At 59.6% G+C, this 57,671-nt stretch carries 48 protein-coding genes (2 of these 48 running past the window's edge); 20 read left to right on the top strand and 28 right to left on the bottom strand.

What is annotated here, in order from left to right:
• On the top strand, positions 1-547 hold the 3' portion of the coding sequence (locus M1D32_RS20770; RefSeq protein WP_458782334.1) for a hypothetical protein. The gene continues 14 nt to the left of window position 1, outside the view; the window shows 547 of its 561 coding nt (coding positions 15-561); its start codon lies beyond the left edge, outside the window; it ends in the stop codon at positions 545-547.
• Positions 548-631: 84 nt separating this feature from the next.
• On the opposite strand, the gene M1D32_RS20765 is transcribed toward M1D32_RS20770, so the two are convergent.
• On the bottom strand, positions 632-1,123 hold the full coding sequence (locus tag M1D32_RS20765; protein ID WP_458782333.1) for an Hpt domain-containing protein: 492 nt from the start codon (positions 1,121-1,123) through the stop codon (positions 632-634).
• Between the two features lie 169 nt (positions 1,124-1,292).
• Between M1D32_RS20765 and M1D32_RS20760 the strand changes: the two genes are divergently transcribed.
• Positions 1,293-2,525: a glycosyl hydrolase gene (locus M1D32_RS20760; RefSeq protein ID WP_458782332.1), complete on the top strand. Its 1,233-nt coding sequence runs from the start codon at positions 1,293-1,295 to the stop codon at positions 2,523-2,525.
• A gap of 65 nt (positions 2,526-2,590) precedes the next feature.
• On the opposite strand, the gene M1D32_RS20755 is transcribed toward M1D32_RS20760, so the two are convergent.
• Both M1D32_RS20755 and M1D32_RS20750 read right to left on the bottom strand, forming a co-directional pair.
• On the bottom strand, positions 2,591-2,740 hold the full coding sequence (locus M1D32_RS20755) for an LPXTG cell wall anchor domain-containing protein (protein WP_458782331.1): 150 nt from the start codon (positions 2,738-2,740) through the stop codon (positions 2,591-2,593).
• A gap of 13 nt (positions 2,741-2,753) precedes the next feature.
• The gene (locus tag M1D32_RS20750; protein WP_458782330.1) at positions 2,754-3,956 is read right to left on the bottom strand and encodes a glycosyltransferase family 2 protein; all 1,203 of its coding nucleotides are present in this window, start codon (positions 3,954-3,956) and stop codon (positions 2,754-2,756) included.
• 378 nt (positions 3,957-4,334) lie between these two features.
• Between M1D32_RS20750 and M1D32_RS20745 the strand changes: the two genes are divergently transcribed.
• Entirely contained in the window at positions 4,335-4,517 is a 183-nt protein-coding gene (locus tag M1D32_RS20745) for a hypothetical protein (RefSeq protein WP_458782329.1), read from the top strand.
• Positions 4,518-4,677: 160 nt separating this feature from the next.
• On the opposite strand, the gene M1D32_RS20740 is transcribed toward M1D32_RS20745, so the two are convergent.
• The 8 genes from M1D32_RS20740 to M1D32_RS20705 form a co-directional block, all read right to left on the bottom strand.
• Complete coding sequence (locus tag M1D32_RS20740) at positions 4,678-5,883, bottom strand: GGDEF domain-containing protein (protein ID WP_458782328.1); 1,206 nt, start codon at positions 5,881-5,883, stop codon at positions 4,678-4,680.
• A gap of 281 nt (positions 5,884-6,164) precedes the next feature.
• Positions 6,165-7,427 (bottom strand): PP2C family protein-serine/threonine phosphatase, encoded by a 1,263-nt coding sequence (locus tag M1D32_RS20735; RefSeq protein ID WP_458782327.1) that lies wholly within the window; start codon positions 7,425-7,427, stop codon positions 6,165-6,167.
• 194 nt (positions 7,428-7,621) lie between these two features.
• The gene (locus tag M1D32_RS20730) at positions 7,622-8,071 is read right to left on the bottom strand and encodes an ATP-binding protein (protein WP_458782326.1); all 450 of its coding nucleotides are present in this window, start codon (positions 8,069-8,071) and stop codon (positions 7,622-7,624) included.
• The gene (locus tag M1D32_RS20725) at positions 8,064-8,396 is read right to left on the bottom strand and encodes an STAS domain-containing protein (RefSeq protein ID WP_458782325.1); all 333 of its coding nucleotides are present in this window, start codon (positions 8,394-8,396) and stop codon (positions 8,064-8,066) included. Before M1D32_RS20725 ends, M1D32_RS20730 begins: the two co-directional genes overlap by 8 nt.
• A gap of 192 nt (positions 8,397-8,588) precedes the next feature.
• Positions 8,589-8,810, bottom strand: coding sequence for a hypothetical protein (locus M1D32_RS20720; protein ID WP_458782324.1), 222 nt, complete (start codon positions 8,808-8,810; stop codon positions 8,589-8,591).
• 95 nt (positions 8,811-8,905) lie between these two features.
• Positions 8,906-10,102, bottom strand: a complete 1,197-nt coding sequence (locus tag M1D32_RS20715; protein WP_458782323.1) for a PP2C family protein-serine/threonine phosphatase — start codon at positions 10,100-10,102, stop codon at positions 8,906-8,908.
• A 98-nt stretch (positions 10,103-10,200) separates the two neighbouring features.
• Positions 10,201-12,393 carry a putative bifunctional diguanylate cyclase/phosphodiesterase gene (locus M1D32_RS20710; RefSeq protein ID WP_458782322.1) on the bottom strand — a complete coding sequence of 731 codons (2,193 nt, stop codon included), beginning with the start codon at positions 12,391-12,393 and terminating at the stop codon, positions 10,201-10,203.
• 654 nt (positions 12,394-13,047) lie between these two features.
• Positions 13,048-13,647 carry a recombinase family protein gene (locus M1D32_RS20705; protein WP_458782321.1) on the bottom strand — a complete coding sequence of 200 codons (600 nt, stop codon included), beginning with the start codon at positions 13,645-13,647 and terminating at the stop codon, positions 13,048-13,050.
• A gap of 275 nt (positions 13,648-13,922) precedes the next feature.
• On the opposite strand from M1D32_RS20705, the gene M1D32_RS20700 reads away from it, so the two are divergent.
• Positions 13,923-14,699 carry a DUF1883 domain-containing protein gene (locus M1D32_RS20700; RefSeq protein WP_458782320.1) on the top strand — a complete coding sequence of 259 codons (777 nt, stop codon included), beginning with the start codon at positions 13,923-13,925 and terminating at the stop codon, positions 14,697-14,699.
• Positions 14,700-14,798: 99 nt separating this feature from the next.
• On the opposite strand, the gene M1D32_RS20695 is transcribed toward M1D32_RS20700, so the two are convergent.
• Positions 14,799-15,419 carry a hypothetical protein gene (locus tag M1D32_RS20695; RefSeq protein ID WP_458782319.1) on the bottom strand — a complete coding sequence of 207 codons (621 nt, stop codon included), beginning with the start codon at positions 15,417-15,419 and terminating at the stop codon, positions 14,799-14,801.
• 691 nt (positions 15,420-16,110) lie between these two features.
• On the opposite strand from M1D32_RS20695, the gene M1D32_RS20690 reads away from it, so the two are divergent.
• Entirely contained in the window at positions 16,111-19,467 is a 3,357-nt protein-coding gene (locus M1D32_RS20690) for a type ISP restriction/modification enzyme (RefSeq protein WP_458782318.1), read from the top strand.
• 87 nt (positions 19,468-19,554) lie between these two features.
• On the opposite strand, the gene M1D32_RS20685 is transcribed toward M1D32_RS20690, so the two are convergent.
• The 5 genes from M1D32_RS20685 to M1D32_RS20665 all read right to left on the bottom strand — a co-directional run bounded on the left by M1D32_RS20685 (position 19,555) and on the right by M1D32_RS20665 (position 25,335).
• Positions 19,555-20,766 (bottom strand): hypothetical protein, encoded by a 1,212-nt coding sequence (locus M1D32_RS20685; protein WP_458782317.1) that lies wholly within the window; start codon positions 20,764-20,766, stop codon positions 19,555-19,557.
• A 44-nt stretch (positions 20,767-20,810) separates the two neighbouring features.
• Positions 20,811-23,399, bottom strand: a complete 2,589-nt coding sequence (locus M1D32_RS20680; protein ID WP_458782316.1) for an AAA family ATPase — start codon at positions 23,397-23,399, stop codon at positions 20,811-20,813.
• 213 nt (positions 23,400-23,612) lie between these two features.
• On the bottom strand, positions 23,613-23,888 hold the full coding sequence (locus M1D32_RS20675; protein WP_458782430.1) for a hypothetical protein: 276 nt from the start codon (positions 23,886-23,888) through the stop codon (positions 23,613-23,615).
• A 19-nt stretch (positions 23,889-23,907) separates the two neighbouring features.
• Entirely contained in the window at positions 23,908-24,240 is a 333-nt protein-coding gene (locus M1D32_RS20670; RefSeq protein WP_363957791.1) for a hypothetical protein, read from the bottom strand.
• Between the two features lie 861 nt (positions 24,241-25,101).
• The gene (locus M1D32_RS20665) at positions 25,102-25,335 is read right to left on the bottom strand and encodes a hypothetical protein (RefSeq protein WP_458782315.1); all 234 of its coding nucleotides are present in this window, start codon (positions 25,333-25,335) and stop codon (positions 25,102-25,104) included.
• 768 nt (positions 25,336-26,103) lie between these two features.
• On the opposite strand from M1D32_RS20665, the gene M1D32_RS20660 reads away from it, so the two are divergent.
• The 4 genes from M1D32_RS20660 (at position 26,104) to M1D32_RS20645 (ending at position 28,865) form a co-directional block, all read left to right on the top strand.
• Entirely contained in the window at positions 26,104-26,532 is a 429-nt protein-coding gene (locus tag M1D32_RS20660) for a hypothetical protein (protein WP_458782314.1), read from the top strand.
• 73 nt (positions 26,533-26,605) lie between these two features.
• Complete coding sequence (locus tag M1D32_RS20655) at positions 26,606-26,881, top strand: hypothetical protein (RefSeq protein ID WP_458782313.1); 276 nt, start codon at positions 26,606-26,608, stop codon at positions 26,879-26,881.
• A gap of 657 nt (positions 26,882-27,538) precedes the next feature.
• Positions 27,539-28,522 carry a DUF4192 family protein gene (locus M1D32_RS20650; protein ID WP_458782312.1) on the top strand — a complete coding sequence of 328 codons (984 nt, stop codon included), beginning with the start codon at positions 27,539-27,541 and terminating at the stop codon, positions 28,520-28,522.
• Between the two features lie 193 nt (positions 28,523-28,715).
• Positions 28,716-28,865: a hypothetical protein gene (locus tag M1D32_RS20645; protein ID WP_458782311.1), complete on the top strand. Its 150-nt coding sequence runs from the start codon at positions 28,716-28,718 to the stop codon at positions 28,863-28,865.
• Positions 28,866-28,949: 84 nt separating this feature from the next.
• Here the strand turns inward: M1D32_RS20645 and M1D32_RS20640 are convergent, their stop codons facing one another.
• On the bottom strand, positions 28,950-29,162 hold the full coding sequence (locus M1D32_RS20640; protein ID WP_363957775.1) for a hypothetical protein: 213 nt from the start codon (positions 29,160-29,162) through the stop codon (positions 28,950-28,952).
• A 510-nt stretch (positions 29,163-29,672) separates the two neighbouring features.
• On the opposite strand from M1D32_RS20640, the gene M1D32_RS20635 reads away from it, so the two are divergent.
• Positions 29,673-30,596, top strand: coding sequence for a DNA-processing protein DprA (locus M1D32_RS20635; RefSeq protein ID WP_458782310.1), 924 nt, complete (start codon positions 29,673-29,675; stop codon positions 30,594-30,596).
• 578 nt (positions 30,597-31,174) lie between these two features.
• Positions 31,175-32,524: a ParB/RepB/Spo0J family partition protein gene (locus tag M1D32_RS20630; protein WP_458782309.1), complete on the top strand. Its 1,350-nt coding sequence runs from the start codon at positions 31,175-31,177 to the stop codon at positions 32,522-32,524.
• Between the two features lie 704 nt (positions 32,525-33,228).
• Here the strand turns inward: M1D32_RS20630 and M1D32_RS20625 are convergent.
• Positions 33,229-33,537 carry a hypothetical protein gene (locus M1D32_RS20625; protein ID WP_458782308.1) on the bottom strand — a complete coding sequence of 103 codons (309 nt, stop codon included), beginning with the start codon at positions 33,535-33,537 and terminating at the stop codon, positions 33,229-33,231.
• Positions 33,538-33,784: 247 nt separating this feature from the next.
• On the opposite strand from M1D32_RS20625, the gene mobC reads away from it, so the two are divergent.
• From mobC to M1D32_RS20610, 3 genes are read left to right on the top strand one after another with little or no spacing between them, the layout of a single operon-like run.
• A complete protein-coding gene (mobC, locus tag M1D32_RS20620) occupies positions 33,785-34,180 on the top strand; it encodes a plasmid mobilization relaxosome protein MobC (RefSeq protein WP_458782307.1) in 396 nt (131 codons plus the stop codon).
• A gap of 7 nt (positions 34,181-34,187) precedes the next feature.
• Positions 34,188-35,792: a relaxase/mobilization nuclease domain-containing protein gene (locus M1D32_RS20615; RefSeq protein ID WP_458782306.1), complete on the top strand. Its 1,605-nt coding sequence runs from the start codon at positions 34,188-34,190 to the stop codon at positions 35,790-35,792.
• 9 nt (positions 35,793-35,801) lie between these two features.
• On the top strand, positions 35,802-36,560 hold the full coding sequence (locus tag M1D32_RS20610) for a hypothetical protein (protein ID WP_458782305.1): 759 nt from the start codon (positions 35,802-35,804) through the stop codon (positions 36,558-36,560).
• A 577-nt stretch (positions 36,561-37,137) separates the two neighbouring features.
• On the opposite strand, the gene M1D32_RS20605 is transcribed toward M1D32_RS20610, so the two are convergent.
• Positions 37,138-38,967: an esterase/lipase family protein gene (locus M1D32_RS20605; RefSeq protein ID WP_458782304.1), complete on the bottom strand. Its 1,830-nt coding sequence runs from the start codon at positions 38,965-38,967 to the stop codon at positions 37,138-37,140.
• Positions 38,968-40,064: 1,097 nt separating this feature from the next.
• Here M1D32_RS20605 and M1D32_RS20600 point away from each other — a divergent pair.
• From M1D32_RS20600 to M1D32_RS20590, 3 genes are all read left to right on the top strand, one after another.
• Positions 40,065-40,709 carry a hypothetical protein gene (locus M1D32_RS20600; RefSeq protein ID WP_458782303.1) on the top strand — a complete coding sequence of 215 codons (645 nt, stop codon included), beginning with the start codon at positions 40,065-40,067 and terminating at the stop codon, positions 40,707-40,709.
• Positions 40,710-41,133: 424 nt separating this feature from the next.
• Positions 41,134-41,838, top strand: coding sequence for a hypothetical protein (locus tag M1D32_RS20595; protein ID WP_458782302.1), 705 nt, complete (start codon positions 41,134-41,136; stop codon positions 41,836-41,838).
• A gap of 591 nt (positions 41,839-42,429) precedes the next feature.
• The gene (locus tag M1D32_RS20590; protein ID WP_458782301.1) at positions 42,430-43,023 is read left to right on the top strand and encodes a hypothetical protein; all 594 of its coding nucleotides are present in this window, start codon (positions 42,430-42,432) and stop codon (positions 43,021-43,023) included.
• Between the two features lie 817 nt (positions 43,024-43,840).
• Here M1D32_RS20590 and M1D32_RS20585 read toward each other — a convergent pair.
• The 5 genes from M1D32_RS20585 to M1D32_RS20565 form a co-directional block, all read right to left on the bottom strand.
• Entirely contained in the window at positions 43,841-44,170 is a 330-nt protein-coding gene (locus M1D32_RS20585; RefSeq protein ID WP_458782300.1) for a hypothetical protein, read from the bottom strand.
• 1,813 nt (positions 44,171-45,983) lie between these two features.
• Positions 45,984-46,277 (bottom strand): hypothetical protein, encoded by a 294-nt coding sequence (locus M1D32_RS20580; RefSeq protein ID WP_458782299.1) that lies wholly within the window; start codon positions 46,275-46,277, stop codon positions 45,984-45,986.
• Positions 46,278-46,585: 308 nt separating this feature from the next.
• Positions 46,586-48,241: a hypothetical protein gene (locus M1D32_RS20575; protein WP_458782298.1), complete on the bottom strand. Its 1,656-nt coding sequence runs from the start codon at positions 48,239-48,241 to the stop codon at positions 46,586-46,588.
• A 222-nt stretch (positions 48,242-48,463) separates the two neighbouring features.
• Complete coding sequence (locus M1D32_RS20570) at positions 48,464-48,931, bottom strand: DUF4870 domain-containing protein (protein ID WP_458782297.1); 468 nt, start codon at positions 48,929-48,931, stop codon at positions 48,464-48,466.
• Between the two features lie 368 nt (positions 48,932-49,299).
• Entirely contained in the window at positions 49,300-49,815 is a 516-nt protein-coding gene (locus M1D32_RS20565) for a DUF805 domain-containing protein (RefSeq protein WP_458782296.1), read from the bottom strand.
• A 329-nt stretch (positions 49,816-50,144) separates the two neighbouring features.
• Between M1D32_RS20565 and M1D32_RS20560 the strand changes: the two genes are divergently transcribed.
• From M1D32_RS20560 to M1D32_RS20550, 3 genes are all read left to right on the top strand, one after another.
• Positions 50,145-51,269, top strand: coding sequence for a hypothetical protein (locus tag M1D32_RS20560; protein ID WP_458782295.1), 1,125 nt, complete (start codon positions 50,145-50,147; stop codon positions 51,267-51,269).
• Between the two features lie 197 nt (positions 51,270-51,466).
• Positions 51,467-53,356 (top strand): hypothetical protein, encoded by a 1,890-nt coding sequence (locus M1D32_RS20555; protein WP_458782294.1) that lies wholly within the window; start codon positions 51,467-51,469, stop codon positions 53,354-53,356.
• A 256-nt stretch (positions 53,357-53,612) separates the two neighbouring features.
• Complete coding sequence (locus M1D32_RS20550) at positions 53,613-54,290, top strand: hypothetical protein (RefSeq protein ID WP_458782293.1); 678 nt, start codon at positions 53,613-53,615, stop codon at positions 54,288-54,290.
• A gap of 421 nt (positions 54,291-54,711) precedes the next feature.
• Here the strand turns inward: M1D32_RS20550 and M1D32_RS20545 are convergent, their stop codons facing one another.
• The 3 genes from M1D32_RS20545 to M1D32_RS20535 form a co-directional block, all read right to left on the bottom strand.
• Positions 54,712-55,215 carry a hypothetical protein gene (locus tag M1D32_RS20545; RefSeq protein WP_458782292.1) on the bottom strand — a complete coding sequence of 168 codons (504 nt, stop codon included), beginning with the start codon at positions 55,213-55,215 and terminating at the stop codon, positions 54,712-54,714.
• A gap of 797 nt (positions 55,216-56,012) precedes the next feature.
• Positions 56,013-57,311 carry a hypothetical protein gene (locus M1D32_RS20540; protein ID WP_458782291.1) on the bottom strand — a complete coding sequence of 433 codons (1,299 nt, stop codon included), beginning with the start codon at positions 57,309-57,311 and terminating at the stop codon, positions 56,013-56,015.
• Between the two features lie 216 nt (positions 57,312-57,527).
• On the bottom strand, positions 57,528-57,671 hold the 3' end of the coding sequence (locus tag M1D32_RS20535) for a helix-turn-helix domain-containing protein (protein ID WP_458782290.1). Its footprint extends 201 nt past the window's final position; 144 of the gene's 345 nt are visible here — the last part of the coding sequence; its start codon lies off the right edge, out of view — the gene reads right to left on this strand; its stop codon occupies positions 57,528-57,530.

Genomic DNA, 57,671 nt, shown 5'->3' with positions numbered 1-57,671 from the left:
TTGGCAGTTGATGACGACCGGTGTCTTCGTCGGTGGAGGCAGGTTGGCGGTTCCTCCGGCAGAGATTTGGCGTACGGATCCCGTGACGCTTCAGGATGTGGTCGTGGACCGGCGGGCGATGAGCGCCAGGCTGGGGGAGTATCCGAGCCTGGAGCGGGTCTGGGCGTTGTCCCTGCTGGGCCGTGACGAACAGGCGGTTGCCGAAGGCCGCGTGCTGCTGGCTGGTTCGGCGGACCGGTTCCGGCCCTTGCTGGTCCTGGCTCATGCCTGCCGGCGTTCGCACCGGTGGCATGAGGCGGCGTTGCTGCAGGAAAAGGCCCTGCGCCTTGCTTCGTCACCGGCACGGGAGGCTTTGGTCCGTTACGAGATCGGTGTGCGTTTCTTTGATGAAGCCCTCTACCGGGACGCGGCAGCTGAATTGGAATGGGCTTATGACCTGTACCGGGCAGCGGGCCGAGAACGCTTGGCCAGGCTTTGCCTGCCGGCGCTTGAACGTGCACAGGAGGTCCTGTCCCTGTCCCCGGTCCCTGGCCACCCACCCATCTGAGACGGTAGGGGCTCCCGCCGCCCGTAATGTTCCCCGCCCCGGAGGAATGGAAGTTCCACGGCCAGGGCACACGGCCCGATTTCGTCACGATACGCCAGGTGCCTCATAACTAGCGGTGTGCATTCTTGTCCCGAGGGCATGGGCTGTTTGTTCCGCGCATGCGGCCAGGTCGTCGAGGAGTTTGGTTAGTTGCGGTGATACAGCCGTCACGTCGTCTCTCTTGCCGGAGACGATGACAGTGTGCTGCAGGCGGAGGGCCATTTCGGCGAGGCGTTCGGCGCCGACCATCTGGCACGATATTTTGAGGCTGAGCACGGCGTCCATTGCAAGGTCGTAGTCCGCATTCATCAGCCCGTTGTGGAGCTTTCCCATTCTGCGGGGCAGGTGGGCAAGAAAGGCGCTGACAAACACGAGCCAGCCGGCATCGTCGTCGAGCTCTGAGCGCAGCTTCTCCAGAGCGGCCGGGTTCAGGAGGCAAGGGCCCTCCTTGCCCGATCTGTCAATTTGCTGTGTTCCATTCACCGCCCTGCCTTCTTCGTCCGTGGTTGTTGTACCTGGGATGGGTCTCTGGATCATAAGTCCTCTTTCAAAAAGCTTCTGTGTCCTGCCCCCGGCATAGTTTTTCCGCAGGAATCGATCAAGGAGCGATCAATTTCAGCGCATGGCCTTTACGATCAGGCGTGTGCCGCCCGGCACGTATGAACGGCAGCGGACCGTGCTGCCTCGACGATTCTGGGGATCGATTGTGTTTCATGCATTCAAGACTTACCTGGCGGCCGTAGCCGCAGGTCTCGGTTTGGCGCTTGCCCTGACGGTCGTCCAGCCCTCGGCTGCGCAAGCAGCAGCAGGCCAAATTTCCCTGAGCCCGGCCAGCGGTCCAGCCGGGTCCTCCATCACAGTCACAGGCAGCGGCTTCAAAGCCTCCACCACTGGAAGCGTGATCGTCGGATCCACTACCTTCCCTTTGAAGACAACGGCGACCGGTACATTCAGTGCCCCGGCAACCATCCCGCCAACTGCCACTGGCAAAGTCACTGTGACGGCTAAAACGTCCTCTGTGCAAGCATCGGCCGTATTCGCCGTGACCGTGCCCGCCCCGGCTGTGCCCCCGGTAAGTACGGCAGCGCTCCGTTTCGGTGCCGGGACCGCTGGAGGGCCGCTGGCAAGCGCCGAACTCGACGAAGTGGCTGTTCTCGCCGGTGAGGCGCCCTCGAGCGTGCTGTTCTACAAGGACTTTGTCCAGCCAGCACCGATCACGGAGATGAACGCGCTCCGTGCCCGGGGCGCAGTTCCGCTGGTCACCTGGGAGCCCTGGGCGTGGGGCGGGGGAATGAACCAGCCCGCCTACAGTCTGGACAGAATCGCCGCCGGCGATTTTGACGCCCATATTGCCCAGTGGGGCCAAGCTTTGGCGTCCTGGGGTTACCCGGTCCAGTTGCGCTTTGCCCACGAGATGAACGGCGACTGGTACCCGTGGGCTGAAAGCGTCAACGGCAACCAGCCCGGAGATTACGTCCAGGCCTGGCGGCACGTCCACGACGTGATCGAGGCGCAGGGAGCGTCCAACGTGTCCTGGGTGTGGAGCCCGAATGTTCCCTACTACGGGTCCACTGACCTTGCCGGCCTGTACCCGGGAGCCGGGTACGTGGACATCGTAGCCCTGGATGGGTACAACTGGGGCACCTCGGCGTCCTGGAGCGGCTGGATATCGCCGCAGGACCTGTTCGCTCCGGGGATAGCCCAGTTGCGGGCCTTGGCACCAGGCATTCCCATCCTCATTGCCGAAACGGCCTCGACCGAAGCCGGTGGCGACAAAGCGGCCTGGAACACGCAACTGGTCTCGTATCTTGCCGCGCAGCCGGATGTGATGGGCTTTGTGTGGTTCCATATCCAGAAAGAAGCGGACTGGAGGATCAACAGCAGCGCCACCTCGGCAGCAGCGTTCAAGAATGCGCTGCAGGCCCGGCGGACCTCCTGAGGCGTCCGCTAGAATGAGCCGCCAACGGCCCGGCCGGTGGTGCAGGCCGGGCGTGGACGCAGGCATCAGGGCCTGACTTTGCTGTTCTTGCGCAGCAGTGCCAGCAAGGCCACGCCGATGAGCATGATGCCCAGGGCGGTGAGTAGGGATGAGCCTACATTCAGGCCTGTGTAGGCCAGGGCTGCTGCTCCAGTGGCGGGAACGGTGGTTGTCATTCCGTACATGTTTTCAGATGTCCTCTGCTGTGTATTGGGCTTCCCAACGGTCGATGCGCCGCCGGGTGATCTTTGTTTTCAGGACCGCGCACCAGGAGGCAAGGAACCAGCCCGAGCGCAGCCACATGAACAGTTCCTGGGGGAAGAACGCCGCGGCGAGCAGGATGTCCTTCCAGTCCCGGTGGGGGATCCGCAGCGCGCGTTTGATGTCGAGTGCGACGAAGAGCACGGGCACCAGCCACCAGAACAGGACGAATTTGAAGACTCCCAAGGCGAGGGACAGTGCCATGACGGCGATCCACAGAACCTTCAGGAACACCCCCAACAAGCCCATTGCCTGTTGGCCCCAGTCCCGCACTGTCAACCGATTGATGCCGAGGTCAAGGAGGTCCTCAACTGTGCCGACCTGCCATTTCATCCGCTGTCCCCACAACGCCTTGATGGTTTTCATGGAGTCGGTGTAAGCCCTGACGTCAGGGGAGACCTGGCACGTATAGCCCAGTTCCCGAATGCGGTAGGTCAACTCAAAATCCTCGACCTGTGAGGTGTAAACCCAGGGACCTTCCCGGTCATCGCGGGCTGCTATCTCGCGCAGGACCGCGTTATTGATGGCGCATCCGGTTCCGGCCAGGACGCTGGTTTGCCGCCGGCGGAGCGCTGTGTCGGTCCAGGTCGCGAATTCGGCTTTTTGCAACCTGCTGAGAAACCCCGGATCCTGCATCGTGAACTTCGAAGACGAACCGCCCAGCCGCGCTGCCCGCCGCCCCGTAAATTCCCGCTCCCACGCTTCGAGCGCGTTGGGGGGAAGGACCGTGTCAGCGTCAAGGCAGACAATCACGTCAGCGTCATAGCCGTACCTAGCCCATGCCCGGTTAAGAGCTTCGGACTTACGATGTTCCAGCCGCGGGAGCTCCATGACGGTAACCGGGTACTGCCGGGCCTCCAGCGCGGTTGTGTCCGTGCACCCATTGGGCACAACTACGATCAGGTCAGCCTGACGGGACTGAAGCATCAGCCCATCCAAAGTAGCCCCGATTGAGCTGGCTTCGTTATAGGCCGGTACCAGCACCACCACGCGCAGAGCGGATACGGGCTCTTGTCCTGGGACAAAGAAGGACTCGTCCCTTGCGGCAACAACCGGTCCAGAACCTGTGTCAGATTCACGTGTACTGGTCACTGCCATGAATGGGGCAGGGTTGGGCAGGGTTGCCTGCATGGAGGGCTCCTAAAGTAAGTGGCAGGCCCCCCATTGGGCCGCACCCTCATTCTTGGCCCGGCTTCTCAAATTTCAGATATGCAAAGCATCAAGCTTCCATCAACTTCTGGCGCGGCTCCTTGAGCGAGAAGTGCGTTTAACCTGCGGAAACATCATTTGGCCCCAACGCCTGAAACTCACGAACGGCAAGTTTGAAGGGGTCGTGCATGAAGGTCGCTTGCCGACGCTGTAACGCGTTGTTGACCTGCTAGTCGTGAGAGTCGTCAGGTAGATGGCTGCCAATGGCAGAAAGCTGCCCGGTGAAACCAGCCGTTACCTGCGCGTACACCGATTGCGCGGTAGCGTTTCTGCTCAATGCGTCTTGGAAGGGCGGAACGCTTGCAGTTGAACGTTTACATCTCCAGTGCCGACGACGGACTTTTCACGATCAAGGCCGTGCAGATTCCGGAACTAACCGCCCATGCGCAGACCATAGAAGGCATCCCTCACGCTGTACGTTGCGCCGCCGGTGCCATGACCGGCAAACAGCCCGAAGATTTCGACGTCATCATCGATTTCTAAAAGGTTCCGTCCGGTATCGGAACAAATGCTTATCTCTCTTCTGCCCATTTGGGCATTCGAGTGATAGATGATGCGCGGTCAGATGGACAGGATGTCGTCGACAGCCGCAGGACCGGTCACGGCCAGCATGACCAGCAGCCTGCCTTCAGCATGGCCGGGTTCATGATGCCCGTGCTGGTTCATTGCTGCCCGAAGTGATGTTTCGGGGCAGGGGGTCCCGGCGTTCCAAGCGGTCGCTGGTCTCGGAGCGGTTTCTGCCCTGGGCTTTGGCCCGGTAGAGCGCCTCATCAGCTGCGCGGATGAGATCGTCGAGGGTGACTGTTTGCTCACCGTAGGTCGAAATGCCGTAGCTGGAGGTTGGCACAGGCAGGGCCTTCATCGCTGCAGCAAGTCGCCGGCTGATCTCCTCTGTGACGGCTTGTGCTGCCTGGCCATGGGCACCTGGGAGCAGGAGGACGAACTCTTCTCCTCCGTAGCGGCCCACGAGGTCGGTTGAACGAACGGTTGCGGTACAGGCATCAGCAAAAGCACGCAGCACCTCATCACCGGCGGCGTGTCCGAACGTGTCGTTGATGGCCTTAAAGTGGTCCAGATCGGCCAGGATCAGAGCCCCTGAAGTGCGAGCTTCGGCTTGAGCGTTCAGTTGTCTATCGGCGAGGTCAAGGAAAGCTTTTCGGTTGAGGAGCCCGGTGAGGCCATCCCGGGTCGCGGCTATGCGCAGTGCACGGGTCTGTTGCTCAGTGCTGAGGGCGGCCATGCTGTAGGAGACCACCACAAGCAAAACCATCGTGACCATGGTGGTGGCCGCCGGCCCAAAAACTGTAACGAAGACAGGGCCGGCCTGGCCCTCCAACAGGAAGAAGAACAGGCGGAAGGCGTAAAACACCGCAAGACCCGCGGAAGAAACAGCCATTGGAATCCGCAAGCCTGAGTAATCCCGGTCCAGGCGCCACAACTCATGTGCGGTCAGGCCGAACGCAAGGCTCATGAAGGCCAGGAAAAACGGCCCGCCTGACCACGTGTTCACCGCTGAATTATCCAACGCGGAGACGACCAGTGTGAGCAGAGGTATCCCGACAAAGACCGACTTTGCCGGACGCGCCAGGCGCAGGGAACGGGCGCCTGCCCACACTGCCAGGGCACCGGTGACAAGCAGGGTATTCCCTAAAGGGTTGGCCCAAATCTGATGGTCAGTCCTGTTCATCAGGAAGCACAAAGACCCGGTCAAAAAGAACAGCAGAGCCACACACCACCAACCACTGTACGGTGAGCGCGCGGGACGGTACGTGCAGAAGTAAAAGAGGAACACCAAGGCCAAGGCCATCACACCGAACGCGATCCGCAGCGTGGCGGTGTCCAAAACCATATTCATGTCCTAAGGCCGAAGCTGCTAACGCATCAGTATTGCATTCCCACCCGCCCGATAGAGCAGGCGGGTCAGGCTCTGATGACCAACGCAGTGTCTTTACAGACAGGGATAAGGCGGGTCAGGCTCTGATGACCAACGCAGTGTCTTTACAGACAGGGATAAGGCGGCGGGAGGGCGGGTGATTCCGTCTAAGACAGCCCAGAATGGAGATCCAGCAGCTTGCCCAAGATGCAAAATACAGCCGATGGCACTGTCCGTTTTTCGGTGGATCCGTGGTCCTATGCGGGTAGCGGTTCTCTGCGGATGGCGAGGATTGTTACGTCGTCGGGGTTGCTATTCTCCGCGGCTTTGGCGCTTACGGTGTCCACGAGGTCTTGTGCGGAGTCCGCGCAGAGGGCTAATTGCGCTACGTTACTCATCGCTTCGAGGGTGCCGTCGTAGAGGTCGAGGATTCCATCGCTGAAGCTGATAATCATGTCGCCCGGGTTGAGGAAGATTTCGTGTGTATCCCATTGGGTGTCGGGCATCAGGCCTACTGGTAGGTCTCGGGAAGACAGTCGTTCCCATGTCTTGTTTGCACGGACCAACAGGGTCAGTCCATGGCCGCCGTCGGCGAAGAGCACCCGGCCGTCTTCGGCCCGAAGTCTGGCGTGGAACAGTGTCGCGAAGGACGAGGCCTGATCCAGATCGGTGGCGAAGCAGTCCGCGGTGAGGTGGAGCGCAGTTACAGGATCGTGGCTGTTTTTTGCGCTGCGGATCACGGCCCTGGTGGTGGCCGCGATCATGCCGGCTCCTGCTCCTTTACCCATAACGTCTCCCAGGGTGAAGGCCAGTCCTCCATCAATGAGGTACCAGTCAAAGAAGTCACCTCCGACGGCTTTGGAGGGCAGGCAGGCTCCTGCTGTTTCGTACCCGGGCAGGGGTGCAGCGCCGCGTGGCAGGAGGAAGCGTTGGATTTGTGCGGCACGGCTCAGCTCTTCTGTCGCGGTGGCTGCCTGCGCCCGGGCGATCGTCAGTTTTAGGCGGGCCTTGCGGGCGAGTTCATTGACGACTGCGGCGGCCAAGGCGAAGATCACTGTGCTGTACAGGCCCCTCAGCAGTTCGTTGGGGTTATTGCCGATGGTTGATCCCAAGGCGAATGGAACGAGGATAGCGATGACTGTTCCTGCTACCGCGTACCCCACGTAGCGGCGCCCATCCATGGAAGCGAACCAGAGCACGGGCAGGAGCACCAGCGATGCGTAGATGGATTGGCTCTCCCCGGTTCCGTGGCGCAGCGCGCCGGCAGCCAGAAAGTCCAGCACCGGTACGATCAGGGCTAAGCGGGACAGCTGCCTGCGCGTTAGTAGCGCTGCCAGGACAGTGGCTATCGTGACGAGGATTGCCCCTGCCGTGAGTGCTGGCCAGCTGCTTACAGTTAGCGTGTTGATCGAAGCGCTCATGACACCGGCCAGCACAAACAAGACGAAGATCGGAACCTGCTTGAGAACTGGCGACAGCTCATCCAGCCCTGCCAATTTATCCACGGGACTGGGCCTCATCGCTGTGTAACTCTCCTTAACTGCGTCCGCAGTACGTTTGCGTTCTTTTGCGATCCTACTCACGCCCGAAGAGTATCCGCTGGTCACGGGCATGATCGGCGCTTACGACACAGGGACCTGTGTGTACTGCCGCCCCTGCTGACAGGTGTTGTCAGGGGGAAGGCCGGGTTTTGTGCCGGTGCGGCTGGTTCGACCTAACTGGTGGTCTGCCCGGTTCCGGGGTCTAGGGAGGAAACCCGCGTCAGGATCCAGGCGTTTGTGGAGTCTTGCTGTTTGAAGGTGACGGTGGTGACCAGCGCCTGGATCAGCGCCAGACCCCGTCCGGATTCGGCGTCCTGATCCGGCGATAGGGGTTGCATCGGTCCTGCTGGTGGTTTGGCGTTATAGGCGCTGACGCGGGCTTGGAGCGCGGTGGGTCGGATGTCGATGTCAACGCCCAGCTCGACCGGCCCCTGCCCCAGAGGTTCGGTGTGCTGGATGACGTTTGACGCGGACTCGATGACCGCGGTCGTGAAGGTCATCTGGTCCAGATCCTGCACGAAGGGGGCATCGGACCACAGGCTGTCCAAGTCGTTGTGGATGGATTCGATAGCGGATTCGGTTGCCGGTCCCCGGAAGCGGCGGGACGCCAGCGGCTCAGTCATTGCTGAACGCTTCCTCGGTTGTGGCGTAGGAAGTGAGGACCTTGTCCATGCTGGTTAGTTGCAGGACCATCTTCACCTGAGGCTGGGCGGCTGCGATCCGGAGGTCTCCGCCGGCTTGCCGTGCATCCTTGAGGCAGCCGATGAGCGCACCCAGACCCGAGGAATCCATGAACAGGGTGTCCTCCAAATTGATGACGACACGGTTGGATTCGGTGGCAATCACGCCGGTGACAAACTCTCGCAATTTCGGCGCTGCGACCATGTTCAGCCGCCCTGCGGCTTTGACCTCCGCGTATGAATCGCGGTTCTCTGAGCTGAACTGCATTGGGTTCCTTTCTGTAACTGCCGGTGTGGATCGGCCTGTAAATGTTTCGTGAGCATTGCATTCACCGAAGTTGTCATCGAATTGGGGGGGGGGGGGGGTAAAACGGCCGGGGCATTGGTTACGCGGGCGGTGAAGATGCACAGTGCATCGGAGTGCTGCTGCCGCCCGTTCCAAACCTGATCGCGGCTTTGTTTAGGAGCTGACGTCTTGTTCCCGGGTGAGGCCGAACGGGACCTCATCGCTGAGTTCGACGGTGAAATTTTGGGGTGTGTGGCGTCTGACCAGGATTCCCCGGTATCCGTCAAGGATGGCTTGTTTTTCCATTGCCGCTACGGCGGCGTCCAGTTCGAGGTTTCTGCTGTCCGGGTCTGTGGCAGTGACGGTCAGAACTTCTGTGGCGGCGGTTGTTTTCATTGATTCTTCTTAAGGTTGTCGAGGAAGTGGGTAGGGGGGCGTAGAGCCCTGGAGGTAGGGGTTGCGGGAGTATGACGTGTTAGTGCGGGGGTTGTTCAGTTTCTTCTGAGGATCAGGACGGTTACGTCATCGGTAGGACCGGAGGAGGTACGGCGTGAGAGCTGGTTCAGGTGGGAGTGGACGTCGGTGCTGAAGGCTAGTTTTTCCAGCTCTGTTGCGAGGTCTTCGAGGTTCTCGTTGAGGAGTTCGAGGACGCCGTCGCTGGGGATGATGAGGGCTTCGCCGGGTGCGAGGGTGAGGCTGTGGGTGTGCCATTGCATGCCGGGCATGATTCCCAGGGGCGCGCTTGTGGTGGGGAGCCTTGTGCTGGTCCCGTGGGCCGGCACGTGGTGTGCGAGGCCGTGGCCGGCGTCGGCGTAACGGACTGTTCCTGTTACTGGGTCCAGTTCGGCGTGGAAGGCGGTAACAAAAGACTCAGTGCGCGCCAGCTCGGTGAGCAGTTCCTCTGATACTGCTGCCAGCGCCCCGGAAGGGTCCTGGTTTGCAGCTGCGCGCAGGCCTGCCCGGACGGTGGCGGTGAGTATCGCCGGTCCTGTTCCTTTGCCCATGACATCGGCCAGGGTGAACCGGAGCTTTGCATGGTGGATGGTCCAGTCATAAAAATCTCCGGAAAGGTCACCGGCTGGACGGGACACTGCGGTGATGGTGTATCCGGGGATGGAGGGGGTCCGCTCGGGCAGGTGTGCCTGCTGGATTTTGGTTGCGTTCCTAAGGTCGGTGCCGACGTTGATTTCGCGTTGGGCGATCGCGGCGAGGTCCTGGAGTATTTGTTGTTGTTCGGCGCTGAACGTTCTGGGTTTCTGGTCGATGATGCACAGTGTGCCGATGTTGTGCCCGCCCGGGCCCTGGAGGGGTTGGCCGGCGTAGAAGCGGAGGTTGGGTTTGCCCAGGACCAGCGGGTTGTTGCTGAACCTGTCGTCCTCGGTGGTGTCCTCCACTATGAGGGTCTCCGGGGTGAGGATGGTGTGGGTACAGAAAGACTCGGCCCTGGGAGCATTCACGTCAAGGTCTCCGACGAATGATTTGAGGAACTGTCTGTCCTCTGCGATCAGGGATACAGCGGCGGCGCTGACGCCGAACAGCTGCTGGGCAAGCCGGGTGATCCGGTCGAATCCTTCCTCGGCCGGTGTGTCCAGCAGTTTGGTATCGGCGAGGGATTTGAGCCTTTCGGACTCATTTGGTGGGAGATCGTAGTGCCGGTGTTGGGGGAGTTCGAGCACTGGATCGTTCACGGGTGTACCTGTTCTCTGTCGTTGCTGGTTTTGGTGGTGCCGGAAAGTGCAGGGCTGGCGTGTAAGTGATGTTGCGGGAGTTATCGAGGCCGGGGTGCTCATAACCCTTGACCGGAAAACTTGCGTGTTAGGGATTCTCCCTGGGCAGACAGATGCGTTTCCATGAGGGCTGGTTGCCTGAAGGGCGTAACAGGCGCGTCTTCGTGGTTGACGGTGACGTGGTCGACGAACCATGCCAGGAGTTCATTACAAGCCTCTGTATTGTGACCGGAACCGGCGTGCAGTTTCCGGTGTAGGTCCACTGCCGTTTCTGATCCGGGTTGGCCGGTGAGGAACGCGGTGAGAGGGCACGCCTGCAGGGCCCCTGTATGCGGGGTTTTGAGCCGGTTGAATTGCCAGTGATAGGCCAGGGCACCTGCGTAGGTGGTGACGAGGAGGTCCTGTCCGGTTGGAGTCCTGGCTGCCGTTATCCAGGCAGGGATGTGTTCTGAAGGCATAGGGCGGGCGAGATGGAAGCCCTGGCCGTAAGGGACTCCCAGGACCCGCATCACTTCAGTGAGGGTGGCGTCTTCGAGGCCTTCAGCTACTGTGGCCCATCCCATGTCCTGTCCCATGTGGATCATGGTGGTCAGGAACGTCATGGTTTTGATTGGTGCGGTGGTGAACTGGCGCAGGAGCTGCCGGTCGATTTTGACGGTGTTGAAGGGCAGCACGGTAAGCCGCAGCAGAGTGCTGTGGCCCGAGCCTAGGTCATCGAGCGCCAGACCCACCCCAAGATCGAGAAGCTCTTGAATGGTTTGCTGCTGGGCCGTTTCGTCGGCAGTGTGGGTTTCGAGCAGCTCGAGGGTGAGCCGTTCGGGACTGATGCTGTGGCGGTTCAGGGCAGTGGCGACCCAACGGGCGCAATCAGGGTTGGAAAGGGAGAACGGAGAAAGGTTGACGCTGACGCTCAACCGGTGCCCCAGCCTGTCCCAGGCCGTGAGCTGGCTAAGAGCCTCATCCAGTCCGGCACGAAGAAGCGCATTGATTTCCTCAGGGCTTAGCAGCGGCAGGAACTTGCCGGCGGGGACAACACTGCCGTCTTCCAGGACGAGCCGCGTCAGTGCTTCCACGCAATAAATTCCATTGGTGCGCAGATCCACTATCGGCTGGAAATGCATCCGCAGGCCACCGTCGAACAGCCTGTTCCTGTATTTGCCAGCCAGCTCGGCGGAGACTCCATTGGCCTTTTGGTCCGGGACCGGTGCAACCGGTTTCAGGGTGTGTTCGTCCCCGGTGGCGGGAGGGAGGAAATCATCCAAATGCCACCACCTGTCCCGGCCGTTTTTCAGTGCCTTTTGCCGGTAGAGGACGGTATCAGCGCGTCGAAGGGCTGCACTGCCCCCGTACGCGCCGGGCGGACAGAGCGCCAGTCCCATGCTCATTCTGACCCTGGCCCGCACACCCGGGCCGATGGTGAAGTTGGTATCCACTGCATCGTGAAGAGCTTCCAGAATGTGGCGGAGCTCTTCCTCGGCACTTTCAGGGGTCAAGCTGTTGATAACGACCACGAATTCGTCCCCACCAAGACGTGCCAGGAAGTCCTGGTCCCGTGTTCGTCTTTGGAGCCTGTGGGCGAAATCGGCCAGAAGGGCGTCCCCGGCCTCATGACCGTAGGCGTCATTAACGTCCTTGAAATCGTCAAGATCAATAATGCCAACCGCAGTGACCTGAGTGTTGGGGCAGCGCTCCTTTGACAGGTACTGATCCAGCGCCGTGCGGTTGGGCAACCCGGTAACCGGATCATGCAGGGCCAGGAACCGGAGCTGTTCCTGAAGACTCCGTTGGGACGTTACATCACGTTGAACACTGACGAAGTGCGTAATCAGATTATGGGTGTCCCGCAGAGCGGAGATCGTCAATCCGTTCCAGAAAGGAGTCCCGTTCTTGCGGTAGTTCAAAATTTCGCAGCGGAATGTCTCGCCGCGGGCCAGCACGGCCCGCATCATGGCAATCGTTTCGGGGTCAGAGCCTGGCCCCTGCAGCACGCGGCAGTTGAGCCCAAGCATCTCTTCGGGACTGTATCCGGTGACGGCTTCGAACGCTTTATTGGCGTAGACAATGTTTTGGTTGGCGTCGGTGATAAGGGAACCTTCAGAGACAGTGTCCAGCGCCCGGCCCAGCAAAACGGCGGAAACCGGTTCAGCCGAAGCTACAGGCTCGGGGGACAGGAGGTCCGCTGAGGGCAAGTTCCCGGAGGGTAGGGTGTCAGGGCGCCATCCTTCCTGGACAGCATCCCTCAAATACTGCATGTGCAAGCTGCCTTCGCCCCCCTTCAATTTGGTCACACCATAACCCAGAACGATCCGGCGCCGACGCACGCCATCAGCGCACGCGGCAATATTTCCGCAGGCCAGAGCCATGAGAACGGCTCTCCGTGCCAGCAGTTTGCTTCTTGTTGTCTCCGTATCCTCCTTCAGGAGAACATCATCAACGCCCACTATCCCAGCTGGCGTGCGCCGAGACGCGAACCGAACGTGAGGTTTGCTCCCTGCCCTATGCCCTCTCACGGACCCGCCGCCTTGCTGCGGCGCCGGGGTGTCGTTCATCGGCTTCTGTTAGGCGTTACGGCGCCCTTTTGTTGCCCTTGAGTAGCACTGTCGCGGCGATCAACACCAACAGTGCCAGTGCCGGCCCCAGCGGCCAAAATCCACGGGTTGCTTTCATCGTAGGCAGGAGTGAGGGTATCGCCGGGGCCAGCAAAGCGCCACACTCGCGCGGCCTTTTATCAGGGCCGATCATTTCTGTTAAATGATCGAACGATTGCATGAACAGGGTAGGCAGCCAGCCGGGCGATACCGGCAAAGATCAGAAGGATACTCACAGCGATCAGCTGCGCTGTAAAGATCAGCAGGGCAACGATCAGCGTCCCGCCGTAGGTCAAGGTGAAACTTAGCGTGTCCGTATCAGGGAGCATCGGTATTTGCCGAGTCCGTGGCGGGGGCGCGGGGTGGAAGATGACGGTAAAGGGTTGTGCGCGCCAACCCCGTCTTGGAGGTGATTTCCTTCATGGAGAAGCCTTTTTCCCGGAGCAGGGCAGCGTGTTGCAGCTTGTTGGCGTCAACAACGGAAGGACGTCCCGTACGCCGCCCGTTGGCAGTAGCCACCGCCCGGGCATGAGCGGCTCGTTCGGCCGCGTAAGTCCGTTCCATTTCCGCGAAGAGTGCAAGCATGACGACCGCCAGCTGCGCCATGGGGCTATCTGGGCGGGAGGTATCGATAGGCAGGGGATCCGCCAGCGTTCGTACACCGACGTCACGTTCTTTCAGCTCATGCACCATGTTCAGAGTGTCCCGCACGGTCCGGCCAAGCCGATCCAGTGTGTGGACCACAAGCACGTCGCCGGATCTGGCGTGACGCAACGCATCTTGAAGCCCGGCACGATCGGTAGTGGCCCCGGACTTCTTGTCCGAGAAGACGGTCTCGATACCGGCGGCCGCTAAGGCATCCAACTGCCTGGCGAGATCCTGTTTGACCGTTGACACACGCGCATAACCAATTTCCATGCCTAAACCGTACCGAAAGTTGTCCCTGTGACGGACTATTGTGGCGGAGGTTTTGGAACAACAAACGGGACAGTGGGTTTGCGCGGAATTTAGAGGAAGCTAGGCCGCGGGGGAACGTCCCATCAGGAGTGTTCCAGTTCTAAGGAACTGGGACGTTTCTCATGACAGCCATACAGCACAAGGGTGAGTGCCTGGCCGAGAATTGTCAGAGGTGTGTGGTTTGCTCATCAGAGGGGCTTGCCAGCTGGGGTACGCCCTGGATTCTAGGAGTTGATATGGCCGGCCTACCTTTCACCAAGTACCATTTTGCGCGGCTGGACAAGGGGGCAACTGTCGTTGTCACCCTAAGCAGGGGAGCGAACGTCCGGTTGATGGATAGCTCGAATTTCAACGCCTACAAGTCGGGGCGGAGCCATCGGTACGTTGGCGGACTCGTAAAAACATCGCCGTTTCGGATCGCAGTTCCCCGATCAGGGAATTGGTATCTCACTGTGGACCAGATGGGCTTGAAGGGTGGGACTTTGCGTTCATCGGTCACCGTGGAGCCTCCAGCGCTGCCGGCGGCCAAATCCTCTGCGCCACAGTCATTGTCCAACATCCGTCACGAGCGTCCACCTGTGGTACCCGACGATGCAGGAGAAACCTGGGATGTCTTTATTTCCCATGCCTCTGAAGATAAAGAGGCCGTGGCGGAACCTCTTGCGAATGCACTACGTGAGCATGGGCTTCGGGTTTGGCTGGACAAGACAGAACTCCGGATAGGGGACAGCCTTCGTCGAAAAATCGACTACGGCTTGGCTCACAGTGCCTTTGGTGTGGTGGTTCTTTCCAAGTCGTTCTTTGCTAAAGGATGGCCGCAGTACGAACTGGACGGGATCATTGGCATGAGTGTCAACGGTTCTCAGCGCATGCTTCCGATTTGGCACGAAATTTCCCGGGACGACATTGCAAAGGTCTCACCGTCACTGGTGGACAAGATAGCTAGGAACACCGCGATCAATACGATCGCTGAAATTTCGGGTGAGATAGCCGAGGTTGTAAACGAAGGATAATCTCCCTCGCTACCGAACCGCCTCTGTCAAGGGTTCAGGCCCCCTTTTAGTCTGCCTGACCTTTGAGGAATCGGGACACCTTACGGTTGCAGGGACGGCTCACCTGCTGCTGCGTCCGCTTCTCCGGCCAATCATGAAGACCGCGACGAGGCTTACCAACAGCAGACGCATCGACGAACTGTAACGGCCCCCGCTTGTAGGTTCAGCAACTGTAGGAGGCTCGTCCGATAGCTCCCGTCCGGCTCGTGGTTCTGAGGCAGCTTCAACCGTGGCCAGCGCCTCCCGGTATTCTTTGTAGGCGGGACCAGCTGTGAGAAGAACAGAACCTATTCCAGCGAACGCTCCGAGGGCAGACTCCCATAGGGGGACAAATGATTGCCCTCCGATGCCGATGAGGGGTGCAACTGCAGATATGGATCCGAACACTGCCCAAAACCACAGCATCGTGCGTGACGCTGTCGTTCCTTTGATGTAGTCAACAACTGAGACCGAAGCGCGCTGAAGGCTGAAGGCCCAGTAGAAGCAGATAACCATCGAAGTCAGCGCAAGCGCCAGAACGGTGAGAACTTGAACCTTCGTGTCGCTGGCCGGGTCATCACCCAAATTCACGAGAGCTACGGCAACCAGCCCAACAATCAGCAGATATGCCCAATATGACTTCCGGTCATCGGGCAAACCGAAGCTGATCCATCCACTCTTCTTGGAACGCCCGTCTGTCACAAGATGACCCTAAACCGCTTCGTACACAGCCAACGACATCGCCGACTCGCCCGCCGTCGTTGCGGTGGTGTCCCGAATCTAAGGAAGATAGCAGCGTTAGTGGAAGAAAGCCCGCCAGTGGGGGACCGGCGGGCTTTCCAACATCGACACTATGGGGATCGGTTTTGAACATCGAGTGGAGCATCGATTAGTAGCTTGGTCTCCAAGTTTTTGTGAAGCCGCGAGACATTGCTGGCCTGTGACTGCGGATTGCGGGCATGTCAGGCCAGGGGCTGTGGTGGTTGCAGCGTTGACGGGAGTTGGCGCCTGCCGGGAGGATTTGCGTTGTCGGGTGTTCGGAAACTCTGTGTTTGGGGGAACATCCGTCCGGGAGTTGGCTTCGGTTGCAACACCGCGCGGGGGGGAGCCAGCTCCCGCCCTGATCGTCGCGTCCTTGGTGCCCCTGGTCGAGGGCGGGCAGGGACGGGGAAGCGAGCTGTCCCAGGTCCAAGGAAGTGGGACACGCAACTCTGCCGGCAAAGGTATGAAGTAGGGGACCGTTGCGGGAGGCCACAAGCGCAGGCTGCTGCCATTCATCTGGTGGAGACCGTACCCTCGTTCACATCAGTCCAAATGGGTGAATGAGGAAGAAACGGTTTGAGGGCCGCAGTTCCCTTCCGGCTCGGGTCAACATCGTGGATAAGCTGATTCTTTGTACATCCTCCTCTCCGAACAAAGGGTTTCCATGACGCCTGTTGCAAGGGATTTAGCCGCAGCAGTGGCGGAATTCGGTGCTGCTTCAAAAGAGAAGCTGGCTGGACCCGGAGACCGAGAGGCAGCCATCCGAGGTCCTTTGGAGAACCTACTTCGGGCAGTGGGCAACGTATTCGGCACGGAAGCCGTATTTCACGATGAGGTCAGGGATACTACTCGACGGGTGCGGCCGGACTACGGCGTCTCGGTAGATCGGGCAATGATCGGGTATGTCGAGGTAAAAGCACCTGGCCGGTCGATTGATCCTTTAGGATTCACAGGCCACGATTTGGAGCAGTGGAACAGGCAAAAGGATCTTCCAAACCTCATCTACACAAATGGAACGCAATGGAGGTTGTACCGCGACGGCGAACCGTTTGTGCCACCTGTTGACTTTGAAGGTGGCTCATTGACTGACGCGGGTTCTGGGCTGGCCGCCCCTCCAGCCTTTGAGACGCTAATTCGGCACTTCCTTTCTTGGAAGCCTGAGGACATCAACAGTGTGGGTGTCCTGGTTCGGGCTATCGCCCCTCTTACTCGGCTGCTTCGAGGCGAAGTCTTGGATCAGTTGGCGGAGGAACAGCGTGCGATATCGGAAGGCGCACCGGCATGGAATCAGCCGTTCACTGGACTCGCTGCTGACTGGAGAAACCTCCTTTTCCCCCAAGCCGATGACCACACATTTGCTGATGGCTATGCACAAACGGTGACCTTTGCACTTCTTCTTGCCAAGACCGAGAACATGACTTTGGAGGGGCGCAGCCTCCACCAAGTGGGCGGTGAACTGGATGCCGAGCACTCACTCATGGGCCGCGCTCTCCAACTTCTAACGGACAACGTTCAGGAGGGTTTCGCCGTAACCCTGAGTCTCCTTGTCCGAGTTATTGATTCGGTGAACTGGCGACGCGTTCGCTCGGGACGACGTGACATGTACCTACACCTCTACGAGAACTTCCTTGATGAGTACGATCCCGAGCTGCGAAAGCGATCAGGGTCTTACTACACGCCGCGAGAAGTCGTTGACGAGATGGTCCGTCTCACCGAAGAAATTCTTGTCACCAGGCTCGACCGGCCAGCAGGATTCCTGGACGACGGCGTCATTACCATCGATCCAGCAATGGGCACTGGAACGTTTCTTCATACCATTATTGAGCGCTCTCTGGACCGAGTCGAACAGCGTGAAGGCGCCGGTGCAGTGCCCGGGGCAGCAACCTCTCTTGCCAAATCCCTGATCGGATTTGAGCTTCAGATGGGTCCGTTCGCTGTCGCGGAACTTCGTGCGGCCGATCTCTTTCGGGAGAAACGAGCCCGGCTGCCGGAGGGTGGATTAAAGTTCTATGTGACTGACACCTTGGACAATCCGCGAGCTGAACAGACAAGGCTGGGTTCGGGGTTAGAAAGAATTGCTGCTTCCCGGCGCGCGGCAAATGTGGTCAAAAGTACGACTCCGGTGACCGTCGTTATAGGAAACCCGCCGTACGGTGAACGAGCCGAAGGCTTAGGCGGATGGGTAGAAAAGGACGACCCGGGTCTCGCTATTCGTGCCCCCCTGAATGATTTCAGGAACCCGGAGATGGCACGGCATGCCCACAACCTAAAGAATCTCTACGTCTACTTTTGGCGGTGGGCCACCTGGAAGGTCTTCGAATCCACGCCCGATGCACTCGAAGGCGACGCCGGTATTGTTTGTTTCATCACCACAAGTGGGTATGTGGGAGGGCCGGGGTTCACGGCCATGCGCGAGTATCTTCGGCGGCGCAGCTCAGAAGGATGGATCATCGACCTAACGCCGGAGGGCCAGCGTTCCGACGTTCGAAATCGTATCTTCCCTGGAGTGCAGCAACCACTCGCTATTGGAATTTTCGTTCGGCGATCCGGTACGTCAACTGACGAACCGGCTGAAATTCACTATCGAACGGTTGACGGTACCCGTGCGGAAAAATTCAGTAAGTTATCCGAGCTCACCGTGGACGGCGATGGCTGGAAGAAAGCCCGAACAGCTTGGATGTCCTCATTCTTTCCCGCTCCTGAGTCGTTGTGGGACACTTTTCCAGCTCTCAATGACGTCTTTCCGTGGTCCTCACCCGGAGTAACCGGCAACCGAACATGGCCATTCAGCCCGGCACGGGAAGTCCTAACGGCAAGGTGGACGAGACTCATAGGAGAGTCGGACGCAGACACTAAATCAGCGATGTTGAAGACGACCAGGGATCGGAATCTGGATAAGGTCGTCAAACCTCTAACCGGCGCCGACACTGCACAGGAAGACTCAGCACTGCGGGCCGCCACCCTCGGCGGCACCAAGTCCGTCAGAGTGGGTTACAGATCCTTCGACCGGCAATGGGTATTGGCCGATAACAGGGTGCTCGACATGGCCCGCCCCCCACTTTGGGACGCCCGGATTCGAGGCCAAGTTTTCGTCATCGAACAGCATTCCAAACCCGTTACGTCCGGCCCTGGGATCGTCTTCACGTCGCTCCTTCCCGAACTCAACTACTTCCGCGGCAGCGAGGGAGGAAGGGCTCTGCCTTTCCTCCACCCGAACGGTCGACCTAACTTGGCCAATGGCATTCTTGCCACACTTGGCACTGCAATTGGTAAGGATGACCTCCAGGCCGAGGACATCCTGGCTTACGTTGCTGGCGTGGTCTCCCACTCTGGATTCACGAGCACATTCTCCAAGGAGCTGACAACACCCGGCATTCGAGTACCCATGACCGCCGACAAGGAGCTTTTCGATCGGGCCATTGCTCTCGGTCGTGAACTCGTTTGGTTGCACTCCTATGGAGAAGCCATGGTTGACGCAAATGCCGGACGGCCGGCGAAGGACGTCCGTTTTCCAGCTGGCCACATTCGTCAGCCTCTGTCCAAAACCCCAGTCACGGACCTTCCTGAAGACATGCGATTTGTACTCGACGAGTCCCTTCCGGACGGGACTACGGGAACCGTCTGGCTGGGAGAAGGCTCTTGGGGGCCAGTCGCAAAAGATGTTTATGACTACTCAGTCGGCGGTAAAAATATCCTCAAATCGTGGTTCAACTACCGGAAGAGAAACCCGGGAGGAAAGAAGACCAGTCCTCTCGACGATATTACGGTCCAGACTTGGCCCTCCGAGTGGACAACAGAGTTCACAGACCTGCTGACAGTCCTCACCCGAGTCGTCGATCTGCAAGAGGACCAAGAAAAGCTTCTGAACGAAATTCTCGCGGGACCTCTCGTCAGCCGTGATGATCTCTCGTCAGGGACTACCTGGCCGTCCACGGCCGCCGCCAGAAAGCCCGATTACAGCAGGCTTGGCGATCCGGGTCTGTTTTAGTCGGATAAGGAAGTTACGGCGGATCGACCACAGCCCAGCCGAAGCAGAGTGAGTAGGACCCGGGTCGGGAACTCTAAGGGCGCCACGTCAGGCAGTGCTATTTTCTGCGCCGGGGGCGTCGTCGTAGGGGGATTGAATGTGGACAGTAATCAGGGACAGGTGAATGTACCGTTCGGCGTCGTGTTCTGAGTGGATGATGAACTCCTGCTCAGCGCGCCCGGTGCTTATGAAGTTGGGATGGCTCCTGATGCACTCCGCAGCAGACTCGATAGCAGCTGTGACATCGCGTTTGTTCTTTACGAACAGAATTAGTCCAGCTCTGGTGTCCCGCCAGACGGTGTATCCCAGCAGTTGATTGATACCGCGAGTAAAAGCTTTGGGGCCATTCCACATTTTGCATTCGCCGATGAACGCATCGGCGTTTTCCCAGCGGAAGCAAAGGTCTGTTTTTCCCCGGCCCACAAAGGTCTCCCCGGTGACCGCGCCCTTCCACTGGGAGTTCAGGATGAAGAGAAGTATGTCGCGAAGCGCTTCTTCATCTTTGGTCGCCAATGCCCCCGCGAGAACGGGTTGCCGCTCCAGGGCTAACGCAAAGGACCTTATCGTGTTGACAAGTTCATCCGCGCTTTCGGCGGCCAACATGGCCACTTGGGCGCCTGCAGCTTGACGCCTCTGCAAGGTGGCCATGTTCAACGCTTTAGGTTCAATCGGAATGATGATTGGATCTGGAGCCGGCGTCAGATGTATGTTCGCAGCCAGGGCAGCTTTGTTGATGCTTTCTAGTTTCATCGCCCGATCGGTGATGATCTGAGTGACCATAGTGCGGAGGCGGTCTCTGTGCTCACTGATTTTCATGTTGCACTCAGCGGCGTCCGCGCGGATATCACTCTCAAACTCTGCTTTATAGCTAGCAACCAGGACCAGGTCATCCGCATCGGAAGGGGCGCTGTAAATCCTGCTGATTACCCACGTTGACGACGTGCGGCTCGAGGTTCCCTGCACGAATGTCTTCGTTAAATCTCCGATGTACTTGCTGGACTCATTGCATTTTGCATAAAGTGTTATCTCGGCATAAGAGGACGTTTCAGTGATGTATGACGGTGACACTTCAGAGTTATGCCAGATGTAGTCAAGCTTGACTTCCACCAAGCCCAAAGCACACTCCGTGAATACGCTGTCAATCAGAGACTCTGTGCTGTAGGTTGCCAAGTCCTTCTTGCTGATGCGAAAAGCGGCGACTCTCGCTGTGGCTTCGGCGTCTGAGAACGCGGCCTGGAGACGTTCTTCTTTGTTAAACAAGTTTTCCCTCAGTAGTGCCTTGAGCAGCTCCTCGTAGGTGCTTGCTAGCTGGCTATGTAGGCCGCCCGGGCGGCCTTAGCGGCTTCCCAGTCTTCCTGCAGGTCGGTAATTGTGGGCTTCGTGCTCATGTACTCAGCTGCGTGTGAGTGCCCGGTCATTCGGTCACAAGCTCGCCCAAACAAAGGAGCGATTACTTCGACCGCTGCATCGAATCGGGTGGTGTCGATCTTTGCTAGACGAGTCATCATGATATTTGCGCGATAGCGTTGCGTGACGTTTTGAAGGAGCTCTTGCTCAACGAAGGCCTCGCACCATGCTCGAATCAAATCGTAGGTTTCTTTGATTAGGGCGTCCTGTAAAACAGGTTCCGCCCGAGGAATGGTCTGAAGTTTTGTGTTGACTCTTTTGGCAAGGTCCGCAGGCGTGTCGAACCGCGGCTCGACATCGGGAGCGAGAATGCCCTTGGCAGCTCCGCCATCCCTGACCTCGTAAACCTTGACCCGAAGCTTCTTGTTTTGCCGCTCCGAAATCAGGGCCGAGGCAAACATGATGTTGTGAGTTAGCACTATTACCTGGTGGCGTTCCGAAAGCTGCTGTATCCGGGCTGCAACTTCATCAAGACGGCGGTAGTCGAGACTGGTCACGGGATCATCGAACACAAGGGGCGCCTTCGTACCCCTCATACGGCTTTCAGCAAGAAAGTCAGCGATAGCTAGGACCTTCTGTTCGCCTTCGGAAAGTATGGAAGACGGCCGGTAGTTAGCGACGGCCTTCTTTCGCTCGGCTCTACCGCTTCTACCTTGAAAACTTAGGGCAACTTTCGGTGCCCTTAAACGCCTGCATTCATCAATGAACAGTGCCTCAAAATTTTTATTTACCAGGTCCTCGCTGGCTAGCTTCGACTGTACCGTCAATTGCTTTGATGCACCGCTGGATATCGAACGAGATAGCTTCTCCAGCTGCTGTGCCCTCTTTGCACGCTGAACGTAGGCTCGAGCGGCGTCGAGACTATTCTGGAGTTCCATACGAGCCTCGAGTTCGACGAGCTCTCTCTGTTTCCTCACCAAGAGAGTCTCCGCGTTGGCTCTGTCGTCAGCTAACTTCGTGTGGGTATCGGTTGCGACCGATAGAAGTGAGGCGACGTCACGGGCCAAGCTCCCCGCTTTTTCGGGCATCGTCGGGTTGCTAATGGGTCGTTCCTTGGCCGTCTCCTCGATAGTTGTTCGGGCATTGGTCAGAAGAGTTACTGCTTCGGTGGCCCATTTGGATGTCTGCTCAACTTCGCCCTGAGCTGTCGAATATTGCAGCGCCTGCGTTAGCTCGGTTGCGTCAATGGTGAGCCTCGCAGCCTGCAGAGCCTTCCGAGTTTGTACTACCTGCTGGAGGACAGTCTCATCGAGAAAAGTGCGGTAGCGGTTCAATAGACTAAGAGCGGCGGGGCTGAGTTCTTGCATGCAGTACAGGCATGGATCACCATCCTCGGGATATTGGACTTTCTCCAAGTGGCGGCGGTAGGCGTCGCCGGCAACAACGAACTTTTGCCATTCTTCGTCCGGATCGCCTAGAAGCTCGGTTGGAGAAAACAGCTGCTCCCGTGCCTCACGTCGCCGTTGCTCTGCCGCCGCTAGTTCTGCCAGCGCACTTTCATATCTAGCTGCATCAAAGCTTTGAATCGCAACAACTACGCGGTGTAGCCGAGCAAGATCACCCTGAGATTGCTGCGCATTGGCCACCAGTGCATCGAGGGTGTTTGCGCGGAGGGCGCTCAATTCGCTTTGAAGGTCTTCGCGCAGGGTCTCGGCATCCTCAGGGACGGTCGCCAGCATCGACAGCTCTGTTAGATCGGTCGTTGCCCCCAAAGTCTCAATGACCGGGTACACCGTGGTTTCTCGGGCGAATCGTGCCAGTAGCGAGTTTGTTCCGGGCTTCAACGCCGCAACTTCAGCGGCAATCCGTTGTTGAACGCCTTGGAGCCCCTTTGCGACGTAAGAAAACAATGCCAGCTCAGCGGGTGTGAAGACATAGCCCAGCTCACTGTCGATATGTAGGGAGACTGCTTCTGCATCGAACACACTAATGCGTGTAAAAGGAGTAAGGCCCGGTTCGTTCTTCCATATCGCCGTTTTCTCTTCGCCCGACTGACGGTACTCGATACATGCCGAAGGAGGAGGGGGTGTAGCGCCATCCGACGCGTGGGCATTGGGAAGTATGTCTTCAGGTGTTCGGACTGCGGAAATGCGCTTCAAGATGCGCGAATATCCTGTTTTGCCAGAACCATTTTGTCCGAACAGGATCGTCAGGTCGGAGTCAAACGCCAAAACCTGGTCCGCGGCAAGCGCGTTCACGCCCTTGACTTCGCGGATTTCTGCTAGCTCTAAGCTGTCTTCGTCAGTTGCTTCTACGATTTCGAGCTCAAGTTTAGAAACTTCCGGCATCGGTAGATCCGAGAGGCCCTTCTCGGCAAGAAAGACTGAGTAGATTTTGGACAGCGCATCGTCACTCAGTTCTTTGCGAGAAAGGATCGTCTCAGCAGTGAGTACCCGTACCCAGGCATCTTGCCCATTAGCCCAATTCACCAGCAGCCGTCTTGGAGTTGCCTCTCCAAGGTTTACGGAGATTTCTTCCGTCACCATCTGCGTCCCCCCAATTTGGCGCTGTTCCCGCACTGCGGACTGCCTAGTTATCGAATCTTTCAATCACTCCAAGGATGCCGGACCCCGTAGCCAACTCGAGAATCGACACGTGTACGCTGCCAGCCGCTGCTTGGATAGGTCGGGTGCACGCACCGCCAAGAAGCCAAGGGAGAAAGTCCTTCGAATAGTCGGCGCGTGTGCGAAGCCTCGGCGCTAGTTATCGGTAATAGACTCAAGCAGCCACTGCTCCGACAGCGGATCCCGGCGCAGCTCGAAGGTCCGCAGCGCGGACGTCGAGGATCCGAGGCGGACCTGGAGCCGCCAGTGCTCGATATCAACGACGTTCCCCGCGCCGACGGGAACTGTCCGCTGTGTTTCCCACCAGGAGTCCCTGGTGAACCAGTGCAGCGGCTCTGCCGCTACTGCCCAGACGCGTCCGTCGTAGCGGACGGCCAGGGGAGTGCCGGCCGCGGTGAAGCGGACGTCCATGGGGGCGTTGAGGGTTGTTTCACTTACTGTTGCTGTCACGGCTGGTCCGCTCTCCCAAATTCCTGTTCATCATTTCTTCCCGGCGGGTGACCGCCGAACTCCACACCCAGGTCCGGTACGTGACCGGCCCGTCCTTCCACGTCACTTCGGCCGCCTTCGCCGTCCAGGCAAACACTTCACCGTCTACGAGTTCCGCGCAGTTCGGGAACCGGATCCACGCCTTCACCGGAATGCCGGGGTACCCGTTCTTGGCCGGGAAGTGCTCGAAATCGAGCTCTTCCACGGTCAGCCCGATCGGGCCGGCACGGCGCGCGTACTGCGCCTGCAGCGCGGCAGCTTGCTCCGGTCCCATAACACAACCTTAGAACATATATTCGAATAGACACGCCAACAAAAGCGGCCGTCTAAGCCGCAGGTTTCATTGTGGGGGAGGGGTACGACAAAGAACGGGTTGCACGGCCAATGGGGACAGCCTGAGCTGTGCGGAGGGCTCCACCTGCCCGCCAGTGGGCATAACCCGTTCCCTCAAGCCCCTGGGCTCCGCTGCGCTCCACTCAGGTACCGGTCCTGCGCTGCGCTCCGGCCTGTAAAAACTTGTTTTGCCTTACATGTGGCTGGGTTGTTCTCCGTACAAGGCCACTGATCGTAGCCGTCCGGGGGCCCGACCCGTCAAACCACGCTCCCGTCCAGGTCCACGCGGTCGCTGCGCTCCCTTACTTCGCGGACCTGCCCGTACGCTCTTCGGGGTTGACGGCCCACCCTCGACCGGCTGCGGCAGTGGGGGCCTCGCACGGCGGGGGAGGAAGGAGGTGGCTACTTGAGCATCGACGAAAGGGTCAGGCTCGCGGCTTCGGTCGTGAGCCTGGCGACAGCGGTCATCGCTCTGCTTTCCACGCGGAACGCGCTCTTAAAGAGCAAACGCTCCCGAGCTGGCACTCGGAAGCGTAAGCGTAAAGCAAGGAAGGTGTAGCTGCTACTCAAAGTCCGGTGGTCGTGACCGTGAATGGCTGCGGCCACCGGGCTCCTTCTTAGCCTAGGTTCAACTCAACGATAAGGAAACCGTCATGGAACCACTGACGATCGTGAATTTCGTGCTCTCGCTGGCAGCGCTGGGCGCATCCATCACCGCCTACCGCGCCATCACCAAGGTCCGGAAGGACCAGGAAACCTAAACCGGCGCAGGCCGGGCCACGCGACCAGAGCCGGCCCGGCCCTACCCGGTCGGTTCGGTGCCGGGCGTTGTGTCCTCATCCCGTACGCGCCGCAGCAAGGCCGCCATACTGCGCACGGCCGCGGGGTCTTCCTGCCAGGGCTTGCCGTTACGGGTACAGGCGTGGACGCTTTTCGCCCCGGAATCTTTAGCCGCTTCGGCGAGTTCTGCCCATGCCTCCTGCAGCTCTGACAGCTCCTCAGGGGTTAGCGGCTCTTCCGTCGCCGGCTCGCTCACCGCAATCGGGGCAGCAATCGTTCTGGCCGTTGCTTTCTGACGTCTGCCGAACAAGCTCCTCAGACCCACGGCTAACCCCCTTCTGAAATGAATGAATGTCCCGCCCGGGGGGTCGCATTGGGGGGACGGCCTGCCCTGGCGGGACCCTTCCACCGTATCAACGCCAGTGAGTTCTTTTGACCAAGACAGAGGGCCAGCATTCCAAGGAATGCCGGCCCTCTGCTGTGTAAACATCCTGCTGCTTACATCTTCGAGCATGCCACATCGACCAGATTACGTGGGAGTTTCAGGCCCTGCCGTCACCGGCCAACTGGGGGGAACAGCCGGTGACGGAGGACACTCTCACTTTACGCCCGCAAAGCCTGGTTTGCGCTGCGCTTCAACCAGTTGTTGGGCGTCCGCTGGCGCGGCCGGCTGTTGGGTCCAGGGTGCGCCGTCGCAGAGCTCCGGACACCCTGGCCCTGTTGTTTACAAGCGTTTTCTGGTTGCTGTCCTGCGGATTTTAGGCGTCCGCTCCAGCCTGTCTAGCCCCGGTTCCGCAGGCTCCACCGGGGCCTGCGTGCCGAAAATTCTTTAGCCAGGGATCCTCGCACGCTCGGATCCCGCAAGATTTTTCTGCCCTTGCCCTCACGGGTAGACAGGCCTCCGTCGGCCGCCGAGCAAGCAAGCTTGCCAGCAACCAAAAAACAACGGGGGGAGCAGGGGAGCTGGCCGGTCACCATTGCCGCCCCACCCACCCCACTTCTCGGACAAGAAGGAACACCACCAATGAACGCAATCACCACCCAGACCGTGACCACAGCCGACACCGGCGAGACCATCGACGGCGTCACCGTCCTCGGGGATTACCACATGAACGGCGGCTACGACTGGATGGAACTCATCGGCGAACACGGCTGGGCCGTGATCCCCAGCTGGGGGCACGACGGCTGGGACCTGGGCCAATGGCCCTACGTCATGATCGCCGGAATCCGCACCGCCGATGCCATCGGCAACCTGTTCGGCATGGCCACGTACTGCGAGGGCGACGTGACCTGCACGTACTACCGGACCAAAGCCAGGTTCTGGGACGCGATCAGCGAACAAGCGTTCTTCCACTGGAAGAACGGACAGGCCCACGGCCCGGAAGACCTGCCCGAAGCCGCCGCCGAACTGCCCAGCCGGTACCGCATGCCCTACGCCGTCCCCGCCGCCTAACCACCGGAACCCCTTGCCGGGCGGAAACCCCGCCCGGCAAGGCCCCGGCCATCTTCACCAAAGGACAAGCACCATGACCGAAACCAGCCGCATCACCGAAAACACCGCGCAGACCGTGGTGTTCCTCGAAACCCTCGCCAAGCTCGTTGAAAAATCTCCAGTCACCTACAGCGCGGCCGCCGCGAAAGACCTCGCCGCGCAGGTACGCGGCATGGCTGAAGCAGTGGCCAACGACGCCCGCGTCGATCCTGGGTTGCTGGACGTGACCCGGCAGTACGCCGCACTGGATTGGCACAACGAACTCGTGGCCGTCCTGTTCTCACCGGAGCACCGGCCCACAATGACCTAATGCCGGACGGGGACTTACTTATTCACCTACTCAAATGAGTAAGTGAGTCCTCGTCATTGCTGCCTGTACCTGCCCAAGGTGCGCGGGCGGTCCGCCGCCCCTGGCTGGCTTTGGTTGGTGGTCGCCGGCGGCGGACCGCCGTTCCCGCCAACAGCCCCGGGCGGATCACCTGGTGTCGGCGGCAAGCCTGGGGGAGTGGCCGGCCCGGGCGGGTCGGTGGCCAGGGTAAGGGCATGCTCGCAGGGCTCGCACTGGTTTGCGCTGCGCTTCAACCAGTTGTTGGGCGTCCGCTGGCGCGGCCGGCTGTTGGGTCCAGGGTGCGCCGTCGCAGAGCTCCGGACACCCTGGCCCTGTTGTTTACAAGCGTTTTTTTGTTGCTGTCCTGCGGATTTTAGGCGTCCGCTCCAGCCTGTCTAGCCCCGGTTCCGCAGGCTCCACCGGGGCCTGCGTGCCGAAAATTCTTTAGCCAGGGATCCTCGCACGCTCGGATCCCGCAAGATTTTTCTGCCCTTGCCCTGGCGGGTAGACAGGCCTCCGTCGGCCGCCGAGCAAGCAAGCTTGCCAGCAACCAAAAAACAACGGGGGGAGATGGGGAGCTGGCCGGTCACCACGAGCCGCCCCACCCACCCCACTTCTCGGACAAGAAGGAACACCACTATGACTGAAAAACTGACCATCACCGGTCCCGCTGACCTGATCGCCACCGTCCCGCACCTGCTGGGCAACCAGCCGAAGGAATCCTTCGTGGTGCTCACCGCACGCGGGAACACCTTGGGCGCGACCTTGCGGATGCACGCACCGGCCGCGTCCGTGCCGCTGGACTACGCGCAGATGATGACCACCTACGCCGCCAACGATGAAAAGGCCACGGCCAGCTACGTCATCGTCTACACCGACGAAACCGGCGGCGACGGCCCGTTCCCCTACGCGGAGCACGTCGCGGCACTGAGCATCGAGCTGGCGACGGCCCGGATGCCTGTGCGGCAGGTCCTGCTGGTCACCAGCGCCCACTGGGGAACCTACGGCACCGCCGAGAAGAACCCGCTGGACGCTATCAAGGACAGCCAGGCCAACGCGACGCTGACCTACTTCGGCTCAGCTACCGACATCGACGTGTACAACCCCGCGCTGCTGGACAGGTGGGCACTTCCGGTGGAAGCGCCCGAGGGAACTTTCGAGGACCTCGAAATGGCCTGCCTGACGTGGCAGGCGGTCCTGGACGCGGATGGAATGCCTGACACCGAAACCGCCCGTGCACTGGCGGCGGCATTCCAGCACCGGCACATCCGTGACTACCTGTTCCGGGACACCATCACCACCCACAACGGCAGCTTCGGCGACGTCCTGACCGGCAAATTCACCGGGCGCCCCGACTGGGCACGCGTGGACCGCGCCGAAGCTATCGCCTTCGAGCTGATGAAGGTCGTCCCGGCCGGACAGCGGGCACCCATGCTGACCCTGATGGGCTGGTTGGAATGGCTCAAGGGCCACGGAAGCCAGGCCGACCGCTACCTGAAACTCGCAGCCGAGGACGCTTCCGGTTTCCGGCTCGCGGTGTTGCTGCGGGAACTGATCAACAACGGCCACATCGCCGACGTCGCCCGGAACGAGCACATGTCCTACAACCGCCGCCTGATCTAAGAACCACCAGAGGCCGGGACGGATCACCCTTGAGGGATCCGGCCCGGCCTCTTCCGGTGGCGGGGCGGCCTCCCCCGCATTCGCTCCTCCGGCCGCCGATCCCGCTGACGCGGGCGAGCCCCGCATTCAGTGAACATGCAGGATCCCGGACTACAGTGGGCATGAAGCATCACAAACGGGAGGGCACGCGACTGTGGGACACGAATACATCCTGACCGAGGACGACCAGCCGGCTGCCGACGCAAGCTTCGCCGAGGACATTCTCGAGCTGCAGCTGCTCACCGCCGGCGACAAGACCGGGCCCATCGACGTTGGCCACGCCCGGGAATACCACAACTTCTAGCACCAGGCAGCAAGGACGCTGCACCACAGATTTCCTTTGTCCGAGGAAAAACCGCGAAAGGCCGGCCTACGTGCCGGCCTTTCGTCATGTCCGCTCGTTTTCAGATCTCCATCGCCACAGCGTCACGGCCGCCACACTGTTGAGGAACGCGATGAAAACATCGCCCGAAGCAGGCCGACCGATGGTTAGGTCCACGGCCACCAGCACCAGTGATCCGGCTGCGGCAACCGTGAAGACCACAGCCAGGATCCGCAGCATCCTGTGAGGGCGGCTCGGGCGCGGCGCCGGATCAGTCATGCCCCCACCCTAAGCAGGGCAGGAAAGCGTAAGCGATAGGGGAGTGGTCGGCCCGGGCGGATCGGTGGCCCGGGGGAAGGGCATGCTCGCAGGGCTCGCACTGGTTTGCGCTGCGCTTCAACCAGAGAATGGGCGTCCGCTGGCGCGGCCGGCCGGCTGTTGGGTCCAGGGTGCGCCGTCGCAGAGCTCCGGACACCCCTGACCTGGTTTGTCTACGACGTTTTCTGGTTGCTGTCCTGCGGATTTTAGGCGTCCGCTCCAGCCTGTCTAGCCCCGGTTCCGCAGGCTCCACCGGGGCCTGCGTGCCGAAAATTCTTTAGCCAGGGATCCTCGCACGCTCGGATCCCGCAAGATTTTTCTGCCCTTGCCCTCACGGGTAGACAGGCCTCCGTCGGCCGCCGAGCAAGCAAGCTTGCCAGCAACCAAAAAACAACGGGGGGAGCAGGGGAGCTGGCCGGTCACCATTGCCGCCCCACCCACCCCACTTCTCGGACAAGAAGGAACACCACCATGACTGACGAAAACCGCATTGCACGCGCCGCGTTGACCCGGATGTTCGCGCCGACTGACCTTGTAGCCCGCGCCCTTGTTGCCTGCCATGGCGCGCACGCCGCCTACAGGATGGCCCTTGGAGCACGCCCGGTGTTCCCGTTCTGGGACGTCACGGCCGAGGAACTGGCCGAAGGGCTGAGCCGTTGGGCGCCGCACCCCCGCGAGTTCGACACCCACGCGGCAGAGGCTGATCTGGCCGCCATCGAGCGGCTGGGCGGCGGTTTTCTGGTCCCGGGGGATGAGCACTGGCCGACAGGGCTGGACGACCTGCCCGACGCACCCTATGGGCTTTGGTACCGGGGCGACATCGGGAAAGGGATCCCGGCACCGTCCCGGTGCGCCGCGCTGACCGGTTCACCGGACAGCACCAGCTACGGCGCGGCCGTCACCGGCGACATCGCCTATGGGCTGGCGCAGCGAGGAATCTGCGTGATCTCAGGACTTGCCTACGGCATCGACGCGCACGCCCACCGCGCCGCGCTGGCCGGAAGCCAGGGCGACGGTCCGGCGACCATCGCGGTGCTGGCCGGAGGCCTTGACCGGGACTACCCGTCCGGGAACGCGGACCTCGCGGCGGCGATCCGCGCCATCGGATTGACGCTGTCGGAGCTGCCTCCAGGAACCGCACCTTCAAGGGCCCGTTTTCTGCAGAGAAACAGAATCATTGCAGCACTGGCAGGGGTGACGTGTGTGGTGGAAGCGCGGTGGCGTTCCGGTGCGCTGAACACCGCGCACCACGCCGAAACGATCGCCCGGCACGTCGCAGCAGTTCCGGGCAGCGTGCACAGCGCCAACTCGGCAGGATGCCACCGGCTTCTGAAGGAAGGGACCGCTGCGCTGGTGACTGACGCGGCCGAACTGACCGAGCTGCTCGCCAGCTAGGCCCGAAGGGTGGCCGGCCTTTCGGGGCCGGTCACCGCGGGCGGTCCGCCGCTCCCGGGGCGGCTTGTGCTGGGGTCGCCGGCGGCGGACCGCCATCCGCAAGAACCAGGGTGCGGTGCAGCTGCCGCCGGCGGCAAACCAAGGTGCCACGAACGGCCCGTACGTTATGGCGGTCGGAGAAGAAAATGTTCGCAGAGCTCACCCCAGAATGGGCGTCCGCTGGCGCGGCCGGCTGTTGGGTGCTGCCGGTCCGTCGCAGAGCTCCTGCCCGTCATCACCGGTCTTGTCTACGACGTTTTCTGGTTGCTGTCCTGCGGATTTTAGGCGTCCGCTCCAGCCTGTCTAGCCCCGGTTCCGCAGGCTCCACCGGGGCCTGCGTGCCGAAAATTCTTTAGCCAGGGATCCTCGCACGCTCGGATCCCGCAAGATTTTTCTGCCCTTGCCCTCACGGGTAGACAGGCCTCCGTCGGCCGCCGAGCAAGCAAGCTTGCCAGCAACCAAAAAACAACGGGGGGAGCTGGCCGGTCACCATTGCCGCCCCACCCACCCCACTTCTCGGACAAGAAGGACATACATTCATGATTGCAACACCCACGCTTGAAATGCTCAACCCGGCAACCCTGACTGTTGACGTGAACGTCCGCAAGGACGCCGCACTGACTCCGGATTTCATTGCCAGCATCAAGGAACACGGCGTGATGGAACCGGTGATCGCCCACCGCAAGGACGACGGTACCGTGCATGTGTTGATGGGCCAGCGCCGCACCCGCGCCGCCGTGGAGGCAGGGCGCGAGGCTATCCCTGTGATGATCATCGACAGCCCCGAGGAAGCAGAGCGCATCGTGACGCAGGTGGTGGAGAACATCCAGCGCGCCGAACTCACTGAAGCGGACGAGGCCGAGGCGTACCACCAGTTGTCCCTGATCGGTGTCTCGGCGGCCGCGATCGCGAAGAAGACCGGACGCACCAAGACCACTATAGAATCTGCCCTGAAGGCCAAGTCCACCGACACCGGGGCCGCCGCCCTGGGCAAGGGCTACACCATCGAAGAGGCCCTGATTCTGGCCGAGTTCGAAGGCGATGAGGACGCGACCGAGGAGCTGGAGTCGGTCATCATGGACGAACCCGACATGCTCCTGCATGTCACCCAGCAGTTGCGGGACAAGCGCGACCGCGCCGCCACGCTGGCCGCACTCACCGCGGAGCTGGAAGCGGCCGGAACCATCGTCGTTCCCGAATGCGGCTACGGGGAGGACAGCGAAACACTCCGTGTCACGTCCCTCAAAAGGGTGGACGGGGAACCGGCCACGGACGAGGACGGTAACGCCGTCTACATCGAAACGGATTACCGGGGCGAGCACTCCGCCGTCGCCGTGGTGACGGGATGGAAAGATCTCGGCTTCACACTGCGCTACTACAGCGGCTACGGAACGTCGTCGGCCCCGAAGGGTCCGATGACCGAGGAGCAGAAAGCCGAACGGAAGACCCTGATCAAGAACAATAAGCTGATGCAGTCCGCAACTGTGGTGAGGCGTGAATGGGTCAAGAACCTGCTGGCACGGAAGCAGGCCCCGAAGGGCTGGCAGTACTTCACCGTGCATGCCATCACGCACCACCCGGAAACGGCCAGCGGCTATGACGGAAAGGTGGCGGCTGAGATGGTCGGGGCGAAGGTCGAAGAGTCCAACGCCTGGGCGTGGAACCCGCTCCGGGAGCACGTCGCCAAGACGACGACGCGTCCGGAGTTTTCCCTGATCGCGCTGGTGTGCGCAGGGTATGAAAAGACGATCGCCAAGGACTCGTGGCGGTCCCCGAGCCAGACCCACCGGGACTACCTGAACCAGCTGGTTCTGTGGGGTTACACCGCCAGTGAGACTGAAAAGATCATCCTCGACAGCGGCAAGCCAGCCGAGGCCGACGCCGCCTAAACTGGTACCGCCTTGCCGGGCGTCATCTGTCGCACCGCCCGGCAAGGCCACCACCATACTCACGACACCAGGGCACGGAGCCTTCCAGAAGTCGGGCGGTCCGCCGCCCAGGGCGAACCACAGCAGTCACTCACCAGCGGCGGACCGCCGTTCACCGCGACTACCCCATGCCCTTACCTCGTGCCGCGCTGTCACAAACAGCGGGGTTTCCCCGCGCAACTGGGTTCACGGAAACATGCTCAGCTACGCTGAGTTTGCAAGATCTCCTTTGTCCGAGGAGCGAAGACAGGCCGACCCTCCAGCCGGCCTGTTTTTGTTTAAACCACAGACGCCGCGCACAACCAGGCAGAACGCACGCGCTGCGTTGCGGCAAAGATTTAGACACGTCGCTGCAGAGACAGCAAAAGGCTCCGCACCCCAACTGGTGCGGAGCCTTAACCATGTGTGCTCCCGGCCGAAAAGACCCGGCCACGTCCCGGAGCTGGGACGGCAGCGGCGAGGTCTGCCCAGGAAAACCGTCCCGTCCCGACCCCGCACCCAACAGAGGCTGTGCACAGCCACCGCTCGCCTAAGGGCGACGTGGGCACATGCGGTGACGTGGTGGTTGTGTGCAGGTGGTCCGACGGGTCCCGTCGTCCACTTGGGTGCGGGAAAAGCAGCGGAGCGGTTGGGCTTTTGCCGTGCACAAGTGGGCGAGGGGCAAACTACTCGGCCCCGGCAACCCCGTCGTCAGAGGACGGGGAACTGTCGTCCGAAGTCCGTGTAGTGGCCGGCTTCCGGCGACGCGCTGCGGCGCCGGATTCCAGACCGAGCTTCTTCAGCTCCTCGGGGCTCCACCCGTCTTTAGTAGCGCGCACGTAGGCGCGCTTGTCTTCACGCTCGGCGTCGGCGAGCTGATCGCGCAGGTCAGTGATCCGCTGCCTGGCCTTGACCAGGTTCGTGACGGACTCGATACGCGAGTCCAGAAGGGCGCGGGCCTGATTGCGGGTCTGTTCAATATCAATGGTTGGCATGCACCCACCGTAACCACAGGGCGACCTGCTTTTCGGGCAGCGACGCGCAGCGGCGTGCCACTTCCCGACCGGCAAGGCACCAAAGGCACGAAAAGAGCGGGAGCCGACTTCGGCGGAGCAAGCTGGAGACTTAGCTGGGCTAAGTTCGTGTCGCTCCCGGGAACTGCGTTCCGGTCGCGGCAGACTGGTGTCTGGTCCCGGGTGTTCCGGGTCGCTGCGCTGGCAAGGTAGGGGAGGGGCGGAATAGTTGAGTGAAGGTAGCGGCTTTGCCGGTTGGAAGTCCCGCCGCCGCCGCGCGAACGTTGACGGTGGCAGGATGCACCGTCACGAGGTCAAGGTCAGCCCCGAAGAAGAGGCCCAGCTGCTGGCCCTGGCCGAGAAGCACCGCGTCACGATCCCGCGGCTCCTGATCGAAGCAGCGTTGAACGAGGACAGCGAAAGCCCGTCGGAGCGGCGTGATCAGTTCATGCAGCTTTCGAACCTTCAGCGCCTGATCGGGTCCGTGGCGAACAACATCAACCAGATCGCCCGGCACGCCAACTCAACGGGTGAAGTACCGCCTGATGCGGCGCCCGCGATTGCGCACGCCAAGAGCGTCATCATCCGCATCGACCGCATGCTCGCTGACATGGCCGGCCGGTGATCCAGGCTTGATTCCAAACATCACCCAGGGCGACCGCATGGCGGGCCTGATGATCTACCTCGCCGGCCCGGGACGTGCCAACGAACACGAGGAACCGCACCTCGTTGCCGGTGACTCCGCGCTCATGGCGTGGCACGACGACAACGAACTGAACCGCGACGCGGCCCTGGACATCGCCAACGCCCTGGACCGCGCCAAGCAGTTCTACAAGACCGAGGTCGACGGCGGCCACGTCTTCCACTGCTCACTGAGCCTGGCGGCCGAAGAAGGCCAACTCACCGATGAGCAGTGGGGCGCCATCGCGAACGACTTCATGAAGGACATGGACTTCACCGAGGACGGCGGAAAAGCCCCGGCCCGATGGGTTGCCGTCCGCCACGGACTGAGCAAGAACGGCAACGACCACATCCACATCGTTGCCAGCATGGTCCGCGACGACGGCACCAAATGGAACAGCTGGAAGAGCAAGTACAAGTCCCAACAGGTCGCCCGGGCACTGGAGAAAAAGTACGGACTCACCGAACTCGAAGCTGTCCGGGCCGAACGCGGATACACCCCCGCGGAACAAGCCAAAGCCACCCGCCAGGGACTGCCCGAGGTCGAACGCCACAGCCTCGCCCGCAAGGTCCGCACCTGCGCGACAGCATCAACGGACGAAGCCGAGTTCGTCCGCCGCGCCCGCCAAGAAGGCCTCCTTGTACGGCCCCGCTACGCTGCCGGCCGAACCGACGTCGTGACCGGATACTCTGTCGCAGAACGGCCACGCAAGGGGGAGCGGGCCGTCTGGTTCGGCGGCAACTCCCTGGGCCGCGATCTGGCCCTGCCCAAACTCCGCAGTGAATGGGAAAGCACCCCCGAAACTGCAACCGCGGCCGTCGCGGAATGGAACGCCGCAGCCCGCAACCGCCGCCCCGTCGCACCGGGCAGGGAGACACTGCAGCCCTCCGCGGAACTGTGGAGCAAGTACGCCAAAGACGTCAGTACTCTCCGCGAGAAACTGTCCACCACCCCGCACAGCGACCACGCCGCCTGGGCGCAGGCCGCCCGCGAAACATCCGCCGCTTTCGGTGCATGGTCCAAGCGCATCGAACCCACCCCCGGGCCACTGGCCGACGCCGCACGCGAGCTGTCCAAATCAGCGCAGCTCCGCCGCTACCCGACGCGGCCGGCGGTCTCCCTGCCCTCGGCCCGCGGCGCAACAATGATCCTGTTGGCAGCCACCTCCAAGAGTGATCGGGCAGCCTACGCCCTGATGTTCCGGCAACTCGCTCAGACCGCACGCGCCATCCACGACATGCACAAAGCCACCAACGACCTCCGACGCGTCCGTGGCCTCGCCGCAGCCGTGACCGCTGCCAGCAAAACTGTCGAAGCCAGCGCAACAGCACACACCACCAAGACACAGCCCATCACGATGGAAGCACTGCGGGAACAGCATCCGGGAGTCAGCGAAGAGGCACTCCGTGCACGGCTCATCGCCGAGCGGTCCCGCGGCGGTGCACCTGTCCCGACGATACTCACCAGGGCAGAGAAGACACTGCAGCAGGCCGGCCCTACTGGCCCGCAGGAATCACAAAGGGACCACCATCCGAAACCAGGCATCGAGCGATAGGGGAGAAGCATGAGCGAAGCAGACGGAATGGACGAAGCAGTAGACGGTGCAATGCGTACCGGGCTAATGGTCGCCGCACGCATCGGCGAACAACTGGCGCGAATGCGGGAAGAAGAACAACGCAACATCGCCGCCGCCGAAGAACAACGAGCACGCCAACTGCAGGAACGCTTCGACGCCCAACGCGCAGCCGCCCGGGCACACCTCGCACCAACCGCCAGGGAAGACTGGTGGGACAAAGCCACCCCCGGCATGATCGAACAGGCCCACCAGGCGGCCACGGCGTGGAAGGCCTACGACCCCGAAGCGGCCAAGGCAGCGGAGCACATCCGCGGTCAGGTGCAGGCCCGGTACGGCATCGACGTCACCAACACAGGAGCGGACGAAGCATCTGTGTCTGCAGCCCTCACACGGGTGCAAGACGGTCGTGTCGAAGCCGAAAACGAACGGACCAAAACCTCTGCTGCACGCACCGATGAAGCGGTGGCAGGTGCCGTTGTGGCTGGTGCCAACAGACAGGACGCTGCAGCGCTAAAGGGCAAGGACGCAACGGCCTACGATTCACCGGAACGGCGCCAGCAGCTTGCAGAGAGCCTGGAAGGTAAAGGCGACCGCGAAGCCGTCACCTCCCGCCTCCTGGCCGACAAACACCAAGGGGCGCCGGCGACTGCCGCCATTGCTCAGAAACCGTCGCTTGCCGAAACCTCGAAGATGGCCAAGCAGGGTGGCAAAGGAAAGTCGCTCGAACGCGGCGGACTTGAACGCTAGGGGGCAGAAATTTCCTGCGCTTACGCACGAATCCTTTTAGTTATCCTGGTTAACTGCTTGATGGCGTCGGTGTTGGCCTTGACCATGGGCGGTATTCGTGAAGCCAGGAGGATAGGTAACAATGCCAGCTTTGGCGGCGGTTTTAGATCCAGCGTCAAGCCATTTCTTGGAGATCCCAAACATTGACCTCAGCTCCTCTTCTCGATGTTGCTCAAGAACGTGTGGTGGCTAGCCAAGCACTCGCCTGCCGTTCGGCGTTGTCGAAGCTGTCGCTCTTCGGCTCAGGGATAGCTACGAAGGCCGTGTTGTTGGCGTAGGAACAGGCGATAGCAACGGTGTTGGCCGCAGTGCTGGAAACAACCGTAGTCCGAGCCTCTTCTTGGCCTTGATCATCATCCGAATCAGAGCTGCACATGCTTTGCCAGCCGATTCAAGCTAGACCGCGCGCTCCTTGTGGAGGGACTCGGTGAGGGAAGTCTAGGCGCCGAGCTGCGGGGACAGGTGCGAGACCCTGTCGGTCCCATCGGGATCCGTTTTCGTATTCGTTAGTTCATACCGCACGAAGCACCAACCTGGGCTAACGGTAGGCGACTTCAACGGGGTACAGAGTGGCCTTCCCTGGTGCTGCGTCTTCCTCAATGGCTACGTGCCAAACACCAGATGCTGATTTGTCGAGTAGCCCGGCAGTCGGGCTTTCGCCACGGTCTCTAATCCGGGCTCTCCAAATCCCGGCGTGCGGTCCCTTGCAGGAACCAGCCCAATAGGGGTAATCGGGAATTGATGGCGGTCCAGCTCCCGATGGCATCCGGCATGTCGTTCCATCGGCCAGGGTCAGGAAATAGGGATTACTCTCGTCCGGGCTCTTAGTGAATGAGGAGCGTGAGTTGCCTGGCCGAACGTTCGTGATCAGGACTTTGTTTTCGCCCGTTATGCAAAGGTACTGAGTACGGTCACTCGGGTTTCTAAGGCACGGATCGTAAATCCCGTTTACAAAGCACCGGAAAGCATCGGCCCGGTTTGTGACGTTGGACCCTTCGCAGTAGTTGTCGGCATTCATCTGTCCGTCGATCACCTGTGTGGGCGACTTTTCCGACCCATCAAGCCACGGTCGATGGGTGACAAACTTCGTGGCGGGCTGGCGTGACTGGACGTCGTCAACGATAAAGCCCAGTTCGGCCAGGGCTAGCTCAGCGTTTCTCATCAGAAGCGTGTGAAAGCAAGGGTTCTTCTCGTAGAAGAAGTTGACCCATGCTGAGCGGGACACTTCGTTGAGCGTGGCGGTGCGAAGGATGTTCACGCGGGCACCGTCGACGATGCTGGTTGTCGGGGTGAGCTCGTAGGAGCACTGTGCTATTTTCGTGGTGGTAGCTCCGGATTGGGCGGAGTCGACGCCCACGATAACGTCACCCGCTGCTGCCGTGGTCTTCTTACGTTGGAGAAAGAAGCCCGTAGTACTGATGAGATTTGTTCCTCCCGCCAGCGAGTGCACTGTAACGCCTTCAGGCCAGGCCGGGAGAGCCTTCATTTCCCCGGACCCCATTCTGAGCGCCGCTCCACCTGGGGAGTCGAAAGATCCCAAAGGAGGGAATGCCGAGCAAATAAGGCCTGCGCTGAACTGGTCCTCACCCATAGCCTTCCCACAATAGGACAGTATGAGGCGAAGCGTTGGAGCAAGTGGATCGCCTCTAAGGAGGCTGGCCGCCACCGCTGAATCAATGCCGGCTGCCAGGACTGCGGCTACGAGGGATCCTGTATTCGGCGTTCCGAAGGTGATGACCTGGCTGACCTTGGCCGCCAGAGAAGCGCCGCCCAGCTTGAGGGCCTGTCGGGTAGCCAAGCCACCCATGGAATGGGCGACTACTATGACCTTTTCGCCGCTCTTATCCGCCAAGCAGTCCAGGGCGTTTGCCAGGGACGGACCGATGTTGTCGTCAGTGACCCATCGCGACGCGTACCGGGCGTAGTCAAAGGTGAAGGCGGCGGTGCCGCCCAGTTCCTGTATGTTGCCGATGAGGGTCCTGTTAGGGGATGCGTTTCCGATTCGGGAGGTGAGCAGGTCAGGCTTAGCGGAAAAAGCTCCCTTCCCGCCTTCATCGTGGATACTGGTGCTGGTCCAACCGTGCACGTACACCACTGGAACGTACTTACCGTTTGAACCAGGACGTAGCCTCACAGGTGTGCCGTCGTTGTTCTTGTCCGCTGAAATGACGGGGGCAAGCGCTAGCCCCGGGACATCGCATTCATCGGACCAGTTCTCCGGCGTCGCCGCTTGCGCCGGTAGGGGTGCTACGAGTAGGGAGAAGGCGATCGCCGCCGTACATGCGAACGTCGCCGCTATGGACGCCAACCTGCCCCTCATGGGCTTCCCGTCATTTCTACTTGGTCTAGAGTGGCCAAGACTTTCCATTCCCCGTTTTCCTTCACCATCACCGCTACATAACGGCGATCCTCCTGTCCTTGAAGGGACACGACGACGTTCATGGTCCCACCGCCAATCCCGTCGGGTGCCCAAGTTGAACTGTCAGGGATAATCTCCGACCCTGGCGGCAATGCCGTATCGGGATTGACAGTTGGCCGGGTCTCTTCCGCGGCGCCTGCTGCCGGGTTGTGTACAAGTGACTCCAACGCTGCAGCGACCTCATCGGCTTCGACTCTGACAACAGCTGTAGGCTGCGCGACGGCGGTCTGTGGTGGTGGCTCAGGGTTTCGCCAATTGAAGGGGTCTGCGAACCACAACGAAGCGACAACGGCCAGAACTGCCACAGCCACGGCGGCCGAAACCAGAACGCGGGTCAAATCAGCGTTCCTTGGTAGGGTGAGTGGTTCTTGCGCGAGATTCCCAATCGGTGATCATGTCTGAAGAGTAAGGCACAAATCCGCCGGCCCCATGAAATATTGCGGACCAAGTTCGGATTGTGTGAGTGTCGATAACGGCAACACGAGGACCGCTGGGGGAAATGAGAGCACCGCTTCGGGGATACCGCCGCACTAGTGCCTCATCAGGCAGGAGCTTCGTATTGAAAATTCTCGAGACCTACAAATGATCAAGCACGATACTCTAACCCGGTCCTGCCGTCTTCTCGGAGTGGGTTGCATACGTTGAACCGCTTCCAGTTGTCGAAATCAGCCGATGTGATAGAACCACCTCCACGGGCGATTCAGCCTCACGAGTCCGCTCTGAAAGCGCATGTGCTGGCTGCAAAGCATCCAGCCCGGTTCGGCCCTTGCACATGCAAACCACAACTTTCAGTACGAGCTCGCCTCTTGGGCTGCCCTCGCCGCTGGCACCGTGCAGTTATATCTCGTAAGGCAAGGGCAACTACGACTATGCCGTGTTGGTGAAGTTCTGCATCCATATTCCTATGAATAGAAGATCCGGTGGGGTGGCCGCGGCGTGCGGTGGCGCCCGGCACGCACTTTGTTTGGCTTGCTGACATAATCCAACAAAGGCGAGCGGAGTCAGTTAGCTCCGGAAGCAATAGGACTCAACATCCCGGGGGAAGCATGAACGCCACGAAGTTGCTCACTTGTATGGCCACTACGTTGATGGCGTTGACTGCCTGCAGTGGCCCCGTCGATAGCCCTCCGACAGAGATCGCAGATCCTTCGCAGACGGCGGTTTCGCTGCCATCTGTAACCTCCCCTGCAGTTGCTTCGCCGACCATTTCTTCCTCCAGTGCTATGGTGACGCCACCTTCCTTGAAGCTGCAGGTTGATGCGACACCGAACGTTGGAGCCGCCTGCGCCACGCTGGGTGTTGATCAGAAAGTGGAAGCAATTTTCGGCCCATCGAGGTTGGGAAAGACAAGTTACGCTGATCAGTCCATGACCTCGTGCGTGTACACCTCCGCCCAGACGGCAGAGGGGGGATTCCCGGCGATCATCGTAGGACGAACGAAAAGTTCATCTGCAAAATTCGAGGAGGCGCTCATTCAACTCCCCGGTGCAAGCAGTGTAAGTATCGGTTCACGAGCGGCGTGGTACGAGGTGCATTCGAACCCACAGCGGCAATCGCGCCAGGTACTGCTCGTCTTGGACGGGGACCAGATGCTCAGCGTATCAGGCTATTTTGATGCGGGTACGGTACCTGGAGCCGAGTTTTCACAAGGACGATACGCAGAAGTAGCAAAAAGTATGCTCGGACTCTAGCCAACACAGGGCACCCTAACCGTCCAACAAGAGAGAGGACCGCTTCTCCCGGCAGCACAGCCCAAAGCCGCGCCGCTGATAGTGTGCAGGCACGCCTTTGCTGCCATGTATAGACGCTGGGAAGCGCCACGTCTGTATTCACGTAATAATCATTTTATCGATGACTAATTCCTGATGGTCGCCCCTAGGCTATGACCTACTTGCAGCTGCAATCGCCGGCGTACACTAGGGGGACTTCAGGGTGAAACGAACCAAACTCTTGACGGGGGCTGTACTTACATACGCTCTTGCCCTTACAGGTTGTTCCGGAGGCGGGGCGCAGCAAAACCCAGTGACACCGGCAACTGATGGGGGGTCAAGTGCTCCTGCGGCCATATCAGCTCCGCAACGATCCACGCCACCGAAGGATCTCTCCCAGGAGCAGATGGACGCGGTCATTGCTGCCCTGAAGTCACAACTCTCGAAGTACAACGGACTAATAATTCCTCGAAGTATGGCGTCCCCTGCAGCCACGGCAGTACCACCCGGCCTAGCTGCTGTTCAGGGATTAGTCGTCACGCCGGAACATTGCCAGGACGCGATGACGAACTTTGGAAAGGCACCGCCCGCGTCCGGTGCTACAGCCATCGGCTCATTGGCCCTCAGCGCCAATTCGACAGGTGAAGCGGGCACCGGTCGAAGCGCCGGGTATCTGCTACAAATCATGGCATTCCCAGACGAAGCGCAGGCAAACGCAATTGTTATCAGTAGCGACCAACAGATCAGCGACTGCCCTGAATTCGATATGACCATGGACAGCTCAAACCAACTCCTCAGCATGCACGCTGAAGGTAGCGGCAAATTCAGCGCACTGAACATCGAGAGCGATGCAGACGCCACAGTTTCATGGGAGGGAGACCTGTCTATGGTGATGGCCATTGAGACCAAGTCTTCCGGCACAGCCTCGCCTACGGCGACACCAACACCATCATCTACTGCTGCCGAGACCGAGACTGTCTCCGCGATGGCCCGTTCGGGCAACGTCGCTTTCGTCGTCCACGGTGTGAAAAGCGAAGAACCTCAGCGCTCACCGAGCGAGGATGCCGTCAAAGAAATCCTCAATGCTGCGGTCAAAACTGTATTCCCTTAGTCCGACTCCTGCCGCCATCGGATGGCGATAGCGGTGGGTGGCCCTTGCGCTGTCTGTGCCTAGCCGGTCCTCCATCCCATGCAACACTCGGTTCATCACGACGTGGGCACTCTGCATGAGCGGCGCCATGAAACTTGTGGTGTACTCGCGGTGTTAGCGGTGGGCCGGTCCTGCCGCGAATATGTCGCGCAGTTCCGCCCGGTCTCTGAGGTCCTTTGCTTGAAAGAATCCCCGGGGGGACCTGCCGAGAATTCCGTATCCCGCCGAAGTACGCCTGATCGGCGTTGTATCTTCTTCCTAAAGGACGCGGCAGCCGCAGTCATTTCCTGTTCAAGTTTTTCGGCTGCATCCGCGTGCGTGGGCCGCTTCACGGATCTGCTTTTCCGTCCACTGTCGCTGGACCCTTGGGTTCTCGGTGGCCCGCCTAGCGTGATGCCGGATTCGATACGGGCCAGAGCCGCGAATTGTCCGCCCGATCGGGTTTCCCTTGGGCTGACGGTTGGAATATTGCTCACACCCTGTCGTGTACGTCTCAAACTCTTTCCCGCTGGTACGCTGACCCGCATCGATCAAAAGAACACCGGGGGCCGCATGAGCTTTGAAGAAGACGTCGAGCAGCGTTTGGCCGCAGTACGCCATACGGAATCCCAGAACGCGATAGCGGAAGAGAGGTCGCTTCGGGCCGCACTTGAGGCCTTGGATCGTTTGCAGACGAAGTGCAAAGAGGCGGCTGCCTTCCTGGCATCTCACGGTGTTCCCACTGAGCCGATCGTCGCTGATCAGTTGAAGCAGGGCATACTCTCTGGCGCTAAGGTGATTCAGCAGACACTCGGGCAGGGCTGGTTTTTGCGCCGGCATGGTCCAGGGATTGTTCTTGCCCCGGGCGGGCACCTGTGGCATACCGGACTCGGAGGAGCCGTCAATGGCAGGAATCTGCACAAAAGCGCTCCGTTCTATTTCAACGGGATCCGGCAAAGCCTACAGGCTGGAGAACGAGTGAAGTCCCCCCTCGAAGGCTTTTCTCTTGAATTCCCACGCATCTATTGGAGCTCACCGGATTTTCTCGCCACCGGAACTGAGGGCGTGATGATCCGCTTCAACCACCACGACGCCGGTCCCGGCGACGTCATTGAGTCGATCATCACCGCTGGAGTGGTCCGACTCGTGGGGAATTACCGCTCATAGCTGTGATGGTTTCGGGCTAGATCCGGCCTCATCAGTTCGACGTCAAGTTCCACGGCCAGCTTCTCCTCTCGGTGCATGACCAGGAACATCGAGCGTCCGGAGCGGCGGACAGTTCGCCGCCGAGGTGCACGCAGAGGCCACCGGAGTGACCCTGACCTGCCAGACCCCTTCACCCACAGACCAAGCCGCTCGCTGGCCGCCCGGGACGTGATCCGCACCAACGCCAACACGGAACTGGGACAGTGGCTGCGCCGCATTGGATAGGGCTACGGGTACGATCTCGCACCCAAGGAGCCGATGCCGGAGCAACTGGCCGAGGCCGTCAACAGTGAAGAACCGGAGTGCTCACCGAGTAAGGATGCCGTCAAAGAGATCCTCATTGCTGTGATCAAAGCTGTTTTCCCCTAGACGGACTCCTGCCGCAATGGGTCAGACATAGCGGTGGGCCCGCTCCGGTACATCCGAAATGCCAGCCGGATGGGTTATATCGGCGCTCCCGCTACTGGGCTGGCGCAAAACAATTGCTCGAGACAGCTATTCACACCCGTAGCGAACGTCAGCGGCATCCCGGCTTCGCAAGCCTTGCGGTTTCCCCCAACAACCAAAAACCTGTCCCGTCAAAGGTGGGGGACCCCCGATCAGCTTCACATACCGCCGGTTCTCGGCGTCGGTCTGAGTCGTCATTCGACGAGACAATCTATGCTAGGAACCTCTCCCGCATCGGCCGGCGAAATCTCCGTGGTTACTGTGGTATCGACATCACACACGCCGGCGATGATGAGGAAACTGGCCTGACCCCTAAGCCCTCGTATGCGCACTAACCGCCAAAATTGGTCGTCAACTCTACAGTTTTGTAATAATCAGTGAATTCGCCGTCTGGATTTTTCGGGGTTCTGCTCGAAACTTCACCAAGGACAAGAGTGAAGTCTGCAGTCGAGCCAGCAGCTTCTCTAGCAGTGGGCAGAGACAAGTGCCTGTAGTTGTATCCGGCGCTCGAACAAACGAGTTGATTGCTGGCCGCCCTCACTGGATCAGCCACAAAGCCTGCTTCCAAAGCCGCTGGAGGATCTATCCCATTGACAACGGGATAACTAACAGTTCCTTCGACCACGACGGCTTGAGTAGTGAGGTTGGAACCAGAAGGCATTTGGCACCCCAGGCTGACCCTGATCCACGAGAGCTACGTCATGCATCCGCTTTGCTTTCAACTGTTGCGAGGGGACTGGCGGAAGTCAATGTGGCAGCCGTTTGCGAGGCGGTGGCGGAGAGCGTAGGTGAATTGCTCTCTGGTGATCCAGTTGCCGCATTCGACCCTGAATTAGCTGGCGAGGAACATGAGACAAGAAAAATGGCCGAGAATATGGGAAGTAACCAAGCGCGCGAACGATTCATGTGCAAAGCATACTAACGCCGTACGCAGGCAGTCGGTTATTGGTCGGCAGTCGATAAAGTGTCACGTGATACAACGCTTCAGTTGTTGAGGGAATCGGCTTTGCAGGCTTCCGTCAACCTATTCGAAGGTATGTCTGCGTGCCATGATTTGTGAATATTCCTGTGTCCATTCTCGGACACGAAACTCACACAAACATAGGACTTGCACCTAAGACCCAGCAGCTTAACTTAAGAGGTGATCACGGCACGTGACGACACCTTCCTTGGCCGCTCGCGGGGTGTGCAACCTATTTTGTGATGCTGGAGCAGAAGGGCCGGCTGGCCTCTGTTACATGGATGGCGCCGGTCTCCGCCGGGCCAGCAGCACTACCCATACCTCGCCCACACAGCGTTTCCCCGTCTACAAGTATGGGAACTCCACCCTGCATGGCTGGCCCAACACCAACCTTTACAACAACTTTGGCTGGGCTGCGGAGCGCTGTTAGAAACTGCGTACCTTGCACCTCGTCAATCGTTGCGACTTGGAGAGGCTTAACGGCGCTGGCCCCCCTCATGGTCGCCAGGAGGTCCGGAACAAGCTTGGCCGTCCCACCGACCTCCAAGCCCTGGCCTGCAGTGTTTAGCGTGCTTTGCGGTTCCCCCAGATAAACGAAGCAAAATTCATCGCTAAGAACAGAAATCTTATCGATCGTGTTGGGCGGGAGTAGTGAACAAACTAATGATCCGGAGGGATAGAGTGCCATGGGCGTCAGCTGAACAACGTAGGGATATTTTCGTGAAGGCGTGGTGTTGATAACAGACATCGTGGCCGTCCCAGTCTTCTGGATAATGTCTGTTTTCCCTGGCTTCGCATTCGTTGGATCAGCCGAAAAGGTGCCACCAGCAGGGATCTGGTAATTGGCTGTAACGGTGTACCCGTTGATGTCCTCAATCCTGATCGACCCCGTGATGGCGGAGTTCTTCGCCGTCGGTGCTGGGGTTGGCGTCGCCGACCGAGTCACCCGAGGAGTTACTGAAGGGGTTGCAGAACTCCAACCATCTCCAGCTGAAGGAGCAGCGTCAGGACTTTGACTTGCCGCCGGTGAACCACACGATGTCAGCCCGGAGAGTAGAAATACTAACGTAACGACCGGAACTGCACCCTTGAATCTCCACACACCCGTCATGACCTTCCCCAAATTCCTATCCTAATTTCTGCGCCAATACTATTTCTGGTCGAGCTAACTTGTGGCAGACGTCGAATTATTTCTTCGGCTTCGAAAACACAGCTGGTTCGCCAGCGAGGCCAGCTGGAATGATTAACGGGCCGCGGTCGTGTCCGGGAGCAGCGACCGCAGCGCCTTACATAACTCTGCAACCGAGGGATTGCGGCAATGGGTGCAACTAGATCTCGGAGCCAGCGACGCGTCTAGTTGATAGCAGATTTACGCGGCGCGTGTTATTTTACGGCCTGTAACGCCACGATAAGTACTGCGACAACAACGGCCACGCCTATGACACTGAGTCCTATCCAGACATAGACGAGGGCCCTGCTAACGCTACGCGCCCCGGCGCCCCACTCTTTTAATTCAGGCATGCGCGATCAACGAACCGGACATCGTGATTACAAATGGTGCTGCGTACTTTAGCTTGGTTACTGCAGACGCCCGCACACTAACGGCCGCCTTGGACTGCCCGGACTTGCGACCAAGGTAAGGGAAGTACACCTCGACATCGTGGGTGCCCTCCGCGATGTCAAATGACTGCTCTCCCCAGGACCCGGTTGATGTTTGGCCGTCAATGACAATTTTCGGCTTCAGGAAGAGCAGAAAGAACTGAAGCGGATTGTGGCTCGCGTTGATGACGAGTGTTCCATTACTCATGGGTCCCCCTATAAAGATGTCCCGGCATTCCTTTGACCTCAAACAAGGCAGAAACCCGGCGATAAACCAACAGTAGCGGCGTGACAGACAGTCCAACATAATTCCGGTCTTTATGAAGTAAACCCTTCACAATGCAACCTACGGACGAAGGACGAGGGGACTTGAGCTGAAGGTTGCTCTTCCTCATTAGTATTTCGGGGCCGGGCTGATAAGTGCCGTGGCGGCAGCCGGCTCCGCCGGAGATGGAAGGTTCATGGGTGAGCTCCCTCACTAGACGTCCGGGTTGTGAAGGTTGGAGTCCCTCTTGGCTACTGCCTCACAAGGTCGGCATGGATCCGGCCCACGGGTCCTCTAATCGATATGTGTGGTCCGGATTCTGTGCGTGTAAGCACAGCATCAAGCTCGCGTACGCAGCGCCTTTGCACATCGGTGGTGATGACTTCCCTGAAGGTAATACTGCCCGGTTCCCGTTTCTTCTCAGTCCATGTTCCCGAGCATTTCAACTGCGGGTAATCGACAGTGCCGGCTAGTTTGCCTCCTGATGCAGTTACTGTCAGCACCAGGTCGTACCCATCTTGGGAGCCGTAGACAGGACCTCTCCAGGTGCCGATAAGTCCCTCGTCCGGCCCAACATCGGCTAGGACACGAAACTGCAAATCTGCAAGGGCGGATTTCACATCCGTCGGGAAGAACATCAGCCGGGTTGCCCCAGGATCTAGGGTTTGGTCAAGCCCGAAACCAGTGGCACTCATCCCAAGCTTGACTACCGTCAGCGCCTTCAGATAGTGACGGATGTTCTTACCGAGCTTTACAAACTTTTTCTTTTGATCCTTCGACAACGGGTCAAGGCTGAGTTTGAGACTGGCATCCTTCGCAAGCCGTTCCACCACGTCTACCGATGCTGAGAGACATGTAGTGGCAGCTGCGAAAGCGCTGACGTCGACCTTCTCGAGCTGATTCTGCGCGCCTTGCAGGCATTCGACGATCGCTGCTTCCGTGAAAGCGTAAGCGAATTTTTCGCCCATGGTTTCTCTAGCGACCTCGTATACGAGGCCGGCTACCGCGCCCCCAGCGCTGCTGCCCACTTCGATGAGAGGAATCGTGGAGTCATCCCGCCAGTGGGCATAAAGTTCATCTTTTTTGAAGAGGAACTTGTATTGTCCATGGGGCTGAACCAAGTAGTTGTTCTTTCCGCTCACCGAAAGTGTCGTGACGGCACCCAGGATTTGGGCTGGAAGATTTGCGGTGACATTGCCCAGGACATCACTCTTGACTTCCATGGGTGTGATGGCGGTTTTGACCACTCCGACTACTGGCCGGTTCATCACGACTTTGACTTCAAGGATGTCACTGCCGCCGATTTCCCTTCCGACGCACCAGAGGACGGGCCCATTTTGGTCATCGGTGAAGATGGTTTCGGACCATGAGGGTTCTTCGCCGTAACAGGAAGGTGGAGTGGTCAGATTCCCAAGCGCCCTTCCAACGAGGTTGAAGGCTGATTCGCCCAGCTCCAGTACGCCGTATTTCGAGAAATGCCGAACATGAGCTGACAACTGCGTTCGATCCTCTGACAGCGATGTTTCCACGGGGTCCCACTCATCAAGCTCATCGTTCCAGTGGGCAATGACAGCGGTTTCTGTGTCCGGTACTGGTGCGTCGAGGTCAAAGACAAGGTCAGCACCCGTGTCAGGAAAGGCGCTGTCTTTGAGTTCCAGGTCAACGACTTCACTGACTTGGATGTCGCTTGGGAGTGCGTCCTTCATGTCTGTATCTACATCGACCTCGGTGGCCGATGCGCGGAGGTCGTTTCTGTCTGGAAAGCCGACAGAAAAACCCTCTACTGAGGAGTTGGTGCCGCTCTGCTGTGAAGCGCCCTCCTGTTGGGAGGAAGGTGTGCTTTGCTGCTCGGGGGCCGCAATTGTGCAGGCGCTAAGGCTGATAGAGGAGGCTACTGCCAGTGACACTGCCAGCCAATGGAAATCTTGCATCGAGGAACGTTTAACAGCCACCAGACCCCTGCCATAATCTCAGATCGATGTGTTCCCGACACGGGAAAGGAAAAATGTAACGGCCCTTGGCATCGAGTATCTGTTTCCACGAGTCCGTGCAGGGCAGGTTGCCACCGCCTGAGACGCGGCGCAAACCGCATACCGTCACACAGTACTTATGCCGCCCCCGGTACTGTGCTACGAGATGAAGCGAAATGGCAGCGGGTAACGGTAGGGCTCGCCTTTGTTGGCCGCCAACCCGGCCAGGATGGACAACACGATATTGGCGACCCAGAAACCCATCATGGCCAGGCTAAACAGCAGACCGATGAACGGAATCAGGGAAAAAATCATGCATACGATGTATGCGCCAACGACCGAGAGCTGGAAATTGAGGGCCTCCACTGACTCCTGCCTGGCGAACCGGCCTCTGTCCTTAAAGTTCAAGTAGATCACCAGCGCTGGGATAAAACCCGCCACCCCGCCAAGGTGGGCAAATGTTCCCCACTGCTTGTCCTCGTAGGGATCTAGCTGGTGTGAGGGCGGTGCCACAGGCGGGCGGTACAAAACTATAGGCATTCCTGTCACCGCTGACGGCTGGTAAGGCATCGACTGCGGGGAAGCCACTGGTTGGTCGGGGAAAGAACCGGGGGAGTGGTCGCTCATAATTTTGTCCTGTCAGGTCTGGTACTACTGCGGAGTTAAGACTGCTTTTCAGCTACCTGAATCAGACCAATGCCGCCGTTCCCCCTCAGATAGCACTGAGAATAGACCGTTTATACAAGTCAAGAATCAAGATTTACGAAAGTTCGACTAACAAGTTGAACGTTAGTCGGCCGTTTGCTCGGCCTCAGTCGTACGGACTGCATGAATGAACACTGATTTACCTTGCAGCACCAGTTCCCCCGCGGTTGATACGTAGTTCCCTTGACCGAGCAACTGCAGCCAGTGAGGGGGCTGAAAACTACCGGTCCGGTGTCCTCATTCAAATAAAGCGGGAAAGGGGGCCGGGACGTGGCCGTCCCCCTTTCACGTCAGATTGTTGCAGGCTGGTCGAAACGTTGCCCGGCCGGGTTCGCCGGCAAGACCATGAAGACAAACAGGGCGATGGCTCCCAGGAACGGCACGAGACCGAGTAGCAGCATCCAACCGCTGAAGTTGGCGTCATGCAGGCGGCGGACTGATAGCGCCAAGGACGGCACAAGAGTGGCAAGACCCCAGATAACAAGGAGGATGGTGCCGAAAATTGCACCCGGCCCGGGGGCGGCGGGGGTGCTGCTGAGACTTGAAGCAGTCGTGGTGGCTGCGGCGCCCGCTCCTACCAGGATGTTCAGGATGATGCTTACCGCGACCGAGACGAGCACCCACCACCAGTATTCACTCCGGCTGGCGCGCCCAGAGAATGTCGCGTACTTTTTGAAAAACCTTTTGACAGCCGCGGGGAAGGGTGCCCCGTAGTAGGGAGCCCAAAGGGGCGGTTCTCCACCCTGCTGTAAATGTTGCGGTGATTGCTGCTGCGGGTATTGCGGGTAGCTCACGGTTTCCCCCATTGGTCAGAGTGTTATGTCGCGTTTATCATAGGGCTCCCGAGGCGAAAAAAAGTTTTGGGTCTACAGATTAAGTTGAGTACCTGGAAGTAACATCAGGAACAAACATTTCAGCAGAGACAGTGTTGTGATAGTCATCCCGTGATTGAGCCACAGAAGGTCTTCGTATCGGCTGCCTGTAGACCCGAAAAGGATAATGTGGCCTAATCTGCTGCTGGTACTCGAAGTGCTTGGAGGACGCGGCATGGCGTAGAAGTAACTTTCGGATTAGTAGCCTTTTTCTCGCGCTAAGGCTCTAGCCTCAAGGCATGTGGCGTAATCCAGGAGGAAACGTGAAGCGGTTGCTCAGGATGGGGGCTGTCATTGCCGTGGTGGCCTTGACCGGATGTACTGCTACGGGCGAAGAAAACCAACCGCAAGCGTCGACTCCTGAGACTGCTCCAGCAGAAGCAAAAGTGAAACCCCGGGTGGCACTGCGAGACTACACGCCCGAACAGATAGTCCAGGTCCTCCGTGAGTTACGGGACGAAAATGGAGCCCAGGCGGCCCAAGTCCTTGATCATAATTCACTGCAGGCCCAGTCCGGGAGGAACTCTGCACTGCAGGCAGCCCTTACCCCCGAAGTTACACCAGAGAATTGCACGCCCTTCGTAAACTTAGCGCCGACTATTGAGGACGGCCTCACGATGGGCACTTCCTTATTTGCTGCTGAAAAAATGCAAATTATGATCAGTGCCGCCGTCGACGCTCAAGCAGGCCACAGCAAACGGGCCGATGCTAATAATGCCGCTGTAGAGCAGTGCGGAGATCTGACGATGAAGCTTGCCGGCCAAGAAATCAAGATGTCAATGGATCAGGTGTCTTTGAACATCGAAGCTGAGAACTCGTTGGCAGTTCAGGCTCTAGGGCAGGCAGCCGGAAACAAAATCCACATGGTGAGCTTCACTGCCAACACTGGCAGCGTGCTCATCAGCGGTGCTGCGTTCTCCAGCGAAGACTTCGACGAAGGTTCCACGCTGAAATCTCTAGCTGGTATGGCCCAGGACGCTCTTAACCGCTTCGCAAGTCTGCCGGTCAGCGAAAGCACGGTACCTGCAAGTCCAACGACACCGGGAGCCGGCACCGATTCTGACGCGGTGAAAAAGCTGCGGAATGCAGCGGTGGGCTCATGGGTCGGCCCGGTTACCGGTGATTCAACCGCTTACACCGTGGAAGCATCCATCAGACAAACTGCAAACGGTTTGTCCGCCGAAGTGGACTACCCGGAAATACGGTGTAAGGCAATCTGGAAAGAGACCACAGTTAGCGGTTCGGCCATCAGCCTCGCAGAAAGTTTGGTGTCGGGCCGTTGCGAGGAAAACGTCAAGGTCACTCTTACCAAAGACGCAGATACATGGATCGCTACTTTTAGTAGCGGAAGTGGCAGGAAGATCCAGTCCGTTCTACGGTCCAACTAGTCTGCCACCATACGCTGAGCTCCCTCCTGTCTGCGCAGACAGGAGGGAGCTCTTCCGTTCACTTGACGGTGTCCCCGAATCAGAGACAGCGAACTTTTCGCCGTTGTGTTAAGTGGTGCTGTCTTGCTGAATACAGTGACGCCTATGCTGAGACAAAAGTGGGGCCAGACTACGCCGTGAGCTTTGGGGGAAATCGTATGAGCAGGATCAGACTTGTCTTCAGCCAGGTCAAGGTCGGAGTCGTCGCGGCTTTGGTCTCAGTGTCGCTTGTCGGCTGCTGGTTCTCCCAACCGCCACAGGGCGCTACACCTGAACCTTCGCAGATTGAGGTCACCTTCCCATCCGCGGAAAAGTCTTTGGAAGCAAAGGCACTGGAAGTGCCGCTGACCGACGCCATGAAAGACGCCATCCCTGACGACACAGTCGCGCACACCCCCTTTGACGTCACTATGACCAACGGGGACTTTCCCGAGGAGGGCGCAAAGCTCACCTTCAAGCTGGAAGCACCTTTGCCCGAGGACAAGATTGGGCTCATCGCCTACTGGAACCCGGAAGCAGAAGAATGGGAGCCCAGGGAGACGGAACTATCTCCAGATAGAAAGAGTGCCACGGCGACAGTGGGGCACTTCTCCGAGTACAACTTCTTCGAGCTGGCCTTTAACGGGATCAATAAGGCCATCCAAAACGCGACCGAACCGCCCACGTGCCCTGGAGACAAACCCGCGTGGGCTGATCCCTCCTTCCACAAGGACGACATTAACGCTCCCTACCTGTGGTGTGTCGGAACGGACAGTAAAAACCCCGACATTATGGAGGTCAGGGTCAAAGGCAACCGCTCCGTCGGAGCGTCGTTGTCAACGGCAATAAAGCCGGCCTGGGTTTGGGGGGACCTATTCGACAGCCTCCAACCGGTCACATGGGCCTCAGCCGCGGCTACCGTCGGCATGGACCCGTCGCTGTGGGCAGACAAATACCTTCTGCAACCGCTGGGGGAGTACCGCTTCGGATTCCATAAAGACGATCTTCTAAGGCACTGGCGTGAAAAGAGCGATACTCCGCTTATTGAAGCTGACAGCAAGGCATTCCACGCTGTCGCCGGCTTGATGTACCAAGCAATAGATGGTGCTGCTGAAGGCAAGCTCGCTGGCGCGTTCATCATTGCCTCGATGCTTGAGTGTGGGGCGGGGCTTGCCGGGGCGGTCGGAGAACAATCCCTTGGTGGCGCATTTAGAACGATCTCCGGCTGTCTCAACGACAGGCGTGACGAGGTGATCAACACCTATGCCGAGCTCTACGTGAAGATGCGGCCGGCAGCAAGCAATAGCGAATTGAAAACCGCTGGAAAGCTCATAGGGTCTGTCGCAGGCTTCGTCGCGAATGGCTACACACTGGTCAAGGCTACGATGTCCGTGGGAGCGTTCATCGGCGACATGACTCTGGACCCCATTGTGCGAAGATTCATCTTCGCCCCTTCCGTTAGCGAGATCAAACGAATCTTCGGCGACACCAAGACGTACCAAACCTCCCCTCTGGGTTCAAATCTTTCCTTCAGGTATCCCGCGAACTGGTCAGTAATTCCAAAGGAAAACGGCTGGGAAATGAGGAATGCCAACAATGAGAAAGTTGCGGCAGCAGATGTGATGCCTGTGTGGGGCTGGACAGGAGCAGCCAAGCCCAGACCGCTGGTCCGGGAAACGATCGTCACCGGCACAGGCACGCTATCAGCAGCCAAGGGCAGCGGACCAACGGATTTCACAACCGGCCCAACACAAGTTCTGACCAACGTGATGGACCTGACGGCCTATCCGGAAGACCGGGCAAACACTTACGGCTGGCAACGCAACGTAGCCGTCAACGTCTCCCTCGCCGGCGTCCAGGGCATGTCTGAAACAAGGACTGAAGCGATCCCACAACTGCTTCACGGGCTTGGACGCGTCAGGGCCAATGACCCGGGTAACGGGTGGCCCCAAGCCGTCGTGATATTCACCGCCCAAAGGTACTTTGACAACGTGAAGCAGGCAGAAGCATGGGTAGAGACTGAGGAATACCTTCAAATCCAAAAGATGATTGGATCCTTTAGCGGATAACCTTCGAAGTCGTGCCGCAACTTGTAAGTGAGGGTTTTTAGAGCTAGATGCCGGCGCCTTTGTTCTGTTTTCGGGGGCTCTTAGGGAAATTGGCGTTTTCTCATCTGTGGGGACGCGCCGAAGCCCGTGCGAAATATTCCTCTTATCAGTGGCTGCTGCCGCGTTGCGTCGTACGCTGGTCACGAACGGCTGCACCCGGCGGCCAGGGGGCAGGACCAGCGCCATGAGAATGAAAATGTTGCCACGACCGATACGAGTGTCAGTACTGGGCCTGGCGCTGATCATGGGCTGTTCATCGTGCTCATCAGCAGAGGCGCCTGCCAGCCAGCCGGTGGCGTCTCAGAACCTTGAGCAGCAGACCCAGTCCCCGTCTGCTGCGCCGTCCACTACGGCAATGCCGGTCGGTGTTCCGGACTGCCCGCTGTCCCCCGATGAGGTGAAACAGGCCTTGGGTGACATGGTCGGTCCCGGGGCCGTTGTGATCGACGAGGAATACACCTTTGAAGGCAAATGTACCTACAACCTGCCCCCGGGTTCGCTGACCGCTGGGGGAGTGGGCGGGACCGTCGAAGCCGGCGGTGCCGGGGCAAGTCTGTCCCTTCAAATCATGAGGTACGACGAGAACCAAACCTACAGCAGCGGTATCTATAACGTCTCTCGGGAATGGGGCGGCTCTACAGCGCAGGAGGTGCTCGACTCCGCCTACATCGCCGAACGGGATACCACCATTGCCGGCAGGGGAGAGGCAGCGGGAGCCGCGGTGAAAATCGTTCCTGACATCGGTTATGGAACAGTTTCAGATGGTGTGGGCGGGTTCGTTCTGGCCGGCGCCGGTGAGTATTGGTACTGGGGTGTAGTCAGCGGGGCAAAAGGAAGCCCGAATTATGAGGAGGGTATGTTGAACGTGGCTCGAGCCCTCGCGGCAAAAGGCTGAGTTAACCTGCCTAACGGGCTCGGGACGTCACCACGCGCCGAACCGCCGTCGCCCTTGCACAAAGAGATCATGTTGTTTCGGCCAACTTATCCCGCCCATAAGCGGCTGCATTCTTGCGGGACCAATTTAGGGCGTAGGAGCATTGCGGCTTAAACGATGCGTGTAACTGCGCGCGGCGGTAACAGTGCTGTGGCGCGATGCTATGAGAACGCAGGAATACGGACAAATTGAAAGAATGCTTGCCTCCCCTCCGTGCCCTCTAAAGCCCGGTCGGCAGTGATTCGGCTCTAGGTACGCTCCCGGCGGTGCTTTCCTGCTTGAGTATTTTTTGGTGAACACGAAATAGATTCGCTGGGTGACTGCACAGGGCTGGGACGAAATCCGGAGGCTTCACCCCACATCTGTGTCCTGACGTTTCAGCTCAGCAGACAGGAGTTGTGGAGTGCACAATCCGTCCATGGCCAAAACCCGTCGTCCCGCAGATGCCTACGGAGTCCGGGTAGCTGAACATCCAGCCATCAGGAGCCGCAAAGCTTCGCACAACAGACTCTGCAGCCGAACCTGGGACGATATATTCCAGGGTCAGGGAGCCTTGCATCTGCGCGGTCTCATTCACGTTCAGCGACTTGTTGGGGCCCTTGATGTCAAAGCCGTTCCAGTTGAGGCCGCAGTTCGGCGTCTTGCTGTAATCCGCCCACTGCTCGGGTGACGTTGCTACTGCAATCCCAAGCGCGGACAGTGATCCCTTTCCCGGAGTCAGGGCTTGCTTGCAGACGGCAGAGTCCTTGTTCCAGTACGGAGTTACGTTCAGGGACCGGTCGAGGCTGTATTTGTTTTTCGCCGACTTCAGTGTCGCCGCCGCATGACCGCTGAATGTAACCGAGATCTTAGTGTCGGCGCCGGAGGGCTCGGAAACTGTCGCCACCTGCAATTGGTCAGCTGTGATTGTCCACTTGCTGCTCTGTCCCTGCAGTGACATCGTCGCGTCAAAAGTGGCGGCTGCGGGTGTCGAACTCAGGCTGGCCGGCGCTGGCCCTTGAACTACGGGCTCCGTGGTTGCTGCTGCGCCGGAACTCGCTGTCGTTAATGCCTTTCCCTTGTCGGATTGGGAAGCGCTTGGTGATCCAGCGCAGGACGTAACCACTAACGCCACCGAGACTGCCAACAACGAGACCTTCGTGTACCTCATGTTTTCCTCCATGTCTGGCCGCCAAACGGCGTCATTGGCCACACGCTACAGGGGGAACCAAGCTACGTACCTCTTTCCAGCAATATGACACCTCCGAATAAATGAGCCATCCGGTGTTATCGGTGAGGGAACTTCTAAGCGGAACGTCCGCGCTCCTCACTGGATCAAAGAAGGTCCCCTTAACGGAGATCGTTTCCGAGGCGCGGCTCGGAAGCGTCCTCAGAAGCGAGGGAACGACACCACATCAATCCCCCCGGTGGTCCTTGGCCACCGGCTTCTGCATCAAGCTACGTCCTACTCAACAGTAAGGAAACCCAGCCAACGTTTACCGGTCCTTCCTTCGGGAAGTGTTGGCGCTAGCGTGGGTGGCCGGAGGGGCGGCTGCTGGGTTCTGATTGCAGCAAGAGTAATAGGTGTATCAGCGAAGTGACGGAACTTGAGTATTAAAGCAAATAACTGGGTAAGCGGGTTATCGGTTTTGGGCGTATGCCCTGACTTGGCGAACTGTGCATCTGTCGCGGTGCCTCCCGCGGTTAGGGTGTCTTGCCGGCTCGCTCCTGGGCGAAGTGGGGGTTCTTGCCAACGACGTAGCTTGCCATGGGTGCGCTGGCGGCTCCCGCGTGGCGGGACAGAGTCTGTTTGCTGTATCCGAGCATGCGGGCGAGCGAGGTGGCGTCGATTTCTTTGACCAGGTTCTGCAGGGTGGCGTTGCGGATGCCTTGGATGTTGATGCCCATCCTGCGAAGTTTTAGGAGGTGGGTGTTGGGGGATCGGGGGGATCCTGCGCGGACGTCCGGGAAGAGCCAGCGCGTGTCGCGGTTGACTGTCTGCTGGCCGCCGCGGTTTTGGATGTGGGCCCAGAACATGGGTGCCAGCTGCTCGGGGATGGGCGCTGGGTATCGGCCGAGATTGAGGAACATGCCCTTGCCGGTCACTTCGACGTCGTCGATGGTGAGCATGGCGATTCTGCTGATTGGGGTGCCGTAGAGCAGGAAGATCAGTCCCGCGATGCGGATCGAGACAGCGACGTTGTCGGCCTCGATGAGCTTGCGGACGAGGTCCAGGCGTTCCTGCTGGCTGAGGACAGGTGTCGTTCTGGCCAGCCGCGCAGCGACCTGGATGTCCTTCCCTGGCGTTTCCCGCTTGAGGTATTGGATGAAGTTCCGGATGTGTCGACGGGTCGAGGTGCCCTCGGAGAGGTATTCGTCGAGATGGATCTGGCGGATGGAAGATGCTGTCCTGCTGTGCTTGTCGTGGAGCCAGCGGAGAAACTTTCCTGCCTCGGTGATTTCCTGTTTCGCCGAGCGCACGGCGTAGTTCATGTTCTTCGTCGCGGACGATTCTGCCCGAAGCCTTTTGAGGTGGTGCCAGCGGGCGAAACGCTCGATGGGTGCGTGGATTTCCGGTGTAGTGGAGAGTTGGGTGAGGCGTTCTTCCAGCCATTGTTCAAACATCGCCAGCTGGCGGTCTTCCTGGGCGGGCAGGATGCGGTTGTGGGTGAGGATTGCCCGGAGGTGCTCGACCGCCGGCGTCTTAGGCAGCTCGTTGAAAGCCTGGTGGGAGAGTTCGATCTCTCGGTCACCGATTCGTTTCAGTAGCGATGCGGACCGGCCACCGTGGCCGCGCAGCCAGGTGTAAATGCTCTCGGGCCGGGTGGATCCGGTCAATATCTTGATCAGACGTTTTAGCCGCAGGTCGGGCGGGTCATTCGGCCTCAGGAGCTCCGTCAGCTCGGTGGTGAGTACGCAGGTGATGCAGTGACCGCCGCGGAAGCGCTCGGCCTCGCGGCCGCAGTTGTCACAGGTAAGGTTCGTCGTGATGCCGGGGCGCACTCCCGGCAGGTGTCCTCGCCTGTATCGGTCCGGCCTGGGAGCATTTTGTCAGCGCCGCAGAGCGGGCATTGACCGTATCGGTGGGTTGCGTTCGTGAAGCAGATGCCGCAGATGCGTCCGTCTGGCCAGCGGACCCGGATTTTTCCGGTGGTTTTCCCGCAGCGGTCGCAGCCCTCGCTCGTCCTGTTTGAGCGGGGACGGCCGCGCGGCTTGAACTCATTGCTCATGGGGGCGGGTAATGCGCGCCCGGACCGGCCGGTAGGCGGCCAGCAGTGGGACATCCGTGCCGTCGCCGACCGCGGTGCGACGGCGCTGCTCGCGTGCGTCCGTTGCGGTGTAGGTAAGGATTTCGTTGGCTTC

It is taken from the genome of Arthrobacter sp. D3-16, assembly GCF_054408515.1.
This window is presented reverse-complemented; position numbering and strand designations above follow the sequence as displayed.

What these genes read in the sequence shown, in the direction of transcription:
- M1D32_RS20655 (WP_458782313.1), top strand. Translation starts at nt 26,606, where the DNA reads ATGACCGAAACCAGCCGCATCACCGAAAACACCGCGCAGACCGTGGTG.
- M1D32_RS20630 (WP_458782309.1), top strand. Translation starts at nt 31,175, where the DNA reads ATGATTGCAACACCCACGCTTGAAATGCTCAACCCGGCAACCCTGACT.
- M1D32_RS20565 (WP_458782296.1), bottom strand. Translation starts at nt 49,815, where the DNA reads ATGGGGGAAACCGTGAGCTACCCGCAATACCCGCAGCAGCAATCACCG.
- M1D32_RS20605 (WP_458782304.1), bottom strand. Translation starts at nt 38,967, where the DNA reads ATGGAAAGTCTTGGCCACTCTAGACCAAGTAGAAATGACGGGAAGCCC.
- M1D32_RS20750 (WP_458782330.1), bottom strand. Translation starts at nt 3,956, where the DNA reads ATGCAGGCAACCCTGCCCAACCCTGCCCCATTCATGGCAGTGACCAGT.
- M1D32_RS20660 (WP_458782314.1), top strand. Translation starts at nt 26,104, where the DNA reads ATGAACGCAATCACCACCCAGACCGTGACCACAGCCGACACCGGCGAG.
- M1D32_RS20600 (WP_458782303.1), top strand. Translation starts at nt 40,065, where the DNA reads ATGAACGCCACGAAGTTGCTCACTTGTATGGCCACTACGTTGATGGCG.
- M1D32_RS20610 (WP_458782305.1), top strand. Translation starts at nt 35,802, where the DNA reads ATGAGCGAAGCAGACGGAATGGACGAAGCAGTAGACGGTGCAATGCGT.
- M1D32_RS20675 (WP_458782430.1), bottom strand. Translation starts at nt 23,888, where the DNA reads ATGGACGTCCGCTTCACCGCGGCCGGCACTCCCCTGGCCGTCCGCTAC.
- M1D32_RS20680 (WP_458782316.1), bottom strand. Translation starts at nt 23,399, where the DNA reads ATGGTGACGGAAGAAATCTCCGTAAACCTTGGAGAGGCAACTCCAAGA.
- M1D32_RS20700 (WP_458782320.1), top strand. Translation starts at nt 13,923, where the DNA reads ATGGCCGGCCTACCTTTCACCAAGTACCATTTTGCGCGGCTGGACAAG.
- M1D32_RS20735 (WP_458782327.1), bottom strand. Translation starts at nt 7,427, where the DNA reads ATGAGGCCCAGTCCCGTGGATAAATTGGCAGGGCTGGATGAGCTGTCG.
- M1D32_RS20725 (WP_458782325.1), bottom strand. Translation starts at nt 8,396, where the DNA reads ATGCAGTTCAGCTCAGAGAACCGCGATTCATACGCGGAGGTCAAAGCC.
- M1D32_RS20595 (WP_458782302.1), top strand. Translation starts at nt 41,134, where the DNA reads ATGGACGCGGTCATTGCTGCCCTGAAGTCACAACTCTCGAAGTACAAC.
- M1D32_RS20740 (WP_458782328.1), bottom strand. Translation starts at nt 5,883, where the DNA reads ATGGTTTTGGACACCGCCACGCTGCGGATCGCGTTCGGTGTGATGGCC.
- M1D32_RS20590 (WP_458782301.1), top strand. Translation starts at nt 42,430, where the DNA reads ATGAGCTTTGAAGAAGACGTCGAGCAGCGTTTGGCCGCAGTACGCCAT.
- M1D32_RS20580 (WP_458782299.1), bottom strand. Translation starts at nt 46,277, where the DNA reads ATGAGTAATGGAACACTCGTCATCAACGCGAGCCACAATCCGCTTCAG.
- M1D32_RS20765 (WP_458782333.1), bottom strand. Translation starts at nt 1,123, where the DNA reads ATGATCCAGAGACCCATCCCAGGTACAACAACCACGGACGAAGAAGGC.
- M1D32_RS20570 (WP_458782297.1), bottom strand. Translation starts at nt 48,931, where the DNA reads ATGAGCGACCACTCCCCCGGTTCTTTCCCCGACCAACCAGTGGCTTCC.
- M1D32_RS20585 (WP_458782300.1), bottom strand. Translation starts at nt 44,170, where the DNA reads ATGCCTTCTGGTTCCAACCTCACTACTCAAGCCGTCGTGGTCGAAGGA.
- M1D32_RS20650 (WP_458782312.1), top strand. Translation starts at nt 27,539, where the DNA reads ATGACTGAAAAACTGACCATCACCGGTCCCGCTGACCTGATCGCCACC.
- M1D32_RS20670 (WP_363957791.1), bottom strand. Translation starts at nt 24,240, where the DNA reads ATGGGACCGGAGCAAGCTGCCGCGCTGCAGGCGCAGTACGCGCGCCGT.
- M1D32_RS20705 (WP_458782321.1), bottom strand. Translation starts at nt 13,647, where the DNA reads ATGGAAATTGGTTATGCGCGTGTGTCAACGGTCAAACAGGATCTCGCC.
- M1D32_RS20710 (WP_458782322.1), bottom strand. Translation starts at nt 12,393, where the DNA reads ATGCAGTATTTGAGGGATGCTGTCCAGGAAGGATGGCGCCCTGACACC.
- M1D32_RS20625 (WP_458782308.1), bottom strand. Translation starts at nt 33,537, where the DNA reads ATGCCAACCATTGATATTGAACAGACCCGCAATCAGGCCCGCGCCCTT.
- M1D32_RS20730 (WP_458782326.1), bottom strand. Translation starts at nt 8,071, where the DNA reads ATGACTGAGCCGCTGGCGTCCCGCCGCTTCCGGGGACCGGCAACCGAA.
- M1D32_RS20640 (WP_363957775.1), bottom strand. Translation starts at nt 29,162, where the DNA reads ATGACTGATCCGGCGCCGCGCCCGAGCCGCCCTCACAGGATGCTGCGG.
- M1D32_RS20720 (WP_458782324.1), bottom strand. Translation starts at nt 8,810, where the DNA reads ATGAAAACAACCGCCGCCACAGAAGTTCTGACCGTCACTGCCACAGAC.
- M1D32_RS20755 (WP_458782331.1), bottom strand. Translation starts at nt 2,740, where the DNA reads ATGACAACCACCGTTCCCGCCACTGGAGCAGCAGCCCTGGCCTACACA.
- M1D32_RS20555 (WP_458782294.1), top strand. Translation starts at nt 51,467, where the DNA reads ATGAGCAGGATCAGACTTGTCTTCAGCCAGGTCAAGGTCGGAGTCGTC.
- M1D32_RS20635 (WP_458782310.1), top strand. Translation starts at nt 29,673, where the DNA reads ATGACTGACGAAAACCGCATTGCACGCGCCGCGTTGACCCGGATGTTC.